The sequence below is a fragment of the Alteraurantiacibacter buctensis genome, from assembly GCF_009827655.1.
GTDB lineage: Bacteria > Pseudomonadota > Alphaproteobacteria > Sphingomonadales > Sphingomonadaceae > Alteraurantiacibacter > Alteraurantiacibacter buctensis.
Map to the genome: position 1 here is coordinate 451,543 of NZ_WTYV01000002.1, position 55,192 is coordinate 506,734.

Below are 55,192 nucleotides of genomic sequence, written 5' to 3' on the forward strand. Positions count from 1 at the left end.
CCAAGGCCGCCGCGCTCGCCTTGGCGCGGGACTAGAAAATCCCGCCGCCCAGCGACAGGCGCACCGCACAGACCAGCAGGATCACCAGGCAGAAATTGCGCCCGGTATTCTTGCTGGAGAGCGCCCCCAGCACCACGCCCATCGCCACGATCGGCAGGGCCAGCCAGTTGCCCCAGCCCAGCAGCGGGATCTGTGACGGGATCACGATCAGGAGTGAGACCAGGCCGGTGAGGATGGATAGTGCGTTCAGCATGTGTCTTATCTAGGTAAGTCACCTCCGCAGTGCAAGACTTGATGGCCGGTTGCATCGTGCTACGTTTCGCGCCGGATCATCCGGGAGAGCCTGCCAGTGACAACCCCCATCACCCGCCGCCAGTTCGGCGGATCGGCCGCCGCGCTGGCGGCCTTCATCGCCCTGCCGCAGGCCGCGCGGGCGCTGACGCCGATTGTTCCGTTCGAGCGACGCTGGCCGGCCCTGTCTGCGATGATGCAGGACTATGTGACCAGCGGAAAGGTGGCCAACATGGTTGCCGCGCTGGGCTGGCAGGTAGCTGGGCCCGAGTTCATGGCGCTGGGTAACACCAGCTTCACCAGCGGCGTGCCGGCTGATCGCGACACGCTCTATCGCATCTATTCGATGACCAAGCCGATCACCGGCATGGCGGTGATGAAATGCATCGAGGATGGTCTCCTCACGCTCGACACGCCGATTGCCGACATCATCCCCGCCTTTGCCCGGATGCAGGTGCAAAAGACCTATGACGGGCCGATCACGGCGGACAACCTGGAGCCTGCCGCGCGGCCGGTCACCGTGCGCCATTGCCTGACGCATACGGCGGGGCTGGGCTACTCCATCGTTCAGCAGGGTCCGCTGGCCGAGGCGATGCAGGAACGCGGCGTTGTGCCCGGCCTGGTCACGCGGTTGCAGAGCCTCCCCGGTTTCCGCGGCACCGCCGTCCCCAGCCTGGAGCTGTTTGCCGACCGGCTGGCCGAGATGCCGCTGGTTTACCAGCCGGGCACGCGGTGGTCCTATTCCACCGGGCTCGACCTGCTGGGCCGGGTGGTGGAAGTGGTCAGCGGCACGGCCTTCGATGCCTTCCTCCAGCAGCATTTCTTTGATCCGCTGGGCATGGCCAGCACCTTCTTCCGCGTGCCGCAGGGTGAGGCGGGGCGGTTTACCGCCAGCTATTTCCTGACCGGCGATACACTGGTGCCGATCGATCTGCCGGCGGATTCGGTGTTCCTCGATCCGCCGCCGTTCCCCTTCGGCGGATCAGGGCTGGTCTCCAGCGCGCGCGACTATGATCGTTTCCTGGCCATGCTGGGCAATGGCGGCGAGCTGGACGGCGCGCGCATCCTGAAGCCCGAAACCGTGGCGCTGGCCACCAGCGACCTGCTGCCCGATACTCTGGCCCCCGATGGCGGCTTTGCCAGCGGCGGGCGCGAATTCGGCTATGGCGCGGGCGGCCTGGTAGGGCGGGGTGATGCGGCGGGGCTGTTCGGCTGGTTCGGCGCGGCGGGCACCTGTGGCCTCGTCAATATGCACCATGGCCTGCGCCAGACGCTCATGACGCAGTACATGCCCAGCCAGGCCTATCCCCTGCAGAACGACTTTCCGCTGGCCGTGGCGGCGGATGCGGCGCGGATGGCGGGCTGATGCGGATAGCCTTTACCGGCCACGGGCTTGACCGGGCCGATCACATGCGGGTTGATGCGGCGGCGCTGGCGGTGGCGCGGCGGCAGGACGATGCGCGGGTCTTGGTGCTGGATGGCCTGCAACCGGTGCTGGATGCGGCCAACGCGCTGGTCTGGCGCGGCGTTTCTGCCGATGATGGTGAGCTGATCTTTCTCGGCCTGGCTGGCGGTACGCCGCTGTTCGCCCCCGTGCCTCCGGAGGGCGACGACCGCCCGGCCTATCTGCAGCGGCCCGCGTGGAAGGAGATCAGCCTGCTCCCCGCAGCGGACCTGGCGATTTATGGCGGCGCGCGCAGCCTGATGGACTGGCACGCCCGCCACCGCTTCTGCGCCCGCTGCGGCGCGCCCACGCACCTGGCCAAGGGCGGCTGGCAGCGCGATTGCGGCACCTGCCAGGCGATGCACTTCCCGCGCACGGACCCGGTCACCATCATGCTGGTGGAGAACGATGGCGCGCTGCTGCTGGGGCGAGGGAAGAACTTCCCCGAGCATCGCTATTCCGCGCTCGCCGGCTTCGTCGAGCCGGGCGAGAGCGTTGAGGATGCCGTGGCCCGCGAAGTGCTGGAGGAATCCGGCGTGCGCGTTCATTCGGTCAGCTATGTGGCCAGCCAGCCGTGGCCATTCCCCAGCCAGCTGATGATCGGCTGTCACGCCCTGGCCGACAGCCGCGATCTGGTGGTCGATTACAGCGAACTGGCCGACGCCCGCTGGTTCGCCCGCGAAGAGGTTGCCGCCGCGCTGGCCGCGCCGGTTGACGTGGGGCTGGGCGGCGAGCTGGGCCAGCTTGCCTTTCTTCCGCCACCGCCCACCGCTATTGCCCGTAACCTGCTGGAATGGTGGCTGGAGAGACAGTGATGGCCGATCAACTGCAAGTGGATGTGTGGTCCGATGTGATGTGCCCGTGGTGCGCCATCGGCTGGACCCAGTTCAGCAAGGCCGTGGCGGAGCTGAAGGGCGATGTGGACGTGACCGCGCGCTTCATGCCCTTCGAGCTCAACCCTGATGCCCCGCCCGAAGGGCAGGACCAGGCGCAGGTGCTGGCCGCCAATTACGGCAAGAGCCTGGAGGAAGTGGCCGCCATGGGCCGCGTGGTGGAAGACGCGGCCAACAAGGCCGGATTCCCGATGGACTGGCGCGGCGAAGGGGAGGCGCCGGCCAAGCGCGTGTGGAATACCCACCAGGCGCACATGCTGCTGCGCTGGGCGCTGGCGGTGGCCGATCCGGCAGCGCAGGTGCGGCTGAAGGAGGCCCTGCTGCGCGCCCATTTCCAGCAGCGGCTGAACGTGTCCGACCGGGCGGTGCTGCTCGACATTGCGGAAGTCGAGGGCTTTGACCGCGCTGCCGCTGCCGCCGCGCTGGACGATCCGGCCCTGTCGCAGGCGATCCGCCACGAGGAGGCCTTCGCCGCGCAGAACGGCATCCGTTCCGTCCCCACCTTCGTGGTCAACGGCAAGTACATCCTGCAAGGCTCCAGCGAGCCGGAGAACTTCAAACAGGCGCTGGTGAAGCTCGCCAGCATGGAAGCGATGGCATGAGGATGGGGGCATGAACGACAAGGTGAAAGGCCCGGCCAGCTACTTTCCCGCGATCGAGAAGACCTATGGCCAGCCGAAGAGCCACTGGTTCGCTATCGTGGAAGCCGCGCAGCCGGCCAGGCACATGGACCTGGTAAAAGTGCTGAAGGACCACCACGGCATGGGCCACGGCCACGCCAATGCGGTGGTGGCGCATATGCTGGCGGGGTCGCAGGCCTAGACCAGCCCCAGCTTGGCCAGTTCGCTGACCAGCCTGCCGGGCATGGGGTCGCCCGCCAGGTCGCCATCGGCCAGGTCCGCCGGGGCATCCTCATCCTTCAGGTAGCGCCAGCCCTGGTGCGCGCGCTTGGGGCGGGTGTGGACGCGGACCAGGCGGTTCTCGACGATGATGTCCCAGTGCCCGTCGGGCCGCTGCTCGAACCCCACGATCGCCGCCCGGGCGACCAGCGCGTGCTCGTGGATCCAGTAGAGCGAGCCGCCCTCCATCTCCTTGTGCCGTGTGGGCAGGTAGCGGGTGCGCAGCCGCTTGTGCGGCGTGGTGCCATCGAACCAGCTGGCCAGGTCGGCATAGGACGTGGCGCCATAGGCAATCTTGGTCATGTGCAGCGGCATGGGGGGAAGATAGGGACTGTGAAGTTAGCGCGAAAGGGGCCTCAGCCCACCAGCCCGCTAACCACGGCCAGGCCCAGGAATACCAGGAAGCCCATCGAATCGGTGATCATGGTCACGAACACGCTGGAGGCGACTGCCGGGTCCTGGTCCATCCGGTCCAGCGCCACCGGCACGGCCACTCCGGCAAGTCCGGCGGTGATGATGTTGATCAGCATGGCGGCGGCAATCACCAGCCCCAGTTGCACGGCCAGCAGGCCACCCAGCGAGAAGCTGAAGATGCCGGCAACCGCCAGTCCCGCCAGCGCGGCGATGGTGGCGCCGTTGGCCAGGGCCACGCGCATTTCGCGCCAGATGATCCGGCGGGTGTTGCTGCGGGTAAGCTGGTTCATGGCCAATGCGCGCACCGAGACCGCCATGGTCTGCGTGCCCGCATTGCCGCCGATGCTGGCGACCACCGGGGCCAGCGCGGCCAGCACCACCAGTTGCTCGATCGTGCCGCCGAACAGCGAGATGATGGTGGCGGAAACCGAGGCGGTCAGCAGATTGGCCACCAGCCACCTTACGCGGGCGGAATAGGCATCGCGGATCGGCTCGTTGATGTCGCCATCGCCCGCGCCGCTCATCAGCAGGGCGTCCTCGCCTGCCTCTTCCTGGATGATGTGGACGATATCGTCGACCGTGAGCTGGCCCACCAGCCGTCCGCTCTCGTCCACCACGGCGGCGGAGATCAGGCCGTATTTCTGGAAGCGGAGGGCCACCTCCTCCTGGTCCATGGTCACCGGGATCAGCGTCTGGTCGCGCTTCATCACGTCGGTCAGCGCAATGTGGCGGGGGGTGCGCAGGATCCACGAAAGCTGGCAGGTGCCCACGGGGTAGTGGCGCGGATCGACCACGAACACTTCCCAGAACTCGGTGGGCATCTCGTCCTGTTCGCGCAGATAGTCGATCAGGTCGCCCACGGTCATCGTTTCGGGCACTGCCACCAGTTCGCGCTGCATCAGGCGGCCGGCGGTTTCTTCCGGGTAGGACAGAGCGCTTTCGATGGCGGCGCGGTCCTCCGGCTCCATCTCGGCCAGGATCGCCTGCTGGTCTTCGGTGTCGAGGTCCTCGATCAGCTGCACCGCGTCGTCGGTATCGAGCTGTTCGGCGATCTCGGCCACGGTGGCGGCGGGCAGGGCCTCCACCATGCTGTCGCGCACGTAGTCGTTCAGTTCGGCGATCACGTCGCCGGTCATCAGGTCGGTGATGGCGGAAGCGAGTAGGCCGCGCTCGTCTCCGTCGAGCAGTTCGAACAGGTCGGCCACGTCAGCCGGGTGCAACGGCTCGACCAGATCGTAAACGCGCCCCGTGTCGCCCGCGTCCAGCGCGTCGCGCACCTTGTCGATGAAGCTGCTCTTCAGCCGGTTCTCCTCGTCCAGCTCCTCCAGGTCCTCGTCCAGAGGCTCCTCGGCAGGCAGGGGGTGGAGGTCGGCTTCGCTCATGCGGCTGGCCTAGCCCCGTCACGGGCAAAAGCAAGCCGAACGGGAGCGGAAGGGGTGACTTTGGCGGGGCGGTGCCTATAGGTGCCTGCAACCATAATGCAGGAGACTACCCATGGCCGATGACAAGCTGACTTTCACCCTCGACACTGGCGATGGCCAGGGTGGTGACGTGGTGATCCAGCTTCGCCCCGATCTCGCCCCCGGCCACGTGGCCCGCATCAAGGAACTGGTGGGCGAAGGCTTTTATGACGGCGTGGTGTTCCACCGCGTGATCCCGGGCTTCATGGCCCAGGGCGGCGATCCCACCGGCACCGGCATGGGTGGCAGCGACAAGCCCGACCTGATGGCCGAATTCAACGCCGAGCCGCACGTGCGCGGCGTGTGCTCGATGGCCCGCACCAGCGCGCCCAACAGCGCCAACAGCCAGTTCTTCATCTGCTTCGACGATGCCCGCTTCCTCGATCGCCAGTACACCGTGTGGGGCGTGGTGGAGAGCGGCATGGAACATGTCGACGCGCTGCCCAAGGGCGAGCCGCCGCGCGCGCCCGGCAAGATCGTCAAGGCCACCTTGTCGTAATGCCGAAGGGGCGGCTGGCGCTTGGCCTTGCCGTTCTGGCCCTGTGTGCCGGAACGGCGGCTTGCGTCCTGCCGCCCGATACCCCCACGGTAATTGCCAGCGCCGCGGGCACCAGCGCGCAAGACGCCTATCGCGTGTCCAGCGTGGCGCAGGAATACGAGGTGCTGCGGGTACTGGGGCTGGAGGCGCGCAGCCAGGCGCTGCACGTGATCAACGGCCAGCCCTATGACGTGATCACCGCCTTCAATCCGCGCACGGGCGAAACGCGCGATGTCTGGTTCGACATCGCGCGTTTCTACAACCGGGGCGCGTTCTAGGCCCTATTCCTGCTCGCGGCTGGGCTGCACGTTGCGGCTCTGGATCAGCCAGCGGCCATCCACCTTCACCACATCGTCCACCCCGTTGCCCACGGCGGCCACGCGCGGAGCGGGGCTGGTGCCGGGGCCGCCGAACACGGTCATCCAGTAATAGTGGACCCGCGCCCGGGTGGGGCTGAGCACCTCGATCGTCTGGTTCGACATGATGTGGTGCATGTTGCCCTGCACGGCGCCCGATTCGCGGCGCGGCCGCATCGATTCCTCCATGCCGGTGATCATGGCGCGCAGGGCATCGCGGCCCTGCACGTTGTTGAACCGTCCGTCCGGGGTAAACACGGCGGCATAGGCTTCGGCATCGAGGGTGTCTGCCGCGCGGACATAGTCCCACATCAGTTGCTCCACCTCGGCGCGCACCTGGCTTTCCATCAGCAGGCGGCTGGGATCGAGTGCGGGCGGGGCCGGCGGCGGCAGGGTGGCGGGATCCCAGTGCTCGTCGGCCTTGCCGTCCACGAAGCGCCAGGTGTCGAACCAGGTGGTGGTATAGGTCTGCGTGGGATCGTCGGCATAGGGCACGATCCGGCGGGTCAGGATGGTGACGTAATCGCCTTCCGCCTGCACGGCCACCACGCCGTTGGGGTCATTGGCGCTGAGCGAGGGGCACGGGCTCAAAGCCGGGCGGCGGGCCACCTGCGTGAAGTAGTAGATCACCCCTTCCAGGCCCGATGCCGCCACCGGGTTGTGCTGGATGTAGGCATCGGTCAGCCACTCGCCCGCGCGGCTCCACTCGTTGCACTTCAGCAGGTTGCGCTGGATGTGCAGCGCGGCCTGCTTGTTGCGGTGAAGCACCGGATCGCTGCTGGTGAACAGGCTTTCCGGATCCGGGTGCGGCACCACCGGATCGCTGAGTGCGCGCATCTGCGCCTGTGCGGCAACGGGCATTGTGGCCACCATCGCGGCGGCAAGCAGAAGATGTCGGATTTTCATTGGTCTCTCCCCCAAAAAGGTCTGTCTGGCGAATCCCCTCAAGCGGGAGACTTGTGCCGCAAATCCGGGGGGCAGGCTATAGCTTCGCTTGCACCAGCCAGTCATGGAACAGGCGCACAGGGCGCAGCTCCAGGTCATTGGGCTTGCACAGGAACCAGTAGCTGTAGGGGCTGGCCACGCGCACGTCGAACAGGCTGGTGACGCGGGCATCGTTGTTCCGCACCATGTGATCGTCGTGCATGATGGCGATGCCCAGCCCTTGCGCGGCGGCTTCCAGGATCAACTGGCCCGAATCGTAGTGATCCAGCGCCACCGGGTTCAGCCGCTGGAAGCCCAATGCCTTCTTCCACGCCTCGAAGCTCAGCATCATGTCGGTGTGGACCAGGAAGGTCTGCTTTTCCAGCTCGGCCTGGGTGGGGTTGGGGCCCAGCTTTTCCGCCAGCGTCTTGCTGCAGATGGCGTGGACGGTGTTCTGGTCCAGCTGGACGGCGTGGAAGCTGGCATCTGGCGTGGTGGTCAGTGTGATGGCAGCGTCCAGCGTGTCGCCCACCCGGTCATCCAGGTGGGGGCCGGTGTCGATATCCAGGTGCAGGCGGGGATGCAGCGTGCGCAATTCGGGCAGGCGGGGGAACAGCCGCTGGGTGCCGAACAGCGGCATCACCCCCAGCCGCAGGCGCAGCAGTTGCAGGTTCTCGCTCTGCGCTTCCACCGCGGTGGCGAGCGATTCCAGGTGCGGGGCCACGGCATCATAGAAGGCGCGTCCTTCATCGGTCAGCCGCATGGTCTGGCCCGAGCGGGAGAACAGCTTGCGCCCGGTAAATTCCTCCAGGTTCGCCACCCGGCGCGAGAGGGCCGAGGGGCTCAGCCCCAGTTCCTGCGCAGCCGAGCGCGCCGAGCCGAGGCGCACGACTCGCACGAAGGCCTCTAGGGCGCGCAGGGGGGGCAGGCGTCTCATCCCGGGTTATGTTCTAAAATCTGCAAGTCATGTCGAGAGCGAGTGACCCGCTTTCGGGGGATTGTGCAAGTGCGAAATGGCGTATTGCGGGTTATTCCTCGGCTTCTGCATCCGGATCGGAGGGAACCGGGGCGTGCAGACGCAGGCGGGTGACATGGGCATCATCGCCCTCGGTCACCTCGATCCGCCAGCCGGACGGGTGCAGCAGCATGGCACCGGGCTGCGGCACCTGCTCGGCCAGCACGAAGGCTAGACCGCCCAGCGTGTCGACCGCCTCTTCCACCTCGGCCAGCCGCTCGTCACCCACGATCTCGGCCACGTCGTCCAGTTCGGCGCGGGCATCGGCATCCCACATGCCATCGCCCAGCAAGACAACCAGAGGGACCGGTTCCTCGTCATGCTCGTCCTCGATCTCGCCGACGATTTCCTCCACCAGGTCCTCGATGGTGATGAGGCCGTCGGTGCCGGAAAACTCGTCGAGCACGATCGCCAGGTGCACCTTTTGCGCGCGCATGTCGGCCAGCACGTCCAGCGCCCCGCGCGCCTGCGGCACATAGAGCGGCTGGCGCATCATGGTGGTCCAGTCCTCGGGCGGCTGGGCGCCGGTGGCCAGCACGGTGAAGACATCCTTGATGTGCATCATGCCGATCACGTCATCCAGCGTCTCGCGGTAGACCGGCACGCGGCTGTGGCCGTGTTCGGCAAACAGCGCGACCACTTCGGTCCAGGTGCTGTCGGCATCCAGCGCGATGATCTGCCCGCGCGGCACGGCCACGTCATCGGCGTCGTGCTCGCTGAAATGCAGCATGTTGCGGATCATCATCCGCTCGGTGGGGTTCAAGTCGCCCTTGGCCGAGCGATCCGTGCCCTCGCTGCTTTCCTCGTCCTCGTGCTCGTCGATTGCTTCTTCAAGCTGTTCGCGCAAGGATGGGCCTTCGCCCTCGTCGAACAGACTCTTGATGGCGCCCCACAGGCCGCCACCGCCACTACTGTCCGCGTCTCCCTGCTGGGAGTCGCCGTTCTTGGAATTCTCGGCCATCGGCCTCGTCTTGCTCCGTTCAGGTCAGGTCCGGTCGCCATATGGGTCTGCCAGGCCCATCAGCGCAAGCGCCTTTACTTCCAGCGCCTCCATGTTTTCGGCATCCTGCTCCGACAATTCGTGATCGTGGCCAGCCAGGTGCAGTAGGCCGTGGCAGATGAGGTGCGCGGCATGGGCTTCCAGCGGCACGCCCTTTTCCGCCGCCTCGCGGGCGCAGGTCTCGTGGGCCAGGGCAATATCGCCCAGCATCTCGGGCGGACCGTCGGGGGCAAGCGCCAGCAGGCGCTTGCGCGGCAGCATGGGGAAGCTGAGCACGTTGGTTGGCTTGTCGCGCGCGCGCCATTCGCGGTTGAGGGTGTGAACCTCGGAATCGCTGGTGAACAGGATGGAGGCGACCAGCCGTTCGTTGGCCAGTTCCGGCGCCACCTGCCCGGCGGCTTCGGCTACCCGCTCGGCCAGGTCAGCCCAGTCCCGGTCTGGCCACTCTTCGATGTCGATATCAAGCTGCATGGGCACCAGAGCCGGAGATCCCCTAGGGGATCAGCCGGTCTTCTCCTTCGTAGGCCTCGACGATCCGGCCCACGATGGGGTGGCGGACCACGTCGGCAATCCCGAACCGCGTCACGCCGATGCCGTCCACCCCGTCCAGCCGGGCCACGGCATCGTTCAGGCCGCTCATCGCCGGGCCGCCGGGAATGTCCACCTGCCGGGGATCGCCGCAGATCACCATGCGGCTGCCCTGGCCGAAGCGGGTGAGGAACATCTTCATCTGTTCCTTGGTCGTGTTCTGCGCCTCGTCCAGGATGATGAAGCTGTCGGCCAGGGTGCGGCCGCGCATGAAGGCGATGGGGGCGATCTCGATCTCGCCCGATGCCAGCCGCCGCTCCACCTGCTCGGGCGGCATGCAATCGTACAGGGCATCGTAGAGCGGGCGCAGATAGGGGTCGACCTTCTCCTTCATGTCACCTGGCAGGAAGCCCAGCCGTTCGCCCGCTTCCACGGCGGGGCGCGACAGGATCAGCCGCTGCACGCTGCCGGTGATCAGCTGTGCCACGGCCTGCGCCACGGCCAGATAGGTCTTGCCGGTGCCTGCCGGGCCCAGCGCGAAAATCACGTCGCGGCTGGCGAGCTGGCGCATGTAATCCGCCTGCATGGCGCTGCGCGGGGTGATGGTCTTCTTGCGCGTGCGGATCATGATCGGCGGTGCCTTGGCATCGCCTGTGATGATGCCGTCCAGCGTCGGCTCGTTCGACATGGCGATCATCGCCTCGATCTCGCCGGTGTCGAGGTGCTGGCCGGTCTGCAACCGGTCGTGCATCTTGGCGAGCACGTCGCGGGTGCGGGCCACATCATCCTGGGCCCCCTCGATCACCACGCGGTTGCCGCGCGCGGCGATGTACACGCCCAGGCGGTTCTCGATCAAGACAAGGTTGGCATCGAATTCACCGAACAGGCGGCCCAGGATGGCCTGGTTGTCAAACTCCACCTCCACCCTGGCGCGACGCGACTGGTCGCGGTGGTCTTCCGGGTGGGCGAAGGCTGCCGGATATCCGGCACTGGAGGATTTGCGGGCCATGAGCTCCTTTCGGCTTGCGAGTCGGAATGTAGGCGGCACGCAATCCGTGGCAAGCGGGGCAGGACAAGCTAGCGGTGGATAGTCACCGTGCTGCAACAATGCGTTCAGGCGGGAAGGGGTTCCAGCACGCGGCCAGCCAGCGAATTGGGGCCGGCCTCAACCAGCTCCACACACACGAGATCGCCGATCTGCGCGTTACCTTCAAAGAACACCGATTGCAGCCACGGGCTCTTGCCCAGCCACTGGCCAGGCAGCTTGCCCTTGCGTTCCACCAGCACCTCGCACTCGCGGCCCACGCTGTACCGGTTGAAGGCGTACTGGTCGCGGTTGAGCGCGTCCTGCAGGCGGGCGAGGCGATCTTCCATCACCTCCCGGGCAATCTGGCCGTCCATGCTGGCGGCGGGGGTGCCGGGGCGGGGGCTGTACTTGAAGCTGAAGGCAGCAGCGTATTTCACCGCATCGACCAGCGCGAGGGTCTCGGCGAATTCGGCCTCGGTCTCGCCGGGGAAGCCGACGATGAAATCGCCGCTCAGGGCAATGTCGGGGCGCGCGGCGCGGAACGCTTCCAGCAGCTTCAGGTAACTGTCCGCCGTGTGGCTGCGGTTCATCGCTTTCAGCACCCGGTCGCTGCCGCTCTGCACCGGCAGGTGCAGGTAGGGCATCAGCTTTGCTACTTCGCCGTGCATGGCGATCATGCCCTCGGTCACGTCGTTCGGGTGGCTGGTGGTGTAGCGAATACGGTGCAATTCCGGCAGTTTGGCCAGGGCCTTTACCAGCCCGTCGAACCCGATGGCACGGCCCGCATCGTCAGCGCCGGTCCAGGCGTTGACGTTCTGGCCCAGCAGCGTGATCTCCTTCGCCCCGGCTTCCACCAGAGTCTCGGCTTCCCGCAGCAGGTCACTGAACGGACGCGAGATTTCCGCACCGCGAGTATAGGGCACCACGCAATAGGTGCAGAACTTGTCGCACCCTTCCTGGATGGTCAGGAAAGCGCCGGGGCCAACCTTGCGCCGCGCGGGGAGGTCGTCGAACTTGCCGTTCTCCGGCATGTCGGTATCGGTCGCCCGCTCGCCGGCAATGGCCCGATCGAGCAATCCCGGCAGGCGGTGATAGGCCTGCGGGCCGACCACCATCGAGACGGCGGGGGCGCGGGCCATGATTTCCTCGCCCTCGGCCTGGGCGACGCAGCCTGCGACGGCGATCAGCGGTTCCTTGCCCGCCTCGCGCCCGGCCTTCACCAGCCGGCCGATGTCGGAATAGACCTTCTCCGCCGCCTTCTCGCGGATGTGGCAGGTGTTGAGCACCACCAGGTCCGCCTCCTCGCCCTCCGCCGCAGGCGTGATGCCGCGCGTGGCCAGCACCTCGGCCATGCGCTCGCCGTCATAGACGTTCATCTGGCAGCCGAAGCTCTTGACGCGGTACGTCTTGGGGACGGGGCGGGTAGTCATAAGCGCGCGCCCTTAGGGCAAAAGGCCAGAGAGTTAAAGCATCGCCTGCGCAATCCGCTCGCGCGCCGCTGCCGTCATGGTCTTGCGGTTGGCCAGGTCATCCCCCGCCAGCGGCAGCAGGAAGTGGACGTCCAGCCGCACCGGGCGCAGGCGGGCGAGGATGCGTTTGAAGTTGTCGAGGCCGTGCTCCTCGCCCACCCAGGACACGCGCGGCACGTCGTCATAGGCCAACAGCACCGGCTGGACGGTGGCGCCATCGGGTAGCGGCTCAAGCGCGCCCAGCAGCGAGGACTTGAACGGCAGCAGGCCGGTGCCATCGCTGGTGGTGCCTTCGGGAAACAGGGTCAGGGTGCCGCCGTGATTCATCGCCGCGCGGATCTGCTCCGTCTGGTTCGACACGTCGGAGCGCACGTGGCGGGCGATGAACACGGTCTCGTTCATCTCGCACAACCAGCGCAGGAACGGGTGTCCGGCCAGGCCATCGTGGCCCACGAAGGCGCTGTTGGCGGTGTGCGACAGGGCGGGGATGTCCAGCCAACTCACGTGGTTAGCCAGCAGCAGCGCGCCCGGCACGCGCCGCCCGCTCCGGCGGATGTGGAGCCCCGCGATGGCACCGATCCCGGTCAGGAACACGCGCGGCCACATCCGGTCCAGCCCCACAAGCCGCCAAAGGTAATGCAGTGGCACGCAGACCACCAGCAGCAGCACCATCAGGGTCACCCGAAAGACGATCAGGACCCAGCCGAGGGGGGAAATGCCGCGGGGGATGGGGGCGGCTGCGGCGGTCATGGCAAGGCCTGCGTCAGCCCTCGCGGTCGATCCGCACGCCGTAGAGTTCCATGCGGTGATCGACCAGGCGATAGCCCAGCTTCTCGGCAATCACCTTCTGCAGGGCTTCCAGTTCGGGATCGACGAATTCCACCACCTTGCCCGTTTCCACGTCGATCAGGTGATCGTGGTGCGCTTCGGGCGCGGCTTCATAGCGGGCGCGGCCATCGCCGAAATCGTGCCGGTCAAGGATGCCCGCTTCCTCGAACAGGCGCACGGTGCGATAAACCGTGGCGATCGAGATCTTGGGATCGATGGCACTGGCGCGTTCATGCAGCGCCTCCACGTCCGGATGGTCGGTGGCGTCGGACAGCACGCGGGCGATCACCCGGCGCTGGTCGGTAATGCGCAGGCCGCGCTCCGCACACAGGGCTTCAAGGTCGATCGTCTGGTGCAAACGTCAGGCTCCGCAAAATGGCACGCCCCGCCACTATGGAAGCGGCGGGGCGGCATTTCAACCGGCTTTGGCCCGGAAGTCCCCGGGGATCGCCACCGATGATCGGGGGTAATTCCTCAGACGGTCTTCTTGCGGCGGCCGCGCTGCTGGCCGGGCTTGCGGCCCAGGCCGATCTTCTTGGCCAGTTCGCGGCGCTTTTCCGCATAGTCGGGGGCGACCAGCGGATAGTCTGCCGACAGGCCGAAGCGGGCCTTGTAGTCTTCCGGAGACAGGCCGTGATCGGTCATCAGGTGGCGCTTCAGCATCTTCATCTTGGTGCCGCATTCCAGGCAGACGATGTGATCGTTCTTCACCGAGGAGCGGACCGAAACGGCGGGTTCCGGGCGGGCTTCGGCCACCACGGGGCTGCCGAGGCCGGACAGGGCACCGTAGACGCTGGAAATCAGCGACGGGAGGGAAGCGCCATCAACGTTGTTGTTGGCGACATGGGCGGTAACGATATCTGCCGTCAGGGTGATCAGCATCTCGTTGGTGGTGTTCTCAGTCATGATAGATCAACAGCCTTCCAATACCTTGCGACGCGTTATGTTTTAGGCGTTGGCCGCCTTCCTGCTTTATACGCAGCATCAGCCCTGCACCCATCGCAGGCGGGTTGCAAGAGGGGCTTTTCCCGTTTTGCAGGATTTTTCCTGCGATTTTACTTAGGAACTGGTGCGCGAATAGGTGATCGCGTCGAAGGGACCCAGATTGCCGGACCGGTAATAGTTGGGTCGGCGGCCCACCGGCGCGAAACCGTGGGCCAGGTACAGCGCCTCGGCCGGATTGCCGGCGCGCATCTCGAGGAACTGGCGGGTGACGCCGTTGCCGTCGGAAATGGCCAGGAACTGGCGCATCAGCGCGTGGCCCACGCCGCGCCGCCGCGCCCAGGGGGCAACCGCGATCAGCAGGAGCTCCTCTTCGTCCAGCGTCTGGCGCGAGAGGGTGAAGCCCGCGGCATCCGCCGCATCGTCAGGGCTGCCGCCGGCGACATCGAGCAGCACGAACCGGGTGTTGGGGGTGACCAGCGCATCGCCCACCTGGCGGCGGTTCCACGCCTCGCCGTACTTGGGATCGAAGGCGGCCTCCATCACCGCCATGATCCCGTCCAGCGCGTCCATCATGCGCTGGCAGCCCCGTGCGGTAAGCGCGCATCTGGCGCGCGGCCATAGAGCGGGGCAAGGTCGGCCAGCAGCAGGGCTTCCGGTACCAGCAGCGTGCAGCGGGCATCGGGCAGCAGGTCCAGCGCGATGCCGTGGCCCTGCGCCAGGACCGCTGCCTTGCTGCCGGCGACCAGCGGGTGATGATGCTGGCCCATGGCCTGCTCCGGCGGGAGCGAGGCAAGCTCCCCCTCCGGCAGGCCATCGGCGTCGAAATGCTGGACGAACCATTCGCCATGTCCGCCGGTCATGCACACGCTCACCGGCTCGCAACCCTGCCCGGCGCGGGCCATGGCGGCGATCAGCGCGAGGGTGGGATAGCCCAGCACCGGTACCCCCCAGGCCAGCCCCAGCGCGCGGGCGGCGGCGAGGCCAATGCGCACGCCGGTAAAGCTGCCCGGGCCCAGCGAGACGAGGATGCGATCGGCCCGCCCCTTGTCGGGCAGGCCGGCAATGGCGGGCACCAGGTGTTCGGCGTGGCCGCGGCCGATCAGCCGGTGCCAGTGGGCCAGCTCATGCCCATGTTCGAACAGCGCCACCGAGCAGGCCTCGGTCGCACAGTCGATTGCGAGGGTCCGCATGGCAGGCCCTGCGTCAGAGCACGCGGTTGAACAGGGTAAAGTCCGGCCGCGGCAGGCGGGCATGGACCTTCGACCGGTCGCCGTAGCCGACCGAGCAGATGAAATTGCTCTTCCACGAAGGTGTGTCGGCAAGGAAATCGGCATCCACTGCCGCATTGTCGAAGCCCGACATGGGGCCGCAGTCCAGCCCCAGCGCGCGCGCGGCCATGATGAAATAGCCGCCTTGCAACGAGGAATTGCGGAACGCCTGCGTGTGGCGGTGCGCGGCCTTGTCATCGCCCGCGAACATCGGCTGAACATCGCTGACGGGGAACAGCATGGGCATCTGCAAGTGGAAATCGGTGTCCATCGCCAGGATGGCGCAGACTGGGGCGGCACGGATCTTGTCCTTGTTGCCTTGCATGGCGTGGCCGGCCAGCCGCTCCTTCGCCTCGGCGGAATGGCACCAGACGATGCGCGCAGGCAGCATGTTCATGGAGGTGGGGCCGAACTTGGCCAGCTCCCAGATCGCCTCCATCTGCGCCTCGCTGACCGGGCGGCCATCGAACCACTGGGTGGTGCGCGCCTCGCGGAAAAGCTGGTCCAGGGCGGCTTCGGAAAGGGGGGCAGCCACCGATCAGGCCGCCCGCACTTCGGTCACCTCGGGCACATAGTGCTTCAACAGGCCCTCGATGCCGTTCTTCAGCGTGGCGGTTGAACTGGGGCAGCCCGAGCAGGCCCCCTGCATCTGCAGGTACACCACGCCTTCGCGGAAACCCTTGTAACGGATATCGCCGCCGTCGTTGGCCACGGCGGGGCGCACGCGGGTTTCGATCAGTTCCTTGATCTGCTCCACCACGTCGGCCTGGGCGGGATCGTCGGGGAACAGCAGGCCTTCCCCGTCATCCTCCGACGGAACCGCAATGCCGTTGCCGGCCGTGGCGAACAGCGGGGCCTGGCTGATGAAATGGTCAAGCAGTACGGCCACCACCTGCGGCTTCAGCGTGCCCCAGTCGGCCCCCGGCCCGGCGGTGACGGCCACGAAGTCCGCACCGAACAGCACGCCGGTCACCTCGCCGGTGTCGAACAGGGCCTGCGCCAGCGGTGAGGCTTCGGCATCCTCGGGGCTGGAAAAGTCGCGCGTGCCGGACGGCATCAAGCGCTGCCCCGGCAGGAACTTCAGGGTGGCGGGATTGGGCGTGGTTTCGGTCTCGATGAACATGGGTTTGGATGTAGGCTCCCCAGCAGGCCATCACAAGGCGGCAAAGCCTTTTGCCGGGTGAAGTTTGGCTTAGGCAGAACAACTGCGCGCTGTTCACCGGTCCTTCATCCCTTTACGGCCCTATGCATGGTCATGACTGTCTTCTTGCGTTCCCTGCGCGCGCTCATCCTGCCTGCCCTGATCCTGCTGCCGGTTCCTGCCATGGCGCAGATGTGCACGATCCCCGCCGATCCGGCGCAGGATGCCACGCAGTATGACCGGCCGGACGATCCGTGGATCTATCGCGGCACCGATATCCCGGTGGACAGGAACTGGCTGTTCGGCGAGCTGCCCAACGGGGTCCGCTATGCCGTGCGCCGCAACGGCGCGCCGCCGTGCCAGGTGTCGATCCGCGTGGCGATAGATGCCGGCGCGATCAACGAGACCGAGAGCGAGCGCGGCTTTGCCCACCTGATCGAGCACCTGACCTTCCGCCAGAGCCGCAACTTCGCCAGTGGCGAGGCGATCGGCTATTTTCAGCGGCTGGGCACCAGCTTCGGCATCGACACCAATGCCCAGACCAGCCCCACGCAAACGATCTACCAGATCGACCTGCCCGGTGCCGACCGGCCCAAGCTGGGCGACGTGATGCTGCGCGTGGCCGGCATGGTGCGCGAGCCTGCTCTCAGCGCCGAGAACCTGGCGGCGGACCTGCCCATCGTGCTAGCCGAACGGCGCGAGCGGCAAGGGCCGGACCAGCGCATCGCCCAGGCCACGCAGGAAGTGCTCTATGCCGGCCAGTTGCTGGCCGACCGCTCGCCCATCGGCACCGTGGAGGCGCTGGAAGCGGCGACCCCGGCCAGCGTGCGCGCGTTCCACGATCGCTGGTATCGACCGGAAAACACCGTGGTGGTGCTGGTGGGCGATGCCGATCCGCAGTTCCTGGCAGCCCTGGTGGAGCAGACCTTTGCCGACTGGCAGGTGGCCGGCCCCGCCACGCCCGCGCCGGATTTCGGCGATCCGCAGATGCCCGAAGGGGCCGATCCGGCCAATCCCGTGGGCGAGACCGCGGTGGTGGTAGAGCCCGGCCAGGCGCGCGGCGTGATCTATGCCGTGATGCGCCCGTGGGAGGAGATTACCGACAACCTGGAATACAACCGCGGCCTGCTGATCGATGCCGTGGCCCAGGCAATCATCAACCGCCGGCTGGAAGAGCGGGCGCGGGCCGGGGCCAGCTACCTGTTCGCGCAGGTGCAGCAGCAGGATGTCAGCCGCTCGGCCGATAGCACGTTCGTGTCCTTCGCGCCGTTGACGGCAGACTGGGAAACGCCGCTGGCCGAAGTGCGCGGGGTGATTGCCGCCGCGCTGGCCAGCCCGCCGACCGAGGACGAGATAGAGCGCGCCGTGGCCGGGCTTGACGTGACCTTCGTGGACATGGTGGCCCAGTCGCGCATCCAGGCCACCAACCAGCTTGCCGATACCATAGTCAACGCGGTCAATATCCGCGAGGCGGTGGCTTCGCCCGAAACGTTCCTGGAAGTGTTCCGCGGCATGCGTGACCGGATCACCCCGCAAGCCCTGCTGGAGCACAGCCGCAAGCTGTTCACCGGGCAGGTGGTGCGCGGCCTTTACCTGACGCCCGAGGCGGGCGAGGCGACGGCCGGGCAACTGCGCGCCGCGCTGCTGGCCCCGGTAGCGGTGGATGCCAGCGCCGGCCAGGACCTGACCCCCATTTCCATCGCCACCCTGCCGCCCATCGGCCAGGCGGCCGGCCCGGTGTTCCGCCAGGCGCTGGGCACCGGCCTGTTCTCCACCACCGAGCAGCTCGAATTCGCCAACGGCGTACGCGCCATGATCCGCGACAGCGACAACGAACCCGGCCGTGTGACCGTGCAGGTGCGCTTTGGCCGTGGCCGCGCCGCCTTCAGCGAGGCCGAGGCACCCTATATCGACCTTGGCGAGCGGGCGCTGATGGCATCGGGCATGGGCGAGCTGGGCCAGAACGAGCTGGACCGGCTGGGTGCCGGCCGCAAGCTGGGCCTGGGCTTCAGCGTGGGCGACGGGGTGTTCACCTTCACCGGCGATACCCGCGCCGAGGACCTGGCCGACCAGCTTTACCTGTTTGCCGCCAAGCTGGCCATGCCGCGCTGGGACGTGGCCCCGGTGGAGCGGGTGAAGGCCAGCATGGTGCTGGGCTATGACGCGCTGGACGGCGATCCCACCAGCGTGCTCAACCGTGACCTGGAGGCCTTGCTGCACGGCAACGATCCGCGCTTTGCCACCCCCGATCCCGCCACAATCCGCGGCACCACGGCCAGCGGTTTCCGCGAGGTGTGGTTGCGCATGTTGCAGCAGGGGCCGGTCGAAGTGTCCGTTTTCGGTGACATCGATCCCGAGGCGACCATCACCGCGCTGTCCGCCACCTTCGGCGCGCTGCCACCGCGCCACGATGCGGCAACCGGGCCGCAACCCGAACCGTTCCGCGCCATGGAAACAGGCGGCGACCGCGTGGTCCTGACCCATGCCGGCGATGCCAACCAGGCGGCGGCCGTGGTAGCCTGGCCCACCGGTGGCGGCTCTGCCGGCCTGCCGCTGGCACGCAAGCTGGACCTGCTGGCCCAGCTTGTCAGCAACCGCCTGCTGGAACGGCTGCGCGAGGCAGATGGGGCCAGCTACACCCCCTTCGCCGCCAGCGACTGGCCGCGGGACAACGATAGTGGCGGCTACATCATGGCGCTGGTGCAGATGCAGACCGGCGCGGTGGACACCTTCTTCACCCTGGTCGACCAGATCGTCGCTGACCTGGCCGCCAACGGCCCCAGCGCCGATGAACTGGCCCGCGTGGTCGAGCCGGTGCGCCAGAACATCCTGCGCGCCGAGCCCAGCCACGGATTCTGGCTGGGGCAGTTGCAGGGCGGCACCTTCGATGACGAACGGTTGCGCCACCTGCCCACGCTCGGCACCGATTACCTGGGCACCACGCCGGAGGAGATCCGGATGCTGGCCCAGCGCTTCCTGGCCGACCGGCAGGCGCGACGCATCGTGGTGCTGCCGCGCGGCGGCGGGGTGGAAGCCCCGTCACGCTGAGGCGCAGGCCATGCTGAGGTGGCCTGCGCGCCACACTGGTTGCGCCCTGTAACCATAACGCATGTAACCTTTGCGTCAGGCGCGACTCACGATTAGAGGGAGCCATCCCCATATCTCAGCACTCGCGCACGGCCGGCCTGGGGCGGCCACAGCGCCTATTGGAAGACTTGATCGTGGCAAACAACTGGACCCCCGAAAGCTGGAAGCAGGACAAGTTCGTCGCCAAGCACCTGCCCGTTTACGAGGACGCAGGCGGCCTGGCCGATGCGGAAAAGACGCTCGCCGGGTTCCCGCCGCTGGTGTTTGCCGGTGAGGCACGCGCGCTGAAGGCCAAGCTGGGCGAGGTGGTCGAGGGCCGTGGTTTCCTGCTCCAGGGCGGCGACTGCGCCGAAAGCTTTGCCGAATTCGGCCCCAACAACATCCGCGATACGCTGCGCGTGATCCTGCAGATGGCTGCCGTGCTCACTTTCGCCAGCAAGCAGCCGGTGGTGAAGGTGGCGCGCATGGCCGGCCAGTTCGCCAAGCCGCGCAGCGCGCCGACCGAGACCATCGGCGGCGTGGAACTGCCCAGCTACCTGGGTGACAACATCAACGGCATCGACTTTACGCCGGAAAGCCGCCGCAACGATCCGCAGCGCATGATCCGCGCCTACAGCCAGGCGGCGGCCACGCTCAACCTGCTGCGCGCCTTCACGACGGGCGGCTATGCCAACCTGCGCCAGGTGCACCAGTGGACGCTGGACTTCATGGGCCGCAGTGCCTGGGCCGACCAGTACAAGTCCATTGCCGACCGGATCGGGGAATCGCTGGATTTCATGGAAGCCTGCGGGATCGACATCGAAGACCAGCCGCAGTTGAAGATGGCGACGCTCTACACCAGCCACGAGGCGCTGCTACTGCCTTACGAGGAAGCGATGACGCGGCGGGATTCGCTGACCGGCGAATGGTACGACACCAGCGCGCACATGCTGTGGATCGGTGACCGCACCCGCTTTGTGGAAAGCGCCCACGTGGAATTCCTGCGTGGCATCAACAACCCCATCGGCGTGAAGTGTGGCCCCAGCCTTGAGCCGGACGCGCTGCTGCGGATGCTCGACATGCTGAACCCCGGCCGCGAAGCCGGCCGCATGACGCTGATCGCCCGCTTCGGCCACGACAAGGTGGAAGCCGGCCTGCCGCCGCTGCTGCGCGCCGTCGAGCGTGAAGGGCATCCGGTGCTGTGGAGCTGCGATCCGATGCACGGCAACGTGATCAAGAGCGACAGCGGCTACAAGACCCGCCCGTTCGACCGCATCCTGGCCGAGGTGAAGGGCTTCTTCGCCGTGCACCGGGCCGAAGGCACCCATGCGGGCGGCATCCACCTGGAGATGACCGGGCAGGACGTGACCGAATGCACCGGCGGCGCCGTGGCTATCACCGATGCCGGCCTGGCCGATCGCTATCACACCCATTGCGACCCGCGCCTCAACGCCGCGCAGTCGCTGGAGATGGCCTTCACGCTGGCCGAGATGCTCAACCTGGAACGCGCCCAGCAGCACGCCCAGGCGGCCTGAAACGCGGCGAGCCGTTACAAATTGTCACCGGGCCGCCATTGACGGGTAGCCCGGTGACCGCCACTCTGCCGGCCGAATAATGTCCGGGGGAGAGGGACTCATGACAGGTTCGGCAGTGCCGGTCCGCCGGTTTGACGTGGCTGCGTTCATCGATGCCCGCGACATCGGCGCGCGCGAAATCCTCACCCTGGTGATCGTCGCCACGGTGCTGTTCCTGGACGGGTTCGACACTTATTTCCTGGGCAAGATCCTGCCCGCCATTGCCGAAGGGCTGGGCGGCACGCCGGTGGACATGGCCCCGGTGGTCACCTGGCAGCAGTGGGGCATGGTGGCAGGGGCCATCGTGATGCCGCCGCTGGCCGACAGGATCGGCCGCAAGCCGGTGCTGGCGTTGTGCCTGCTGGGCTTTGGCGGCGGATCGCTCGCCTGCGCCTATGCCACCAGCTTCGACATGCTGGCGCTATTCCGCGGTTTCTCCGGCATCTTCTTCTCGGCCATGCTGCCGGTGGGGCTGGCCATGCTGTCGGAAAGCACACCCAAGCGGCGGCGCGCGCTGTTCATGTCGATTGCGCTGGTCTGCTATTCGGGCGGGAACTTGGCCAGCGGGGCGATGACCGCCTGGTGGCTGGACGAACTGGGTTGGCAGGGCTTCTTCATCGCTGGCGGCGTGGTGCCGCTGGCGGCCATGGCGCTGCTGCTGCTGATCCCGGAAAGCGTGGCTTTCCGCGTTAACCGCGATGCCAAGGACCCGGCAATTCCCCGCGCGCTGCGGCGCATGGACCGCACGCTGATGTTCGAGGGGGACGAGCAGTTCCACATGGGCAACCAGCTCACCGTGGAAAAAGCAGGCCCGCTGGCCATGTTCGGCCCGCGCTTCCGGATGCAGACGATCCTGCTGTGGTGCATCTGCTTCATGTCGCTGGGTAACATCGCGCTGATGGCCAACTGGCTGCCCACCTTCATGCACGAACTGGCCGATGTGCCGATCCAGACTTTCGCGCTGTACATGATCTACGGCTATTTCGGCGGGGCCTGCGGCACTTTGGTGATGGGCTGGCTGATGGACCGGATCAGCCCGTACAAGATCATCGCCCTCTATTTCGTGGTCGATGCCATCGCGATCATGTCGCTGGGCCATATCGCGCCGGAAACGGTGGTGATGTTCGTCACCGCGCTGATCGTGTGGAACTTCTGCCAGGTGGGCGGACAGACCGGGATCAACAACCTGGCCACGCTGGGCTATCCGCCCGAGATGCGCAGCTCGGGCATCGGCTGGGCGGGGGCCGTGGGTCGTCTCGGCGGCGTGCTGTTCCCCTTCCTGGGCGGGCTGGCGCTGGCCGCCGAATTGCCGCTCGACCAGATCCTGCTCGCCACCGCCGCTCCCGCGCTGGTGATCGCAGTGCTGATCACGGTGCTGGGCAAGGTGAACGGCGGCAAGATCAGCGCGACTGAGGTGGAGGGCGAGGCGCCTGTGCGCGGACACTGAGGCCGGCGGGGTTTACCTTCGCTCGCGATAGTGACTGGTATTGTCGACTTTAATACAGGCCGGAACGGTCGGAATGGGGGGTGGAAAGCTGACATCGGGGTCATCAGAGGAAAGGCATTTGTCAGGCGATGCGGCCCCCTCTATCGATGATAGCGATAACACGAAGGCAGAGGATCGTTATGCCGGGACAAGCACGTCTTCAACGGATGTCCGTTGTGGGGGAAAGGGCAATTTGGTTTTGGCTGGGCTGCCTCGCCATCAGCGCGGGCATCGTCCTGCACCTGCCGATGCTGGCCCATGCCCATCACATGATGGACAACCGGCTGGTGGGTATGCCGATGGACGGCTGGATGATAATTGGTATGGCTCTGATCATGCTGGGCGTGCCGCTGGCCTGCTGGGGCGCGCTGCCGCGCAATCGCGTCGGTCACGCCAACAGCGCCGGCACCAGCTATGAAGCGCCCGACACCACGCCGCTCAATCGTTGGCACGCGGGCGTGCTCCTGGTCCTTACCGTTGGCTTGGTGATCGACGTTATGAAGCCCGCCACATTGGGTTTCGTGCTGCCGGGGCTCACGCAGGAATATGGCATCGAGCGTAGTACCGCTGCACTGCTACCGTTCATTGCGTTGACCGGCACCACGGTCGGCTCGTTCTTGTGGGGCTGGCTGGCCGATGTTTACGGGCGTCGTGTTTCGATCCTTCTCTCGACAATTCTGTTCGCATCCACCGCGATCTGCGGGGCCATGCCGCTGTTCGCGTGGAATCTCGTGATGTGCTTCCTGATGGGCGTATCTGCGGGTGGCATGCTGCCGGTAGTCTACACCCTGCTGGCCGAGGTCATGCCCCCCCGCCACCGCTCTTGGGTGCTGGTGCTGGTCGGCGGCACGGGTCTGATCGGCGGCTACCTCGCCGCCAGCGCGGCTGCCCATGCGTTCGAGCCGCTATACGGCTGGCGCGTGCTGTGGTTGCAGGGATTCCCCAGCGCGCTTCTGCTGCTTGCGCTGGCCCGGCTTATCCCTGAATCGCCCCGCTTTCTTGCCGAGCAGGGCCGTGAGGTCGAGCTGGAGCAGATGCAGGAGCGGTTCGGTATCTTGCCGCGCCCGCGCGTGGCCGCACCCCAAGATGCACCTCTGGCGCATGATCGGCACAAGGGCCTGACCGCTGCGCTGACTATCGCCGCACTGGCATGGAGCTTCGTCAATTTCGGCCTGCTGCTGTGGCTGCCGACCGACCTGCAGGCACGTGGTTATTCGTCCGAACTTGCCAGCGGCATCCTTGCCAGCTCGGCCCTGCTTGCTTTGCCGACCATCGCTGTGGCAGCCTGGCTCTATGCCCGGTGGAGCAGCAAGGGGACGCTGGTGGGCACTGTTGTGCTGACATTGGCCGGCCTGGTCGGCGCACTGCTGCCCGCTGCCACCCTCTCTTGGCCACCGCTGTTGGTGGGGGTGATCGCCATGCTGATCGTGGGGACCAATGGAATGATAGCGGTGCTGCTGCCTTATACGGCGGAGAACTATCCGCTCGGCGTGCGCGGCCGGGCCACCGGGCTGGTGGCGGCCAGTAGCAAGTTTGGCGGGGTCGCAGTGCAGGGTTTTGCCCTGGTGGGCCTGATCCCCACGCTAGGCGGTGCGGCGCTGGCCCTGCTTGTCCCGATGGGTGCCTCTGCCGTGCTTATCGCCTGGGCCGGGCGCGAGACGCGAGGCCGATCGCTTCGCGAACTGGAGGCCTGATGGACTTGCGGACGACAGATGTCCGCAATGGGGTCGCAAGTGGACAGGCAGCTTTCGGCGCGGGTCGCCGCAATAGCTGCCTGTCAGTTAAACTCTGCGCCTTCTCCCAAGCAAACCCCTCAATCTACCTCCGGCCCGAAATGGTCGGCCAGTTGCGACGGACTGAACCCGTAGCTGCGTGAATCCGGGAATTGCAGCATCTCGCTGTCGATTGCTTCCCAATCGGCCTTCAGCGAAGCGAACACGTCGGGCATGCGGTCCTTCAGGTTGCCGCGCTCCATCGGGTCGGCGATCACGTCGAACAGGAATTCGTTCTCGTTGATCTTCAGGTACTTGTATCGGCCCCGGCGCAGCGCGCGCTGGTCGCGGTCCCAGTAGCGCCAGAACATCGGCCGTTCGGCCAACTCAGAACCCATCAACGCGGGGCGGATGTCCACCCCGTCGGGCGGCAGGTCGGGCGTGCCGCCGGCGGCGCCCACGAAGGTGGGCAGGAAATCCATGCTCATCACGGGGGCATCGGTCTTCGATCCCGGCGCCGTCAGGCCCGGCCAGCGCACGATCAGCGGCACGCGGATGCCGCCTTCCAGCAGCTGCGTCTTGCGGCCGGAGAACGGCCAGGTGTCGGCAAACCGCTCCCCCCCGTTGTCACTGGTGAAGACCACCACGGTGTTGGGGTCCATCCCGTGATCGCGCAGGCGCATCAGCACCCGGCCGATGTTGGCATCCAGGTTGGTGACCATGGCGGCATAGGTTTCCATGCTGCCGCCATCGTAGTGCACGATGTTGAGGTCGCTGCTGGCGGGCAGGGCATCCAGCCGCGCGCTTTCCGACTGGCCCATCGCGTCATTCCCTTCCCACGGCCAGTGCGGCGCGGTGAAGTGCAGGGATAGCAGCCAGGGCTTCTCGGCTTCGGCCGCGCGGTCATCCAGGAATTCCAGCGCCCGATCGGCCAGCAGGTTGGTGTAATAGCCGATGGCTTCCACCTCCACATCGCCATCCCACAGGTCGGACCGGCCGGCGATCTTGTGGGTGAAATAGTCCACCCCGCCGCCGCGATTGCCCCAGAACTCGTCATACCCGCTTTTCAGCGGGCCGAACTGCGGCAGGCCGCCCAGGTGCCATTTGCCGATCAGGCCGGTGTGATAGCCCTGCGCCTTCAGCAGCGAGGGCAGGGTGGGATGCGCCGGGTCCAGCCCCATGTCGGCGCCCGAGATCGGCTCCTCCAGCCCGGCGCGGGTGCGGTACTGGTAACGCCCGGTGATCAGGCCGGCGCGTGTGGACGAGCACACCGCGCTGTTGGCATAGCCGTGCATGAACTGCATGCCTTGCGCGGCCAGGCTGTCCAGCACCGGCGTATCATATTCGCGCCGGCCATAGCAGGAGAGGTCGGCGTAACCCATGTCATCGGCCATGATGAACAGGAAGTTGGGCTTGCGGGAAGGGTCATGCGCCTGTGCCGGAACTGCGCCGGCAGCCGTTCCGGCACTGGCGACAGCCACCGTGCCAAGGGCTCCTGCCAGCGCTTCGCGCCGGGTGATGCCGCTGGTGTCCGATGGTCTGGTCAGTGTCATGTGCATGGTTCCTTCAGGATTGCGGGGTTGGCAGGACCGGTGCCGTTGGTGGTGGAAACACCGGTCCTGCCGCATGGCGCGGCGGAGGATGCCGCGCGCAAGGTGTTACATCTTGACCCGCAAGCCAAGGGTGTAGCGGCGGCCCAGCACGTCATAGACGGCCGAGTTGTACTGGGTGGAGCTGTCCGCCAAGGCCGTCCACGACGGGGTGACCGGCGGATCCTCGTCGGTCAGGTTGGTGATGTTGAAGGAGACGGCCGCCTCGGTCCCGGCAATCTCGAAGTCGTAACCCACCCGCAGGTCCAGGTAGGTGACCGAAGGCACGTGGTTGTCGGCATGGACGCTGGTGCTGTAGGTGGCGAACGAGCAGCGACCCGGCTGGCCGCAGGCGTTCTGGAGCCCGTCATCGGTATAGCGGGCCTGCAGCATCGCGTTGAACGGACCGTTGCGATAGGTCACGCTGCCGGTCATCTTGAAGTCGGCATAAGGCTGGTAGGCACCGCCGCCGAAGCCCAGTTGCCCCGCCAGATTGGACGTAACGCCCGCACTGTTGGTTTCGGTGCGGCTGATCAGCCACGATCCAAGGGCGCGCACGCCCAGCGTCTCGTCACCGCCGAACAAGGTCAGGTCGGTGTTGTAGCTGCTTTCCACGTCCAGCCCTTCCACCGTGGCGCGGGCCACGTTGACGAACAGGTCCCCCACCAGCGCGCCGGTGAAGGTGGCCGTGCTGGTCGGCGTGGCGGTGGAACCGTCGCCCAGGGTGATCAGGTCGCAGAATTCCTGCGCCTGGTCCTTGAAGCAGCGGTCGACCACCGACTGGGTGCCCACCTGGCTGATCGCGTCCTGGATGCGGATGTTGTAATAGTCGAGGCTGAACGAGAAGCCGCTCAACCAGTCGGGCCGGAACACCAGCCCGGCGGTGAAGGTTTCCGCCTCCTCCGGCCGCACCAGCGGGTTGCCGCCGGAGAAGCGGGTGATGCCGATCGATTCCACCGTGCCCGTGGTGCGCGGATCGTCGATGTTGGCCACGCCGCCGGTCTTGTCGAAGCGCTCGGACAGGTTGCCGGCGCGCACGTCGATCGAATAGGTGCTGCGCAGGCGCAACTGGTCCTGCAGGAAGCCGAATTCCAGGCCGCCCTTGTAGGCCCAGATCTGGCCCGAACCCGAATAGTCCGCCCAGCGGAAGGCGCCGCTGGCGTTGGCGGTGAAGTTGTCGCTGTCGTACAGCGGCAGCAGCAGTTCGCCGAAGGCTTCCCACACTTCCGCATTGCCGCGGATGTTGGAAACCTTGGAGAACTGCACGCCCACGGTGTTGGTGCAATCGCCCTGGTTCACCCCGCGCAGGCCGATGCTGGCATCGTTACAGCGCACAGGACGGAAGGTATCGTTGTTGGCCGACGGGTTGGTGATGTCGTTCACCAGTTGCCGCACGCCATCACGGCGGTACGAGCCGCCGAAGGCGCCCGCCAGGGTGCCGGCCCACAGGTCTATGATGTCACCCGAGAAGGCCAGTTCGGCAAAGTGCTGGGTGAAGATGGTGTTGTAGACCTTCTCCTCCTCGGTCTCGTAGGTCCGCGTCTCGCCGGAGGCGAAGCCGTCGCTGGCGTAATAGACCGGCGCGGTGACCGACACCCCGGGCTCGAAGCCCACCACGTAGTCATAGCCGGCCGGAGTGGGCATACTGCCGCCCCCGGCACCGAACAGGTTGACCGGCTGGCACCCCGGGAAGGCCGCTGCGCCGCCCGCCGTGGTCGATACGCGGCAGACGATGTTGTTGGAGTTGTTGGGATCGCGCACCGCGTCAACCGCCGCAAAGATGCGGTCAACCCGCAGGCCAAGCTGGCGCCAGTTCCGGTGCGACCGGCCATACTGGTAGAAGCCGTCGATGTTCCAGTCGCTCATGAACCCGTCGCCGGGAACGTTGTACTGGAAGCCGGCGGTGCCGATGTGCTGCGTGGTCTGGTCGTCGATATACATCTGCCCGACGTCGGCAAAGGTGCCCTGCCGGCGCAGCTGGAAGCTGGCGATGTTGTTCTGCGTCATCAGCGTCTGCAGGTTGGCCGGCAGATAGGGGTTGCCGCTGAAGATGGTCAGCGCCGTCTGCGGCACGCCGAACGAGCCGCGGGTGTTGCTGTACTGGAAGATCGAGGTCTTGCCGTGCAGGTACTGGCCGAACACCGTCAGGTTGTCGGTCAGGTCGAAGTCGGCATAGACGAACGCCGAATAGCGCTCCAGGTCCGGGTACAGGCTGGCCACTTCGGCGTTGTTGTCGGCATAGGCGGCCGTGCCGGGGATGCCGGTGCCGGCAGTGCGCGATCCGGCCGTGCCCACGGCGTTCTGCAGGATGGACCCGGTCACGCCCGGACCCACGGTGCCATCGGGATTGAAGCGCCAGCCGTGGATGGCGGTGCCCGGCGCGTTGATCAGGCCGTTAGGCGTGGAGTTCGAAGAAACGAAACCGGGTGCGAACTTGATCGGATCGGCCACCGTGCCTGCGCCGTAGGGGGCCCAGCTCTGGTACCAGTCACGCCCTTCGTAGGTGAAGATGCCTTCCTGGTTGTAGTATTCGCCCGAGGCCAGGATATGGCCACGGCCGCCCGCGAAATCGCTGCCCCATGCGGCCGAGACTTCGTAGTTCTCGCCGTCATTCCGATCGGTGATGCCACCCTGGACGTTGATCTCCAGCCCGTCGTAATCGGTATCGAGGATGAAGTTGACCACGCCCGCCACGGCGTCGGAACCATAGGCCGCCGATGCGCCGCCGGTGGTGGTCTCCACGCTCCGCAGCATGGCTTCGGGGAACAGGTTGATGTCCACGCCGCCAAAGGCGCTTGTGCTGGGCACGCGGCGGCCGTTGAGCAGCGTCAGCGTGCGGTTTGTGCCAAGCCCGCGCATGTTGAGCGCGCCATAGCCGGACCGCAGGAAGAAGTTGCCGCTGTTGGGGGTCTGGTTGCCGTAGAACTGCGGAAGCTGCGAAACGCCGGTAATCAGCGCGCCGGGGGAGAGCGATTCGATCTCCTCGGCCGCCACCACGGTCACCGGCACGGGGGCCTGCATGCCATCGGTGCGGATGCGCGAGCCGGTGACGGTGATCACGTCCTCTTCGGCGTCGGCGGCATCATCCTGTGCCTGGGCGGCGGTGCTGCCCATGACCAGGGCCAGGGCGCTGGCACCACAGGCCAGCCAGCGGTTCCGGGTACGCCCAAGCGGGCGCGCAGAATGCGTCGCAGTTGTCACTTCCAGATCTCCCCTCATGTTTTATGCCGCCGAGGATGCCCCTGCCGGAGGACTTGAAGCAACACACTCCAAAGTGATAACCCCATAACTCACAGGTTATAGCAACGCGGGAACCGATAATGCCGAGCCTTCCTTTCACCTTGCGGCAGCTCGAGGTTTTTGCGGCCCTGTGCGCTACCAGCAGCTTTCGCCAGTGTGCCGAGGAGATGGGCATCTCACAGGCATCGGTAAGCAACCAGATCCGCACGCTGGAGGAGCAACTGGGTGTCGAACTGTTCGATCGCAAACCTGGCCAGCGCCCCGGCCTGCGGCCCGAAGGGGTGGCCTTCCTGGAGGACCTGCGCGAGTTCGAGCGCGCCGCGGCAGCGCTGGCTGCGCACCGCCGCCAGGTGCCGACACTGCCCGCTCAGAAGCGCCGTTTCCGCCTGCTGGTTGGGCAAGGCATGTTCGACGGCTATATCCGCCGCAAGCTGGATGCCTTCTACGATCTCTATCCCCACATCGACCTGGAGTTCGAGACCAAGTGGCCGTTCGGCGAACTGATCCGCCAGATCGCCCAGGGCCGCTATGATTTCGCGCTGATCAACCAGCGGGCCGATCGCCCCGTCGCCGAAGGCTGCCGGCAACTTGCGATGGTGCGCGGTGGCATCTACGGGCACGTCAAGTTTGCCGAGGGCCGCGAACTGCCGCTGGCGGCCGATCAGGTGAACAGCCTGCCATTCATCCTGCCCAAGTCCACCAGCGAGCAAGAACGCGAGGCGCTGCAGAGCTACGAGCGGCATGGCATCTTTCCACGCCATGTGGTCGCTCATACCCAGTACTATGACGTGATGGGCGCAATGCTCGATCGCGGCCTTGGTGTGGCCAGCTTTTCCGCCGCCATCCTGCCGGCCGCGCTGCGCAAGGATGTGGTGCTGCTCTATCCGCTGGACGACTGGCGGCTACTCTATGCCCGCAAGGAGGGGTGCGACGGGGAAGCGGCGGACCAGGTGGAGCGGTTCCTGGTGGGCAGCCTGCTGCAGGATCCCGATTATCCGGCCATCGCGGTCGACTGGAACGCGGTGCCCGCCAGCGTGACCTAGCTGTCCACCCCGAAGTATTCGGCCAGCTTGTCTGCCGTGAAATAGTGCCGCCCCGCTGCCGGGTCGGGCGGCAGCATGGTGGCGTTCCAGGCCTCCCACGCCGCCACCAGCGCGGCGAAGTCGGCCGGGCGGCGCGCCTTCAGGTTGCCCCGCTCCATCGGATCGGCTTCGACGTCGAACAGGAAATCGTGCCCGCCCGCGCTGAAATACTTGAGCGCCCCGCGCCGCACGGCCCGCTGGCTGTTGTGGCTGAAGCGCCAGAACAGGTCGCGCGGGGGTAGGGGCTCCCCCGCCAGCGCAGGCCGCACGTCGATCCCGTCACTGGGGTGCGCCTGATCGGGCGGCTTGCCGGCGGCAGCCAGGAACGTGGGCAGCCAGTCCATCGTCATCACCTGTGCGCTGTTTTCGCTGCCCGACGCGGTCAGGCCCGGCCAGCGGACGATCAGCGGCACGCGCAGGCCGCCTTCCAGCAGTTCGGTCTTGCGCCCCGTCAGGGGGAACATGCGGGAAAAGCGCTCGCCGCCGTTGTCGCTGGTGAAGACTACCGCAGTGTTGTCTGCCAGCCCCAGCCGGTCCAGCGCGGCCAGCACCTTGCCCACGTTCTCGTCCAGGTTGCCCATCATCGCGGCATAGGTGGCCAGGTCACCGCCATCGTAGTGGGTGATCGGCATGGGATCGCCGGTCTTGGCCTGCAGACGGCGCGATTCCGCTTCGTCGTTCGGGCCGATCCAGGGCCAGTGCGGGGCGGTGAAGTTGAGGTTGAGGAAGAACGGCGCGGTTCCTGCCGCATACCCTTCCAGCACTTCTACCGCGCGGTCACCCAGCAGGTTGGTCAGGTAGCCCACGCGGTCGATGTTGGTCTCGCCGTCCCACAGGTCGTTCACGCCGTTCAGTTCATGGGTGAAATAGTCCACCCCGCCGCCACGGATGCCCCAGAACTGCTCGAACCCGCTTTTCAGCGGGCAATAATGGGGCAGGTCGCCCAGGTGCCATTTCCCCACCAGCGCCGTGTGATAGCCCGCATCGCGTAGCAGCGAGGCAATCGTCGGATGCTCGGGAGGCAGGCCGATCGCGCGGCCCTGCAGCGGCTCCTCCAGCCCGATCGGCAGGCGATACTGGTAGCGCCCCGTCATCAATGCCACGCGGGTGGCGGTGCAGACGGCGGAATTGGCATAGGCCTGCGTGAACCGCATCCCCTGCGCTGCCAGCCCGTCGAGCACCGGGGTGGCATATTCCTGCCGCCCGTAACACGACAGGTCTGCCCAGCCGAGGTCGTCGGCCATGATGAAGACGAAGTTGGGTCGCGCGGTCACGGAAAGGCTCACCCCGCCTGCACCAGCTCGATCTCGTGCCCCTGCGGGCTGACCAGCAGGCACACCTTTACCCCTGGCGCGACTTCGGTGATGTCCATCGTCTTGCGGCCGCCCGCGGCCAAGGCGTGTTCCAGCGTGGTCACGATATCGCTGCACTGGAAGCCCACCGGGCCGTGCGCGGTGCCTGGTGCGATCACCGCAGCCACCTTGGGCTGCACCAGCATCAGCGACAGGCCGCCATCCTGCCCGGGAATCTCCAGGATATGTTCCAGGAACGCCGGCTCGTCATAGGTTTGCCGCACCCGGAAGCCGAAGGCATCGCGCCAGAAGGCCAGCGCCCCGTCCATGTCGTTCGTATTGAGTTTGACGAAGGCGAAGCGGATCGCAGCGGCGGGCGAATTTTCAGTCATCAGGTGTTTTCCTCTCCGATTTGAGACCTAGCGCCACAAAGCGCTTTTGCAATTCTGCGTTTTCTGGGGCAGTGGGGCCAACGATGATCAAGCGTGCGTTGCAGAATACCGGCTGGCTGATGGGCGCGCGCGGCATCAATGGCGTGCTGAGCCTGGGCTATCTGGCCCTGGCCACCCGCGCGCTGGGCGTATCGGATTTCGGCCAGTTCACCCTGGCGGTCACCTTTGCCAATGCCCTGGCGGGCATCTCGCAGTTCCAGACCTGGCAGACCGTGGTGCGCTGGGGGCAGAGCAAGGAAACCCTGCCCGATGCCACCGGCTTCGCCCTGGCGCTGGATGCACTGACGATCACGCTGGGCATCATCACCGCCGGGCTGATCCTGTGGTTCGCGGGAGACTGGTTGCCGCTGCCCGGCTGGCTGCGGCTGGAGACCTTCGCCTATACCTGTGTGGCGCTGCTGTGCATCCGCTCAACGCCCACCGGCATCCTGCGCCTGCACGACAAGTACGGCAAGGCGGCGGTGGCCGATGCCGTCACCTCCGTGGTGCGGATCGCGGGCGCGGCGCTGGCCTTCTTCTTCGCCCGCACCATCGAGGGCTTCCTGCTGGCCTGGGCGGCGGCAGAGATCGTCACCTCGGCCACCTACTGGTATTTCGCCCGGCAGACGCAGCCGATTTTCTGGAAGCACATCAGCCTGCGCAAGATTCCCGCCCGTAATGAGAAAGCCTGGGCCTTCGTGATCGGCACCAGCCTGTCGGGCATGCTGTCGATCTCGTCACGCCAGGTGCTGGTGCTGCTGATCGGCGGGCTGGGCGGCCCGGCGCTGGCTGGCATCTACCGCGTGGCCGCGCAACTGGGCGAGGGGCTGCTGAAGCTGGCCCAGGCGCTGCTGCGCGCGACCTATCCGGAACTGGTCCGTTCTCCCGATGTGGCCAAGTCCATCGCCGGGCGGATTGCCAAGATTGCCGTCGCCACCGGCCTTGTCGCCGTGGTCCTTTCGCTGCTGTTCGGCCGCCCCGTGATCCAGCTTATCGCAGGGAAGGACTTCCTCAGCGCCTATACGCCGATGATCCTGCTGTCCGCCGCCGCTGCCATCGAGCTGGGCGGGGCCAGCCTGGAAGCGCTGATGGTGGCGCGCGGCCGGGCGGTGACCAACTTCCTGCTGCGGGCCGTGCCCACGGCCTGCGCGCTGGGTGCGCTGGTGTGGCTGATCGACATCCACGGCCCGGCGGGTGCCGGCATGGCCGTGCTGGGAGCCAGCGTGGCGACGGTGACCGGATTGTACCTCGTCACGCGCAAGGACACCGGGGTTCCGCCCGCCCAGGCGAAGCCGGCGACCTGACCGGCAGGTTTGCGGCACCTGCGTGTCCGCAGCCTCTTTCCATACGCGGAAGGCCCGCTATATGGGCGCCTCCCACCCGCCCGAATGCGGGATCTGCTGGGGCGTCGCCAAGTGGTAAGGCACCGGTTTTTGGTACCGGCATTCGCAGGTTCGAATCCTGCCGCCCCAGCCAGCTTTCTGCCTCTTCAAGCCTCTGGCGTCACGGGCGGACCGCTGCGAACCACCTTGCCGTTCGCCAGTTCGATCACCTGGTCGACTTCGTCCAGTTGCGACAGGCGGTGGCCGATCAGCACGATGGTGAGGCTGCCGTGCAGCCGGCGGATCGCCGCGCGCACCAGGGCCTCGTTCTCCGGGTCGAGCGCGCTGGTCGCCTCGTCCAGAATCAGCACCGATGGCTGGCCCAGCAGCGCCCGGGCCAGCGCGATCCGCTGGCGCTCGCCGCCCGACAGCCGCACACCGCCATCGCCCACCGTGGTCTCCAGCCCGTGCGGCAGGGCATGGACGAAATCGGCCGCGGCGGCTGACAGGGCGGCGGCAATCTCCGCTTCGCTTGCCTCTGGCCGCGCCCAGACAAGGTTGGCGCGCACCGTGTCGTTGAACAGGAACGGGTCCTGCTGGACATAGGATATGGCCGCGCGCAGGGCATGGCGGTTGCCCTCGGCCAGCGGCTGGCCGTCCACCAGCACCTGGCCCTTATCGGGCGTCACCAGCGCCATCAGCACGTCGGCCAGCGTGCTCTTGCCTGCGCCCGATTGCCCGATCAGCGCGGTGGTCTCGCGCGCGCGGATCGTCACGCCGATTCCGTCCAGCGCTGCCCGTGGCCGGCCTTCGTAGATCACGCTCACGTTGCGCAGTTCGATGCCCTGGGCAACCGGCAGGGGCACAACGGCAGGGGGGTGCGGCGGCTCGGCGTGGGCGCGGGCCTGGTCCATCACCGCGTCGAGATCGGCCAGGGCGGGGGCGGCGTTGAGCCACAGGTTTAGGCTCTGCTGGGCGCCGGCAAACTGCGGCATCAGCCGGGCGAAGACCAGCACCAGCGTCAGCAGTGTGGCCACGGGCACCGCCCACCAGGTGATTCCGGCATAGACCAGCAGCGCCAGCACCAGCGCGCCGCCGGTCTCCACCACCCGCTGCGTGGCCCCGGAACTGCGGGCAAAGCGCACCTGTTCGCCGCGCAGGGCCGATACCGTGCTGCTGAAGCTGGTCAGGTGGCGGCCCTCGTTGCGCAGGATCTTGGTCAGGCGCACGCCCGCCAGCCCTTCCTGGATGCTGGCCTGCACCGCGCGGTTGGCCACCCCCAGCTTGTGCCCGATATCGCCCGCGCTGCGGCGGATGCCGGTCATCAGCAGGTGGGCCAGCAGCCCCAGGGCAATGGCCAGCAGGGTAATCCGCCACGACAGCAACAGCGCCACGCCCAGGTAGGTGACGGTGGTGACCAGCGTGGCTGCCAGGGTCAGCAGGTTGCTGAGGCCGGTGGCCACGCGGTTGATGCCCACCGTCAGCACGTTCGCCTGGTCCGATGCCCGCTGTTGCGACAGCCAGCGCCATTCGGCTCGCAACAGCAGGTCGAAGCACCGCTCGCGCAGGGTATCGACCACCTGGATCTGGTAGCGCACGGTGACGACCTGCTGGGCGAACACCAGCGCCGATCGCAGCGCCACCAGCACCACGAACAGCGCCAGCAGCGGGCCGAAGCCCGTTTCCTGCGGCAGCAGTGCGGCGATCCACCCGGGGGTGGCCGGGCTGGCCATGCCGCCCAGCGAATCGAGGATCGGCACCAGCAGCAGCACGCCCACGCCTTCGGTCAGCCGCGCGGCCAGCATCAGCGCCAGCAGCAGGGCCGTGTGCCCCGCAGGCGCCTCGCCCAGCAGGCGGCGGGTGGTGGCAAGAGCATTCACGCTGGCGGGTTACAGCGCATCCGGCCGCGTGCGTACCGGGTTGAACAGCGTGCGGTCCTCCACCTTGTCGAAGTCGGCGGCGCTGTGCCGCTCGGGCATGGCCTGGGTGTTGACGATGCGCCCGCGGATGGCGCCGGGCCGCCGGTCGATCTGCCGCACCCAACGGGCCACGTTCGTATATTCGTCCAGGCCCAGGAACACGTCACACCGGTTGTAGGCCCCGTGGAACAGGTTCCCCAGCCAGGTGTAGGCGGCAATATCGGCAATCGTGTAATCATTGCCGGCCAGGAACTCGGTCTTGCCAAGCTGCCGGTTGGCCACGTCGAACAGCCGCTTGGTTTCCATCGCATAGCGGTCGATCGGGTACTTGTAGCGTTCCGGCGCATAGACATAGAAGTGCCCGAACCCGCCGCCGATGAAGGGGGCGCTGCCCATCTGCCACATCAGCCAGCTGAAGGTTTCCGCCCGCGCCGGGTTGGCCCGGGGCAGCAGGAAGTCGAACTTCTCGGCCAGGTGCAGCAGGATCGCGCCGCTTTCGAACACGCGGAACGGCTCTGGCCCGCTCCTGTCCAGCAGGGCGGGGATCTTGCTGTTGGGGTTGAGGTCCACGAAGCCCGACCAGAACTGGTCCCCGGCAAAGATGCGGATCATCCAGGCATCGTATTCCGCCTCGGAAAAGCCGGCTTCCAGCAGCTCCTCCAGCATGATTGTCACCTTCACCCCGTTGGGCGTGCCCAGCGAATAGAGCTGGAACGGATGCTCGCCCTGCGGCAGTTCCTTTTCCTCGCGCGCGCCGGCGGTGGGGCGGTTGATGGCCGAGAACTGGCCGCCGTTGTCGGCTTCGTTGGTCCAGACCTTGGGCGGAACATAGACATCGGACATGGGCGCACTCTCCTGAGACTGTGTCGGCGGCACGATGGCTGGCGCGCGATGGCGCGGCAAGCAAGCGAAACTTGGGAAAAGGCACGGTTTTGCTTTGGCGCGCGCGCCCGGTGCTCTTAGGCATGGCGGCGAGAGGAGTGGCGCGTGGCGGAGAGCATCGTTTTCGGAGACCTGCTGGATGATCCGGACCGGCTGTTCACCAGCCTGCATACAGTGCTGTTCGGCATGGGCGCGGCCAATCTGGTGCTGCGGGCGGGGATCGTGGAGCGGCTGTTGGCGGGGCCGGCCACCACGGAGGAGCTGGCCGCGCTTGGCCAGGTGCCGCAGGGCGAACTGGCGCGGGTGCTGGACTTCTTGGTTGGCCATGCGGTGCTGGCGCGGCAGGACGATGGCCATTGGCTGGCCACGCCGCGCACCGCCCGCCTGTTCGAGGCGCGCGGCTACCTGGCCAATTGCGAAAGCTCGGCGCTGATGAATTCCGCCTGGTTGCCGGCGCTGCGGGCGGGGCACAGCAACTTTGCGGAGTATTTCGGCCAGCCGGTGTTCGCCTACTTCGCGGCCAACCCTGAGCGGGGTGCGCTGTTCGGCGAATTCATGGGCTGGATGACGCGGCGGGTCATCCGCTTCCTGTTTGCCAGTCACCGCTTCCAGCCGTTCGTCACGGTGGCCGATATCGGCGGCAGCATGGGTGACCTGCTGCTGGCCGTGCTGGCCGAATACCCGGGCACGCGCGGAGTGCTGTTTGACCTGCCGGAAACGCTGGCGCTGGCCCGACCGGTCATTGCCGCCAGCCCGCTGGCCGAGCGGGTGGACCTGGTGGAGGGAACCTTCTTCGAGGCCGTGCCGGTGGCCGATCTCTACCTGATGAAGCAGATCCTGCATGACTGGACCGACGAGGAATGCCGCACGATCCTGGCCACCGTGCGCCGCGTCATCCCGGCCCGCGGCCGGCTGGTGGTGATCGACCATATCCTGTCCGACCCGCCCGCGCCTGACGAGGCGCAGAGCACGGACCTGGCGATGATGGCCTGGGCCGGTGGGCGCGAGCGCAAGCTGGCCGAATTCGCCGCCCTGTTTGCCGCCACCGGCTTTGCGATCGAACGGGTCAGCCGCAACCCTGCCGGCCACAGCGTCATCGAGGTATGCCCCGTCTGAGGCGGAACGCCGCCGCTGCCCGGCCGTTGCGGGCCTATGGCAAAGCACTCCAAGGCGCTGATCTTCGTCGACGACGACCTTCCCGGCATCACCCGCCGCAAGTCCGGCCACGGCTGGGCCTATTGCGACGCCAAGGGTGAGCGGATTACCGATCGCGCCGAGATCGACCGGCTGAATGCCATCGCGCTCCCGCCAGCCTACACCGATGCCTGGTTCTGTCCCGCGCCCAACGGCCACATCCTGGCCACCGGCGTGGATGCCAGGGGGCGCAAGCAGTATCGCTATCACCCAGATTTCCGCGTGGCGCGCGAAAGCGAGAAGTTCGACGGCTGCCTGTCGTTCGGCAAGCTGCTGCCGCTGGTGCGCCGCCGGGTGGAGAGCGACCTGACCACCCGGGGCATGGGCCGCGACAAGGCGATCGCCAGCGTGGTGCGCCTGCTGGACCTGGGGGCGCTGAGGATCGGCAACGAAAGCTATGCGCGGGCCAACAGATCGTTCGGCGCCACCACCCTGCGCAATCGCCATGCGGCGGTCAGCGGCAGCAAGGTCTTGCTGAAGTACCGCGGCAAGCACGGCAAGCTGCACGAAGTGACCTTTACCGACAAACGGCTGGCAGCGACCGTGCGCAAGATGCAGGACCTGCCCGGCCAGCACCTGTTCCAGTGGCTGGATGACGATGCGCAGTGCCATGAGGTCAACTCCACCTGCGTCAACCAGTGGCTGGCCGAAACGATGGGCGAGCCGTTCACCGCCAAGAACTTCCGCACCTGGCACGCCAGCGTCATGGGCTTTCGCCTGCTGGCCGGGGCGGACGGCAAGGTGCCGCTGAAGTCCCTGCTGGAAGACGTGGCGGCGCACTTGGGCAATACCCCGGCCGTGACCCGCAAGGCCTATGTCCACCCGGCGGTGATCGCCTTGGTGGGGGAGCAGGAGGAATGGCGCGAAAGCCTGCAATTGCCGCGCGCAACCCGCTGGCTCGACCGGTACGAGCGCGGCCTGCTGGCGCACCTGGAGGAAGCCCCGGCAGCGCGCGAACTGCTGGTGGCCTAGCCTTCGGTCCGGCTGCCCGCTAGGCCGGCGGGCCAACGGGAGAACGCAGTGGCACAACTTTATAACGGCGTCTGGCGCGACAGCGCACCGGCGGCCGAGGAAATCGGCGCCGACGGGCAGTTCCGGCGGCAGGATGCCCAGTTCCGCTCGGCCATTTCAGCCGAGCCGGGGGCAGAGTTCCCCGCCGAGGCTGGCCGTTATCGCCTGTGGGTGGCGGCGGTATGTCCCTGGGCCGGGCGGACCACGGCCTTGCGCGTTCTCAAGGGATTGCAGGATATCGTCGCGATCGAATGGGCGCTGCCCGGCCTTCCGGGGCAGGGCTGGATCTTCCCGCGCGACCAGTTCGGCGACACGGCGGAAGGCGGCTTTCCGCTGCACCGGCTCTATACCGCGCACGATCCGCAGATGACCGGCAAGGTTACCGTGCCGACCCTGTGGGATGATCGCAGCCAGCGCATCGTCAACAACGAGAGCAGCGAGATCATCCGCCTGTTCAACGCGGCCTTTGACGGGCTGACCGGTGACCGGCAGGATTTCTACCCTGAAGCCCTGCGCCCCGAGATCGACCGCTGGAACGCGGCGATCTACCCCGCGCTCAACAACGGCGTTTACCGCGCCGGGTTTGCCATAAGCCAGCACGCCTATGACCAGGCGGTGGCGGGAGTCTTCGCCATGCTTGACCAGATGGAGGCGCATCTGGCGCAGCACCGCTACCTGGCGGGCGAGTACCTGACCGAGGCCGACTGGCGCGCCTTCACCACGCTGGTGCGGTTCGATGTCGGCTATCACGGTGCCTTCAAGTGCAACCGGCGGCGGATCGAGGACTATCCGGCGCTGCGCAATTACCTGCGCGAGCTGTACCAGTGGCCGGGGATCAGCGAGACGGTGAAGCTCGATGAAATCCGGGCCGGGTATTACCAGTTGGCCGACAAGCACGGCATCGTGGGCGTGGGGCCGGATCTGGACCTGGGCACGCCGCATGACCGGGAGAGGCTGGCGGGGAAGGGCGTGTGGTTGCGCGAAGCCTAGAGCATCTCCACCCGCTCGAACCACGCCGCCTGTCCGTGGCGCACTCCCGCTTCGTCCACCAGGTTCCAGATCACCGCGTCGCTGATGCGGAAGCGGGTGCCGTCGGCGGCGATGCGGACGCCGGCGTAACCGAACACCACGTCATCCGCCTCCAGCTTGGCGAACATGCGGGCGCGCTCCTCGCGGTGAGCGGGCTCGGCGCTCAGGTGGCTGGGCAGGCCAAGGAATTGGGCGGGTGTCATGCGAAACAGTGCCAGGGTGCGGGCATTGCCGTAGATGAAGCGGGGCGGGGTGCTGGTATCGTGGGCCAGGATGGCCGCCTCCGCGCTCCAGATATCCGGGCCAAGATCGCGCCCGGTCAGCCGCCGGAAGCTCTCTCCCAGCAGCGCCAGGCGCGTGCCCGCGCTCGCCTCCATCATCGCCCGGTCATCCATCGCTTGCGCAAAAGCACAGTTCTGCCCAAAGGGCGAGGGCGGATGGGAGAGTAACGATCGTGACAATCACTCCAGACCTGATCGTGATCGGTGGCGGCAGCGCAGGCATGGCCATGGCCACCCGACTGGCCGAAGGCGGCAAGCGCGTGCTGCTGGTGGAAGCAGGCAAGAGCCACCGTGACATTCGCAGCTATGTTCCCGCGCTGATGGCGGGCATGGTCCACACCCCGCAGTTCGACTGGATGTATTCGGCGGAACCCGATCCCACCATCGGCGGGCGGCCCGACGTATGGCCCGCTGGCAAGCGGCTGGGGGGCGGCTCTTCCATCAATGGGATGATGTTCATTCGCGGGCACGCCTGGGACTATGACCAATGGGCGCAGGCCGGCGCGAGCGGCTGGGACTATGCCAGCGTGCTCCCCTACTTCCGCCGATTGGAAGACAACGAGCGCGGGGCCGACGAATGGCGCGGGACCGGGGGTCCGATCGCGGTTTCGGAAGTGCGCAGCCGCTATGGCGTGACGGCAGACTGGATCACCGCCGTGCAGGAGGCGGGCTTCCCCCGCTCGCCGGACCTGAACGGCCAGCAGGCCGAAGGAGTGGACTACATCCAGCTCAGCCAGAAGAACGGCCTGCGGAGCAGCACCGCGCGCGGCTATCTGGCCAACAAGCCGGTAAACCTGGACCTGATGCTGGAAGCGCAGGTGCTGAAAATCGACCTGGCCGATGGCAGGGCGAAAGGCGTGACCGTGCGGCGCGGGGGCGAGGTGCTCTCGCTGACCGCTCGCGACGGGGTGGTGTTGTGCGCAGGCGCGCTCAACAGCCCGCGCCTGCTGATGCTGAGCGGCATCGGCCCCGCCGCGCATCTTGCCGAACACGGCATTGCCGTGGCGGTGGACGCGTCGGGCGTGGGGCAGAACCTGCAGGAACACCCCGGCGTCCATCTGGTGAACGAGGTTTCCGCCCATACGCTTAACGATGACGGGCGCGGCCTGGCGGGGGTGAAGAGCCTGGCCCAGCTGCTGTTCGCCCGCAGCGGTGCGCTGACCACCGGCATCGGCCACGCGCAGGCTTTCGTCCGCAGCCGCGATGGCCTGCCTGCGCCGAACATCCAGCTGGCCTTCAGTGCCTTCGCCTTTGACGTGACCCCGCAGGGCAACCTGGCGCTGCGCAAGGAAAGCAGCGTATCGACTTTCGTTGCCCTGATGCGCCCGGCGGCGCGCGGGCAGATCCTGCTGCGGGCCAACGATCCCGACGCCCCGCCGGTAATCAGTCACCAGCTCCTCGGCGTGGAGGACGATACCGCGCAACTGGTGGAAGGCTTGCAGATCGCTCGCAAGATCATGGGCCAGCCGGCCATCGGCGGCCAGGTGACGGCAGAGGTGCGCCCCGGTGCCGCCTGCGACACGGCGGAAGCGCTGCGCGGTTATGTGGGCCTCGCCACCCTGCCGATGTATCACCCGGTGGGCACGGTGAAGATGGGCGCGGCGGAGGATCCCCAAGCCCCGCTGACCGCTGATTGCCGGTTGAAGGGCGTGGCGGGCCTGTGGGTGGCCGATGCCTCGATCATGCCCACGATCCCGCAGGGCAACACCAATGCCACCAGCATCATGATCGGCGAGCGGGCGAGCGACCTGGTGCTGCGGGCCATCGCCTGAAGTCCCATTTGTGACACCGCTGTAATCGCACCGTCACAAAGCGCGGCTTTGGCGGCGGTGAAGGTGCGCGGGCAGACCGACTCGCGCGGCCAGCCGGATTTGCCACTTGCGTACCACCGCCATCCTCGCCGCCTTGCTTGGCCTTTGCTCCTCTCTCCCTGTGCAGGCGGGTGAGGTGGCGGGAACCGTGTTCGACGCGCGCGGCAACCCCGTCGCGGGCGTGGAACTGGCGCTCGGCGCGCAGCAGGCGGTAACCGGGGCTGACGGCCGTTACGTGTTCGCCGATGTGGCTGCCGGGGAACATCGCGTGCAGGCCGGATCGCAGGCCGTCGCCGTGGTCGTCCCCGCCGAAGGCACCGTGCGGCGCAACCTGTTTCTCCTCTCTGCCGCTGCCCGCACGCGGGTGACCGGCGAAGTGTCCATGGCCGACAGCGGGGCAGCCCTGGCCGAAGTGCGCCGCCAGGCCGCCCGCCTGCTGGCCGAAAGCGCCGACCTGCCCGCCCGCCCGCTGGCCGACATTACCGGCTGACAGCCTCTCATCCAGCCGCTAGGCACCGGGGAACAAGTTTCACCTGTTCCCGGATCGGATGCTCATGCGCGCTCTTGCCAAGGCCTTGCTGCCACTCTCACTAGTCCTCGCCGCCTGCTCGCCGGGAGCGGACGCGCCTGCCGATGGCTATGACCTGGCCGCCAGCCGCGACCAGTTCGCCACGGTGGAGATGCAGGTGGACACCAGCTACCTGACCGCCGAGGAACGGCAGGTGGTCAACAAGCTGATCGCGGCGAGCGCGCTGATGAGCGAGATCTATCTGCGCCAGCGCAGCCCGGACAATCCCGCGATCCGGGCGGAAATCGCAGCCACCGGCGATGCCGACCTGCTCGACATGTTCGACCGCAACTTCGGCCCCTGGGATGCCGGCGCGGACATGCGACCGTTCCACGGCGATGCGGCGATGCCCGAAGGCGCGGGCTTCTGGCCGGCCGACCTGACGCGCGAGGAACTGGACGCATACCTTGCGGCCCACCCGGACCAGCGCGAGGCGATCCTCAGCCCCTACACCGTGGTCAAGCGGGAGGGCGATAGCCTGGTGGCCGTGCCCTATTCGGTCGAATACCGCGAGTTCCTGGAACCCGCCGCCCGCCTGCTGCGCGAAGCAGCGGAAATTACCACCAACCCCAGCCTCAAGCGCTTCCTGACCCTGCGGGCCGACAGCTTCCGGTCCGACGACTATTTCGACAGCGAGATGGCGTGGATGGACCTGTCCGGCACGCCCATCGAAGTCGCCATCGGGCCCTATGAGGTCTATACCGACCGGCTGATGGGGGTGAAGACCGCCTTCGAAAGCTTCGTCACCTTGCGCAATCCGGCCGAGAGCGAGGCCCTGCGCCAGTATGTCGGCTATCTGCGCGACATGGAAGGCAACCTGCCGATCCCGGACGAGCACAAGAACTTCCGCCGCGGGTTCGAAAGCCCCATTGCCGTGGCCGACCAGATCCAGGGCGGCGGCGACAACGTGCCCGGCGTGCAGACCATCGCCTTCAACCTGCCCAATGACGAGCGGGTGCGCGAGGCGAAGGGCGCCAAGAAGGTGATCCTGGCCAACGTGCTGGGGGCCAAGTTCGACATGATCCTGCAACCGATGGGCGCGCTGGTGCTGACCGAAAGCCAGGCTCTGCTGGTGCAGAAGAAGTACATGGAAATGGAAACCCTGTTCCACGAACTGGCGCACAGCCTGGGGCCGGGCTCCATCACGGTCGACGGGCGGCAGACCACGGTGGATGCCGAGCTGCGCGAGCTCCACTCCGCGCTGGAGGAGAGCAAGGCCGACGTGATGGGGGTCTACAACATCCTCTACCTGATGGACCGCGGCGTGCTGCCGGCGGCGGAAAAGGACCAGTTGTTCGCCACCTACCTTGCCGGCATGTTCCGCGCCATGCGCTTCGGGCTGGAGGAAGCCCACGCCAAGGGGGCGGCGGTGCAATATGCCTTCCTGCAGGAACATGGCGCGTTCCGCTTCGATGCCGATGCAGGCCGCTACGTGATCGACGCGGCGAAGATGGAAAGCGGCGTTCGCGAGCTGCTGCGGACCGAACTGATGCTGCAGGCCACCGGCGATTACGAGGGTACCACGGCCTTCTTCGACCGCTATGGCAAGCTGGACGACCACGGCCGCGCGGTGATCGCCACCATGGCGCACATCCCGGTGGACATCCGCCCGGTCTATCCGCGGCAGGTCTAAAGCCTTGGCGATTGCTACGGTTGTGTGACAAGAGAGCCGCCGCCCGGGAGGAGAGAGGCGCCTTGAGTTCACCCGTTCGTATCCAGACGAGCATTACCAGCCGCGCCGAGCAGGCGCTGATCGCGTGGCTGTGCCCGCGCCTGCCTCACTGGTGGACGCCAGACCGGCTGACCGCGCTGGGCATGCTCGGGTCGTTCATGGTGGCGCTGGGCTTCGTCCTGAGCCACTGGGGTCGCGACTGGCTGTTCCTCGCCATGCTGGGTTTCGTGGTTAACTGGTTCGGCGATTCGCTGGACGGGTCCATTGCCCGCCATCGCAAGATCGAGCGGCCGGACTATGGCTATTTCATCGATCACAGCCTTGATGCGCTGTCGCAGGCCATGCTGGTGCTGGGCATGGGCCTCAGCCCCTACCTGCGGATGGATACCGCGTTGTTCGGGCTGGTGGGCTACCTGCTGCTTTCGGTCCACACCTTCATTTCCGCGCGCGTGCTGGGGGTGTTCCGTCTGACTTATCTGGGCAGTGGCCCCACCGAGATGCGCATGATGCTGATCGTGCTGTGCGTGGCGATGTACGTGGTGGGGCCGCAGGGACCGGTGGGCCAGCCCTTTGCCGAACTGCCGTTCACCTGGTTCGATGGCTATGTGGTGGTGCTGGGCACGGCCATGTGCCTGATCTTCCTGTGGCAGACCGCAATTACCGGGCGGCAGCTTTTCCAGCGCGGCAAATAGCGATCAGGCGGGCAGCGCCGCCATCTTCCGCCGGATCAGCCCGTCGTTCAGGAACGTGCCGAAGGGCACCAGCCCGGCTACGAAGGTGCGCAGCAGGTCCAGCAGCGAGAAACCCTTGCCCGGCAGGCAGATCACCATGGCCAGCATATAGGCCACCCAGGCCACGCCGTGGGCCATGCCCACCGGCGGCACCAGCACGGGGTTATCGCCCCAGTATTTCAGCGGCATGGCGACAAGGAACAGGGCCAGCGTGGTGACGCCTTCCACCAGCGCCACGCCCCGGAACAGTTTCAGCATTACAGCTTCATCACCCAGCCGTGGGTGTCTGCCGCGGTGCCGCGCTGGATATCCACCAGCCGCTGCTTCAGCTTGCCGGTCAACTGGCCGGGGCCGCCGCTGCCGATGGTGAAATCGTGCGCCCGCCCGGCCACGCGGCCAACGGGGGTGACCACGGCGGCGGTGCCGCAGGCGAAGGTTTCCACCAGGCGGCCAGAGGCGCTGTCATCGCGCCACTGGTCGATGCTGTAGCGCTCCTCGCGCACGGTCAGCCCTTCCTCGCGCGCCAGCGTCAGCAGGCTGTCGCGGGTGATGCCGGGCAGGATCGTGCCGGTCAGCGGCGGGGTCAGCAGGCTGCCATCGTCGAACACGAAAAACAGGTTCATGCCGCCCAGCTCCTCGATCCACTTGCGCTCGGCCGCGTCAAGGAAGACCACCTGGTCGTGCCCGTGCTGGAACGCCTCGCCCGTGGGCACCAGGCTGGCGGCATAGTTGCCGCCGCACTTGGCAGCACCGGTGCCGCCGGGGGCGGCGCGGGTATAGTCGCTGACCCACACGGAAACTGCCGGAGCGCCAGACTTGAAGTAATTGCCCGCAGGGGAAAGGATCACGACGAACTTGTACTGCCTGGCCGGCCGCACGCCCAGGAAGGGCTCGCTGGCGAACATGAAGGGGCGGATATAGAGCGATCCGCCGTCGACCTGTGGGAACCAGTCGGCATCGGCCAGCACCAGCTGGCGCACCGCCTCGATGAACAGGTCCTCGGGGATTTCCGGCATGGCCAGCCGCTTGGCGCTTTCGTTGAAGCGGCGGGCGTTCTGGTCCGGCCGGAACAGCGCCATCGTGCCATCGGCCAGGCGATAGGCCTTCAGCCCTTCGAAGATCTCCTGCGCATAGTGCAGCACCGATGCGGCGGGATCGAGCGGGATGGGGCCGCGCGGGCCCAGCACGGCATTGTGCCACCCGGTGCCCTCGTCATAGTCGATCACCACCATGTGATCGGTGAACACCCTGCCGAAACCCGGCTCCGCAATCGCCGCCGCGCGCACATCGGCCAGAGCCGGTGCGAGGTGGGGCAGCGTGGTGATGGCCAGCGGATTTTCGGCGAGAGTCGCCATGGGTGCGAATCCTTACAAATTGAGCGGAGTGCGCGATATAAAATTTCAATGCACAATGAAAGATCGAAATATTATATCTTTCGCAACGAGTTTTCGCTTCATTGCTAGCTGCCTAAGCGGTGCAGGGGAAGGGGGCACTTGCACGGTGCGCCCGGTGGCACTTCTGCCGCCGGTACAAGGGTGTAGGATGGCCGCCGCAAGTCGACGCGACTCGCCAGAAGAGAGGAGCCCAGAGATGGCCGAAACCGATCCAAAGATCATCGCCGCCAAGAAGGAAGCCGAAGCCATTGCCGCCAAGAAGGCCGGCAACAACCCGCCGGTGCTGGAAAAGAAGACCTCCTGATTGCGAGCGCGCATCCGCGCTCTCGTCCTCGGTGCTGTTCCCTCCGCTACGCTACGGGCCACCTGCGGGCGGACGTTCGGCCTTGCGGTTCGCGGCTCGCGAAGCGGACCAGTGCTTTTCAGGCGATCTCCAACGGGCCGCAGGCTCGCAAGCGCGAACGCGCGTCCGCAGCGAAGGGAGGCGAAGCCGACCGGTAGCGAGGATAGCCAAGCGGGCGGATGCCCGCGCCGACGCCTGAGGCAGAAAAAATGAGAAAGGCGGCCCCGGCAAACCGGGAACCGCCTTTCGCATGGTCAGCGGCCGGAAGGGCCGCCACGAAAGCCTCTACCGTGCGGTTACGCGCGATAATGCTCCGTGCGGAAACTTACCGACCCCCTTGCTGAACCATGAGACATCGGATCACCTCCTTTCGCGCTGTTGAGCCTACACCCGAAGGTAGCCCTGCGGGCGAAGACCGCGTTAACCGCTGGCCTTGGGAGGGAATGTGAGTCTTTGTGCGGCGCAACGCAAGACTTGTAATAATCTTTTTCCACGTCAGAATTGCGGGCTTCCGGCCTGGTGCTGAAGCACCCGCCGTCCCCCTCAGCGGCAATCCTCGATCACCCGGGTAATTTCCGGATAGCTGGGCAGGTACAGCGCCTGCCGCCCGTCCTCCACGGCGAAGCGGCCGCGCGAAAAGGCGATCGCGTCCAGCAGGCTGTCGGCAGGCTGGAAGACCATTCGCGCTGCCATGCCGCTGAGGTTGGCCACCACCTGCCGCTCGGCGGTTTCGGTGCGGATCGTCAGCGTGCCGGCATTCCACCCATAGGCGGAGACGAACACCTGCCGGGGCGCGGCGGTGCAAGCCACCTGCGCCACCATTCGCCCCTGCGGGCTGCGGAACTCGGCAATGCTGTCACCGCCCTCGCTGCGCCAGGTCCAGTCGCCCGAGGTGAGCGGTGCGTGCACCCAGTCGGTCCATACCGGCTGGGCCACCGGCGCGGCGCTGGCGACGGGCGCGGGGGCCGGGTTGGGGGCAGGCGCGGGGGCCGGGGCAGGGGCGGGAGCGGGCGCGGTGGTTGGCGGCGGCACGCAGCCAGCCAGCAGCAGGACTAGCGCAGCGGGAGCGGAACGGATCATCAGGCGGTGCTTCACTGGCAGCCCTCCAGCACGCGGCCGAGGCCGCTGGTTGATGGCACGGTAATGGAAGGCCCGCCCGGCTGGGTCACGGTGATCGTGCCGCCGGGCTGGATGAAGCCGACGAAGACCGGCGCTTGCCGTTCGATGGCGGCAACCTGGTGCGGATCGGCGGTATTGCCATCGGCCACGGTGTCCAGCCGCGCGGCGGTGCCGCCGGCCTGCAGCACGAAGGCCGTGTTGCCCGGCGTGGGGTTGGCGATGGCGAGCGTAACCGCCGTGGTGGCCATGTCGCAGTTCATCGCCAGCAGGCTCTTGCCGTCGGTCCCGACAAAGCTGGCCTTCACCCCGCTGGCATCCTCGTTCACCTGCCATTCGCCAGGGGCCTCAGCAGGCGCGCCCGCAGCAGCCGGGATCTGGGCGGCGGCAGCCGAGGCCGCAGCAGCGGGCGCATCTTCTGCCGAACTGCACCCTGCCAGCACGGCGGCGGCCAGCAGGGGAAACAGGCGGTGGGGTTGGTGCAACATGGATCCTCTCAACGTCAGCGGCGAATCGGTGGTTCCGCCCCTGGCCGGCAAATGTGACAGCGCGTCACACAATTGCCTCTGGCGCGCCAATCGCCGCCATCCTATCGCCGCTGGCATGGCTGAGGGCAAGAGCAGCAAGCAGCGGATCGACCAGTTGCTGGTGGAGCGGGGCGAGGCGGAAAGCCGCGCCCGCGCGCAGGCGCTGCTGATGGCGGGGCTGGTATTCGTGGGCGGCACGCGCGTCGACAAGCCGGGGCAGAAGGTGCCGTCGGACGCGCCGATCGAGGTGAAAGGCCGCGATCACCCCTGGGTGGGGCGCGGCGGAGTGAAGCTGGACGGGGCGATCAGGCTGTTCGGCCTGGACCCCACGGGCGCGGTGGCGATGGACATCGGCAGTTCCACCGGCGGCTTTACCCAGGTGCTGCTGCACCACGGGGCGGAGCATGTTTACGCGGTGGACGTAGGCACCAACCAGCTCGATTGGCGGCTGCGCAACGATCCGCGCATCGCCGTGCTGGAACAGACCAACGCCCGCGAGTTGACGCCTGCGTTGATCGACCGGCCGTGCAACTGGGTGGTGTGCGATGCGTCCTTCATTTCGCTGGCCAAGGTGCTGGAAGTGCCGCTGAAACTGGCCGCGCCGACCTGCCGACTGGTGGCGCTGATCAAGCCCCAGTTCGAGGCCCGGCGCGAGGAAGTGGGCAAGGGCGGCATTATCCGCGATCCCGCAGTTCATAGCCGAGTGTGCGACGAGGTAACCGCCTGGCTGGAAGCCAGTGGCTGGACGGTCGAGAACCTGGCACCGAGCCCGATCACCGGGACGGAAGGCAACGTGGAATTCCTTGTTTCGGCCTGGCGTTCGGGGGATTGATCCGTTGCGGACCTTCGGGCCGCTTGCGCCCGGCGCGGCGGCTCGCCACTATCGGGCGGAACGATTCCGGCGCGGTACCCGTTTTACCGCCCATGCTTGGGGACGATAGATGAACCGGCTTGCCAGCCCCGCCCAGTTGCGTGCCAGCCTGCTGCGCTGGGCGCTGTTCCTGATCCCGCTGGTGATGCTGCTGGGGTTCCTCTCTGGCCGGGTGGGCGGCGATGCCACCAGCCCGTGGTTCATGGCGCTGGAAAAGCCCGCCATCTTCCCCCCGCCGGTGACCTTCGGCATCGTCTGGTCGGCGCTCTATTTCATGATGGGGCTGGCGCTGGCGATGGTCTGCGCCGCCTGGGGCGCGCGCTGGCGACCTTGGGCGATTGCCGCCTTCGTGGTGCAACTGGCGCTCAACCTCACCTGGTCGCCGGTGTTCTTCGGCGCGCATGATATTCCGCTGGCCCAGGCGATCCTGCTGGCGCTGGTCCTGGCCGTGGCGGTAACGATCTGGCTGTTCGCCAGGGTCCGCAAGGCAGCGGCCTGGCTGCTGGTGCCCTATATGGCGTGGATCCTGTTCGCCAGCGTGCTCAACTGGCAGTTCCTGCAACTGAACCCCGATGCCAAGGAGATCGATGCGAACAACGCGGTGCAGGTGATCGAACTCTGATTGTCCGCACGCCCATTCGGGCGCGCGATCCTCGGTGCTGGTAGCTCCACTTCGTTGCGCGGCACCTGCGGGCGGTCGTTCGACCTTGCGGGCCTTTGGCCCGTTTGCCCTATTGATCTGACGCAGCGACAGGACCACATAGCCCCCATGCAAAGCGAAAACCCGATCATCGCCGACTTCGTCAAGCTGGCCAACTCCGCCGCCGGAACCCTTGCCGGCATGACCCGCGAGGCGCGGGATTCCGCGCGCGAGCGGATGAAGGACGCGCTGGGTGGCATGGATTTCGTCACCCGCGAGGAATTCGACACGGTGAAGCAAATGGCCGCCACCGCGCGCGAGAAGGTGGAGGCGCTGGAAGCCCGCCTGGCGGCGCTGGAAGCTGCCCAGCCGAAGTAGGCTTGCCGCCGTCGCAGTCGCACGGCAGTGATACCCGATGCAACTCCGCACCCCCGCCGTGTGCCTTGCCGCACGCCCGCATGGCGAGACGGCGGTGGTGGCCCGCTTCCTGACAGCCGATCACGGCCTTGTCGCCGGCTATGTCGCCGGCGGGCGGGGGCGCACCCTGCGCCCGGTGCTGATCCCCGGCAACGGGGTGGACCTGGCGATCAGCGCCCGCGGCGACAGCCAGTTGCCCTTTGCCAAACCGGAACTCGTCACCAGCCGCGCGCCGTTCCTGGCCGAGCCGCTGGCCGCCGCCGCGATCGGCTGGGCCTGCGCGGTTACCGCCAGCGCCTTGCCCGAACGCCAGGCCTATCCCTCGCTTTATCCTGCACTCGACGCTCTGCTCGATGCCGTGTGCCATGCCCCCTCGGCGCGCGGCTGGCTGGGGGCGCTGCTGGGCTATGAACTGCTGCTGCTGCGCGAGCTGGGCTATGGCGGGCAGGGTGCGCGGCCGGAGGGCGATCTGGCCGCCCTGCTGGCGCTGATGGACCGGCAGGGGCCGCAGATCGCCCACTACCTGCTTGCCCACGCCCGCGCAGACGTTATGGCGGCGCGCGCGCGGTTGCGCGAACTGCTGGGGCGTATGGAACAATGAAGATTGCATGTCTGGCCGGTGACGGGATCGGCCCCGAAATCATGGCGGAAGCGCTGAAGGTGCTGGACGTTCTGGCCATCGAGGGTCTGGAGCTGGGCCACGCCGACGTGGGCGGCACCGCCTATCACAAGCACGGCCACCCGCTGCCGCCGGAAACGCTGGCCCTGTGCCAGGCGAGCGATGCGGTGCTGTTCGGCGCGGTGGGCGATCCCACCTGCGACGCCCTGGAGCGGCACCTGCGCCCTGAACAGGCCATCCTGGGCCTGCGCCAGGCGCTGACGCTGTTTGCCAACCTGCGCCCCGCCACGATGTTTGCCGGCCTGGAAGACCTTTCCGCCCTGCGCCCCGAAGTGGCCCGGCAGATCGACCTGCTGATCGTGCGCGAACTGAACGGTGACGTCTACTTCGGCGAAAAGGCCATCCGCACGCTGCCCGATGGCCGCCGCCAGGGCTATGACTTCATGTCCTATGCCGAGGACGAGGTGCGCCGCATCGCCCATGTGGCCTTCCGCGCCGCGCAGGGCCGCAAGAAGACGCTGTGCAGCGTGGACAAGGCCAACGTGCTGGAAACCAGCCAGTTGTGGCGCGACGTGGTGATCGAGGTGAGCGCCGAATACCCCGACGTGGCGCTGAGCCACATGTACGTGGACAATGCCGCCATGCAGCTCGTCCGCAACCCCGGCCAGTTCGACGTGGTGGTCACCGGCAACCTGTTCGGCGATATCCTGTCGGACCAGGCCAGCATGTGCGTGGGCTCGATCGGCCTGCTCGCCAGCGCCAGCCTGGGCGAGAAGCAGACGCAGTACGGCACGCTGGGCCTGTACGAGCCGATCCACGGTTCCGCGCCGGACATTGCCGGGCAGGGCAAGGCCAACCCGATGGCCATGATCCTGTCGCTGGCCATGCTGCTGCGCCACTCGCTGGGGCTGGAGGCACAGGCCGCGCGGGTGGAGGCTGCGGTCGCGCAGGCGCTGGCCGACGGCATCAAGGGTGCGGACCTCGGCGGCAGCCACGGCACTGCGGCGATCGGGGACGCGGTCGCCAGCCGCCTATAGACCCGTAAACCTCCCATAAACCGTAAACCTCTTGTTAGCCTTAACCATGTATCGCCCCGGGGCATGGATATGACGCAGTCGCACTTTACTCCCGCTGCCGAAGTCGCCGCTCCGTCGGGTGCTGCGCCGCTCGAACTGGCCGTGGTGATGCCCACCCTGAACGAGCGCGGGAACATTGCGCCGATGGTGGCACGCCTGGAAGAGGCGCTGGGCCCTACCGGCTGGGAAGCCGTGTTCGTGGACGATAACAGCCGCGATGGCACGGCCGACGAGGCCCGCCGCATCGGCCGCACCGATCCGCGCATTCGGGTGATCCAGCGCATCGGCCGCCGGGGGCTGGCCAGCGCCGCGATCGAAGGCATGTGCGCCACCGCCGCCCCCTTCGTGGCGGTGATGGATGCCGACCACCAGCACGATCCCGCGCTGCTAAGGCATATGCTGGAAGCGGTGAAGAGCGGCGAGGCTGACCTGGCCTATGCCAGCCGTTTCGCCGTGGGCGGCAACGCCGATGGCCTGACCAGCAAGGGCCGCGAGAACGGCAGCCGCTTTGCCAATGCCGTTGCCCGCAAACTGACCGGCACCGAGCTGTCGGATGCCATGAGCGGCTTCTTCCTGCTGCGAACCGACCAGCTCCGTAGCCAAGCGCAGGATCTTTCCGGCATCGGTTTCAAGATCATGCTGGACATTCTTGCCACAGCTTCCCCGCAACTCCGCGTGAAGGAATTCCCCCTGAAATTTGCCGAACGGCTCTCGGGCGAGAGCAAGCTGGACCATGCCGTGGTGCTGGATTTCCTGGCCGGGCTGTATGAACGCTACCTCGGCAGGTACATTCCCACCCGCTTTGCCCTGTTCGGCACCGTGGGGGGGCTGGGCGTATTCGTCCACATGGCGGTGCTGGCGGCGCTGTTCCGCACGGGCCTGACCACCTTCACCCTGGCCACCGCCGCCGCCACCATCGTGGCGATGACGTTCAACTTCTGGCTCAACAACCTGCTCACATATCGCGACAAGAAGCTGACCGGGGCCAAGGCGATGTTCTATGGCTGGATGGGCTTTTGCGCCACCAGCGCCGTGGGCGCTTTCGCCAACGTGGCGGTGAGCAGCTATCTCCAGGGCCACGGCTGGCGCTGGTGGGCGGCCGCCTTGATCGGCGTGGTGCTGGCATCGGTGTGGAACTATGCGCTCTCCAGCAAGTTTGTCTGGGGTCGCTACCGCTAGAACCCGGGACAAACCCGGGAAAAACCTGCCGCTGGTTGCGATGGACGGTGCCCCGGCACCGTCCCGGTGTCGCAAGGAGCAGGCAGATGATGGCCCTGGCCATAGTAATCTTCGTGATCGACCTGATGGCGATCATCAACATCGTGCAGAGCGTGGCCCGGCCCCCGGCCAAGGCGCTGTGGATTGTTGCCGTGATCCTGCTGCCGGTCCTGGGTGCAGGGGCCTGGTTCCTGGCCCCGGCCCCGCGCCGCTCATCGTCCAGGATGCGCTAGGCGTTTAGCGCCAGCCAACCAGCCAGGCATAATCCAGGAACGCCTGCTCGCCCGCCAGCGGCGCGGCGGTCAGGATCGGGTAGAACCACACGAACACGCCGGTCGACCCCAGCACGATCGCGGCCGGGGTCAGCCGTTCGCCGTTCTGCCACAGCTTCTCCACCCCAAGCGCCAATGCGGCCATGGCGAAGCAGTGCGGCAAAACGTAATGATAGTAGAACTGCACCGGCTTGGGGGCCAGCACCCACAGCGCCATGCTGACAAGGTAGAGCACCAGCAGCGCCGCACAGTCGCGCCGCCCCTGCTTCCACCAGGCCCAGCCACACCACAGCAGCGCGGGCAGGGCCGCCAGCGAGCTGAGCGGATTGCCCATCATCAGCACCCCGCGCTGGGCCCCGTCGGTCACCTCGTAGAGATACCAGATCGCCCGCGTGTTGCTGGCCCATTGCCACCATTGGCTCTGGTAGGGATGCGGCGGCAGCACCTGCGTCTGCAGGTCCAGCATCTGCCGGTGGAGCGCAATCAGGCCGGTAGGGTTGCCCGGCACCGTGGCATAGAACGGGAACGGCCAATAGGTTGCCGCATAGGCCAGCAGCGGCACCACGGCCAGCCACAGCGCCGCCTCGGCCAGCGTCATGCCGCCGATCGGCCAGCCCCGGTTGCTGGTGAGGAAGTGCGCGCGGCCCTGCCAGGCGCGGGCGATGAAGAAGGCCAGCCCCGGCAGCATGGCAATGGGGATGGCGTTCCACTTGGCGGCCATCGCCAGCCCCAGCGCCGCGCCGCCCAGGGCCAGCCGCCAGCGCGCCGTCTCCGGCTCGCGGTAGGCCCCGGCGCACTGCCACAGGCCCAGCATCACGAATGACAGCATGAACACGTCCAGCATGGCGATCCGCGCCTGGAGCAGCAGCGGAAAGCCGGTGACGAGGAACAGGCCCGTCAGCAGGCTGGCCGCGCGGCTGAGGCTGAGGAACCACATGGCGCGCACGGCGCCAAACAGCGCCAGGATACCAAACAGCAGCGGCATGATCCGCCAGCCCAGCGGCTCGTCTCCGAACAGCAGCATGCCAAGCGCGATCAGTTCCTTCCCCAGCGGCGGATGTTCCAGGTTTACCGCATCGGACAGCGCCAGCAGGTTGCGCGCGGCGGGCATGTAATGCACCTCGTCGAACATCGGGCCGGACGGAATCGTCAGCCGCACGCAGGCCAGCACGGCGAACAACGCGGTGATGACGATGTGCCAGCAGATCGGATCGGCAGGGTGGTGCGGCGGCTGGCTCATGCCAGGCCACGATTAGGCTGCGATGACAGGCCGCGCAACACTTGCCCCGCGCCACTTGCTCTGGGCCCCCCACGCTCCTAAACGCTGCGCTCATGAAGAGAACCTCCGGCTCCGATCGCTCGCTGACTTCCAAGTGGCGCCCTGCCACCCGTGCCGTGCGCGCGGGCACCATGCGCAGCGAGCACGGCGAGACGAGCGAGGCGCTGTTCCTGACCAGCGGCTATACCTATGACAGCGCCGAGACGGTGGCCGCGCGCTTCCGGGGCGATGCCAGCGGCATGCAGTATTCGCGCTTCCAGAACCCCACCGTGGCCATGCTGGAAGAACGCATCGCCGCGATGGAAGGGGCCGAGGCGTGCAAGGTGCAGGCCAGCGGCATGGCGGCGATGACGAGTGCGTTGCTGTGCATGCTCAGCGCCGGCGATCACGTGGTGGCGGGCAAGGCGGCGTTCGGCAGCTGCCGGTGGATCCTGGCCAACGTGCTCAACCGCTTCGGCATCACCCACACCATCGTGGACGGGCGCAACAATGCCGAGTGGGAAGCGGCGATCCAGCCCAACACCAAGGTGTTTTTCTTCGAAACGCCGGCCAACCCCACGCTGGATATCGTTGACCTGGCCTATGTCTGCGGCCTGGCCCGCGCACACGGCATCACCACCGTGGTGGACAACGCCTTTGCCACCGCCAGCCTGCAACGGCCGCTGGAATTCGGGGCAGACGTGGTCGCCTATTCGGCCACCAAGCTGATGGACGGGCAAGGCCGCGTGCTGGCGGGGGCGCTGTGCGGGTCCAGCCAGTGGATCAACGAAGTGCTGAGTCCGTTTCAGCGGAACACCGGCCCTGTGCTCTCGCCGTTCAATGCCTGGGTGGTGCTGAAGGGGCTGGAGACGCTGGACCTGCGCGCCCACAAGCAGAGCGAGAACGCGCTGGCCGTGGGCCGCTTCGTGGAAAGCCGCGTGGCCCGCGTGTTGCACCCGGGCCTGCCCAGCTTTGCCCAGCACGAACTGGCGGCAAAGCAGATGGACGCCTTCGGGCCGATCTTCAGCTTCGTGGTCGATGGCGGGCGGGAAAAGGCCTTTGCCGTGCTCGATGCGCTGGAGCTGGTCGATATCTCCAACAACATCGGC

At 67.0% G+C, this 55,192-nt stretch carries 56 protein-coding genes and 1 tRNA gene (2 of these 57 running past the window's edge); 29 read left to right on the top strand and 28 right to left on the bottom strand.

Features of this window, described 5'->3' with window-relative positions; all coding sequences use genetic code 11:
* Positions 1-35 carry the final stretch of an A/G-specific adenine glycosylase gene (locus GRI99_RS06670; RefSeq protein ID WP_160771253.1) on the top strand. The gene continues 1,003 nt to the left of window position 1, outside the view, so the window shows 35 of its 1,038 coding nt (coding positions 1,004-1,038); its start codon lies beyond the left edge, outside the window; its stop codon occupies positions 33-35.
* Here the strand turns inward: GRI99_RS06670 and GRI99_RS06675 are convergent.
* Positions 32-253, bottom strand: coding sequence for a hypothetical protein (locus GRI99_RS06675; protein WP_160771254.1), 222 nt, complete (start codon positions 251-253; stop codon positions 32-34). The two genes, GRI99_RS06670 and GRI99_RS06675, sit on opposite strands and share 4 nt — an antisense overlap.
* A gap of 96 nt (positions 254-349) precedes the next feature.
* On the opposite strand from GRI99_RS06675, the gene GRI99_RS06680 reads away from it, so the two are divergent.
* From GRI99_RS06680 to GRI99_RS06695, 4 genes are read left to right on the top strand one after another with little or no spacing between them, the layout of a single operon-like run.
* A complete protein-coding gene (locus tag GRI99_RS06680) occupies positions 350-1,657 on the top strand; it encodes a serine hydrolase (protein ID WP_160771255.1) in 1,308 nt (435 codons plus the stop codon).
* Positions 1,657-2,550 (top strand): NAD(+) diphosphatase, encoded by an 894-nt coding sequence (nudC, locus tag GRI99_RS06685; RefSeq protein WP_160771256.1) that lies wholly within the window; start codon positions 1,657-1,659, stop codon positions 2,548-2,550. The genes GRI99_RS06680 and nudC overlap by 1 nt, the downstream gene beginning before the upstream one ends.
* Positions 2,550-3,230, top strand: coding sequence for a DsbA family oxidoreductase (locus tag GRI99_RS06690; RefSeq protein WP_160771257.1), 681 nt, complete (start codon positions 2,550-2,552; stop codon positions 3,228-3,230). The genes nudC and GRI99_RS06690 overlap by 1 nt, the downstream gene beginning before the upstream one ends.
* A 10-nt stretch (positions 3,231-3,240) precedes the next feature.
* A complete protein-coding gene (locus tag GRI99_RS06695) occupies positions 3,241-3,450 on the top strand; it encodes a DUF4287 domain-containing protein (protein ID WP_160771258.1) in 210 nt (69 codons plus the stop codon).
* On the opposite strand, the gene GRI99_RS06700 is transcribed toward GRI99_RS06695, so the two are convergent.
* Together GRI99_RS06700 and mgtE are read right to left on the bottom strand one after the other, a co-directional pair.
* On the bottom strand, positions 3,447-3,842 hold the full coding sequence (locus GRI99_RS06700) for a DUF1489 family protein (RefSeq protein ID WP_160771259.1): 396 nt from the start codon (positions 3,840-3,842) through the stop codon (positions 3,447-3,449). The genes GRI99_RS06695 and GRI99_RS06700 overlap by 4 nt on opposite strands.
* A 41-nt stretch (positions 3,843-3,883) precedes the next feature.
* Positions 3,884-5,323 carry a magnesium transporter gene (gene mgtE / locus GRI99_RS06705; RefSeq protein ID WP_160771260.1) on the bottom strand — a complete coding sequence of 480 codons (1,440 nt, stop codon included), beginning with the start codon at positions 5,321-5,323 and terminating at the stop codon, positions 3,884-3,886.
* Positions 5,324-5,435: 112 nt separating this feature from the next.
* Here mgtE and GRI99_RS06710 point away from each other — a divergent pair, with 112 nt between their 5' ends.
* Together GRI99_RS06710 and GRI99_RS06715 are read left to right on the top strand one after the other, a co-directional pair.
* Positions 5,436-5,900: a peptidylprolyl isomerase gene (locus tag GRI99_RS06710; protein WP_160771261.1), complete on the top strand. Its 465-nt coding sequence runs from the start codon at positions 5,436-5,438 to the stop codon at positions 5,898-5,900.
* Positions 5,900-6,217, top strand: coding sequence for a DUF4919 domain-containing protein (locus GRI99_RS06715; protein ID WP_160771262.1), 318 nt, complete (start codon positions 5,900-5,902; stop codon positions 6,215-6,217). The genes GRI99_RS06710 and GRI99_RS06715 overlap by 1 nt, the downstream gene beginning before the upstream one ends.
* 3 nt (positions 6,218-6,220) lie before the next feature.
* Here GRI99_RS06715 and GRI99_RS06720 read toward each other — a convergent pair whose 3' ends face one another.
* From GRI99_RS06720 to GRI99_RS06780, 13 genes are all read right to left on the bottom strand, one after another.
* A complete protein-coding gene (locus GRI99_RS06720; RefSeq protein ID WP_160771263.1) occupies positions 6,221-7,201 on the bottom strand; it encodes a nuclear transport factor 2 family protein in 981 nt (326 codons plus the stop codon).
* 76 nt (positions 7,202-7,277) lie between these two features.
* On the bottom strand, positions 7,278-8,156 hold the full coding sequence (locus tag GRI99_RS06725; protein WP_160771264.1) for a LysR substrate-binding domain-containing protein: 879 nt from the start codon (positions 8,154-8,156) through the stop codon (positions 7,278-7,280).
* A gap of 91 nt (positions 8,157-8,247) precedes the next feature.
* Positions 8,248-9,195, bottom strand: a complete 948-nt coding sequence (locus tag GRI99_RS06730) for a hemolysin family protein (protein WP_160771265.1) — start codon at positions 9,193-9,195, stop codon at positions 8,248-8,250.
* A 24-nt stretch (positions 9,196-9,219) separates the two neighbouring features.
* On the bottom strand, positions 9,220-9,705 hold the full coding sequence (gene ybeY, locus GRI99_RS06735) for an rRNA maturation RNase YbeY (RefSeq protein ID WP_160771666.1): 486 nt from the start codon (positions 9,703-9,705) through the stop codon (positions 9,220-9,222).
* Positions 9,706-9,727: 22 nt separating this feature from the next.
* Positions 9,728-10,771, bottom strand: coding sequence for a PhoH family protein (locus tag GRI99_RS06740; protein WP_160771266.1), 1,044 nt, complete (start codon positions 10,769-10,771; stop codon positions 9,728-9,730).
* Positions 10,772-10,875: 104 nt separating this feature from the next.
* Entirely contained in the window at positions 10,876-12,219 is a 1,344-nt protein-coding gene (gene miaB, locus GRI99_RS06745) for a tRNA (N6-isopentenyl adenosine(37)-C2)-methylthiotransferase MiaB (RefSeq protein WP_160771267.1), read from the bottom strand.
* Positions 12,220-12,252: 33 nt separating this feature from the next.
* Positions 12,253-13,008 (bottom strand): lysophospholipid acyltransferase family protein, encoded by a 756-nt coding sequence (locus tag GRI99_RS06750; RefSeq protein ID WP_160771268.1) that lies wholly within the window; start codon positions 13,006-13,008, stop codon positions 12,253-12,255.
* A gap of 13 nt (positions 13,009-13,021) precedes the next feature.
* Entirely contained in the window at positions 13,022-13,444 is a 423-nt protein-coding gene (locus GRI99_RS06755) for a Fur family transcriptional regulator (RefSeq protein WP_160771269.1), read from the bottom strand.
* Positions 13,445-13,560: 116 nt separating this feature from the next.
* Complete coding sequence (locus GRI99_RS06760) at positions 13,561-13,992, bottom strand: Ros/MucR family transcriptional regulator (RefSeq protein ID WP_160771270.1); 432 nt, start codon at positions 13,990-13,992, stop codon at positions 13,561-13,563.
* Positions 13,993-14,145: 153 nt separating this feature from the next.
* Positions 14,146-14,604: a GNAT family N-acetyltransferase gene (locus GRI99_RS06765; RefSeq protein WP_202392969.1), complete on the bottom strand. Its 459-nt coding sequence runs from the start codon at positions 14,602-14,604 to the stop codon at positions 14,146-14,148.
* On the bottom strand, positions 14,601-15,221 hold the full coding sequence (tsaB, locus tag GRI99_RS06770) for a tRNA (adenosine(37)-N6)-threonylcarbamoyltransferase complex dimerization subunit type 1 TsaB (protein WP_160771271.1): 621 nt from the start codon (positions 15,219-15,221) through the stop codon (positions 14,601-14,603). The genes GRI99_RS06765 and tsaB overlap by 4 nt, the downstream gene beginning before the upstream one ends.
* 13 nt (positions 15,222-15,234) lie before the next feature.
* Positions 15,235-15,834 carry a malonic semialdehyde reductase gene (locus GRI99_RS06775; RefSeq protein WP_160771272.1) on the bottom strand — a complete coding sequence of 200 codons (600 nt, stop codon included), beginning with the start codon at positions 15,832-15,834 and terminating at the stop codon, positions 15,235-15,237.
* A 3-nt stretch (positions 15,835-15,837) separates the two neighbouring features.
* The gene (locus GRI99_RS06780) at positions 15,838-16,422 is read right to left on the bottom strand and encodes a NifU family protein (RefSeq protein WP_160771273.1); all 585 of its coding nucleotides are present in this window, start codon (positions 16,420-16,422) and stop codon (positions 15,838-15,840) included.
* 132 nt (positions 16,423-16,554) lie between these two features.
* Here GRI99_RS06780 and GRI99_RS06785 point away from each other — a divergent pair, with 132 nt between their 5' ends.
* The 4 genes from GRI99_RS06785 to GRI99_RS06800 all read left to right on the top strand — a co-directional run bounded on the left by GRI99_RS06785 (position 16,555) and on the right by GRI99_RS06800 (position 24,260).
* A complete protein-coding gene (locus GRI99_RS06785; RefSeq protein WP_160771274.1) occupies positions 16,555-19,488 on the top strand; it encodes a M16 family metallopeptidase in 2,934 nt (977 codons plus the stop codon).
* A gap of 173 nt (positions 19,489-19,661) precedes the next feature.
* Complete coding sequence (locus GRI99_RS06790) at positions 19,662-21,041, top strand: class II 3-deoxy-7-phosphoheptulonate synthase (protein WP_160771275.1); 1,380 nt, start codon at positions 19,662-19,664, stop codon at positions 21,039-21,041.
* Between the two features lie 100 nt (positions 21,042-21,141).
* Positions 21,142-22,527, top strand: a complete 1,386-nt coding sequence (locus tag GRI99_RS06795; protein ID WP_160771276.1) for an MFS transporter — start codon at positions 21,142-21,144, stop codon at positions 22,525-22,527.
* A 206-nt stretch (positions 22,528-22,733) separates the two neighbouring features.
* A complete protein-coding gene (locus GRI99_RS06800) occupies positions 22,734-24,260 on the top strand; it encodes an MFS transporter (protein ID WP_237438175.1) in 1,527 nt (508 codons plus the stop codon).
* A 119-nt stretch (positions 24,261-24,379) separates the two neighbouring features.
* Here GRI99_RS06800 and GRI99_RS06805 read toward each other — a convergent pair whose 3' ends face one another.
* Together GRI99_RS06805 and GRI99_RS06810 are read right to left on the bottom strand one after the other, a co-directional pair.
* A complete protein-coding gene (locus tag GRI99_RS06805; protein ID WP_160771277.1) occupies positions 24,380-25,831 on the bottom strand; it encodes a sulfatase family protein in 1,452 nt (483 codons plus the stop codon).
* 105 nt (positions 25,832-25,936) lie between these two features.
* Entirely contained in the window at positions 25,937-29,068 is a 3,132-nt protein-coding gene (locus tag GRI99_RS06810; RefSeq protein WP_160771278.1) for a TonB-dependent receptor plug domain-containing protein, read from the bottom strand.
* A gap of 119 nt (positions 29,069-29,187) precedes the next feature.
* On the opposite strand from GRI99_RS06810, the gene GRI99_RS06815 reads away from it, so the two are divergent.
* Entirely contained in the window at positions 29,188-30,150 is a 963-nt protein-coding gene (locus tag GRI99_RS06815; protein WP_160771279.1) for a LysR family transcriptional regulator, read from the top strand.
* On the opposite strand, the gene GRI99_RS06820 is transcribed toward GRI99_RS06815, so the two are convergent.
* Together GRI99_RS06820 and GRI99_RS06825 are read right to left on the bottom strand one after the other, a co-directional pair.
* Positions 30,147-31,463, bottom strand: coding sequence for a sulfatase-like hydrolase/transferase (locus GRI99_RS06820; RefSeq protein ID WP_337192885.1), 1,317 nt, complete (start codon positions 31,461-31,463; stop codon positions 30,147-30,149). The genes GRI99_RS06815 and GRI99_RS06820 overlap by 4 nt on opposite strands.
* Positions 31,464-31,471: 8 nt before the next feature.
* The gene (locus tag GRI99_RS06825) at positions 31,472-31,873 is read right to left on the bottom strand and encodes a VOC family protein (RefSeq protein ID WP_160771280.1); all 402 of its coding nucleotides are present in this window, start codon (positions 31,871-31,873) and stop codon (positions 31,472-31,474) included.
* Positions 31,874-31,956: 83 nt separating this feature from the next.
* Here GRI99_RS06825 and GRI99_RS06830 point away from each other — a divergent pair, with 83 nt between their 5' ends.
* Both GRI99_RS06830 and GRI99_RS06835 read left to right on the top strand, forming a co-directional pair.
* On the top strand, positions 31,957-33,216 hold the full coding sequence (locus tag GRI99_RS06830; protein ID WP_160771281.1) for a lipopolysaccharide biosynthesis protein: 1,260 nt from the start codon (positions 31,957-31,959) through the stop codon (positions 33,214-33,216).
* A gap of 97 nt (positions 33,217-33,313) precedes the next feature.
* Positions 33,314-33,388 (top strand) — tRNA-Gln (locus tag GRI99_RS06835).
* Positions 33,389-33,401: 13 nt separating this feature from the next.
* Here GRI99_RS06835 and GRI99_RS06840 read toward each other — a convergent pair.
* Positions 33,402-35,114 carry an ATP-binding cassette domain-containing protein gene (locus tag GRI99_RS06840; protein WP_160771282.1) on the bottom strand — a complete coding sequence of 571 codons (1,713 nt, stop codon included), beginning with the start codon at positions 35,112-35,114 and terminating at the stop codon, positions 33,402-33,404.
* Between the two features lie 9 nt (positions 35,115-35,123).
* Positions 35,124-35,996, bottom strand: coding sequence for a glutathione-dependent disulfide-bond oxidoreductase (yghU, locus tag GRI99_RS06845; protein ID WP_160771283.1), 873 nt, complete (start codon positions 35,994-35,996; stop codon positions 35,124-35,126).
* Between the two features lie 144 nt (positions 35,997-36,140).
* On the opposite strand from yghU, the gene GRI99_RS06850 reads away from it, so the two are divergent.
* Genes GRI99_RS06850 through GRI99_RS06860 form a run of 3 tightly spaced genes read left to right on the top strand, consistent with a single transcriptional unit; the run spans position 36,141 to position 39,230 of the window.
* Positions 36,141-37,151 (top strand): methyltransferase, encoded by a 1,011-nt coding sequence (locus GRI99_RS06850; RefSeq protein ID WP_160771284.1) that lies wholly within the window; start codon positions 36,141-36,143, stop codon positions 37,149-37,151.
* 36 nt (positions 37,152-37,187) lie between these two features.
* On the top strand, positions 37,188-38,201 hold the full coding sequence (locus GRI99_RS06855) for a DNA topoisomerase IB (RefSeq protein WP_160771285.1): 1,014 nt from the start codon (positions 37,188-37,190) through the stop codon (positions 38,199-38,201).
* Between the two features lie 48 nt (positions 38,202-38,249).
* On the top strand, positions 38,250-39,230 hold the full coding sequence (locus GRI99_RS06860) for a glutathione S-transferase C-terminal domain-containing protein (protein ID WP_160771286.1): 981 nt from the start codon (positions 38,250-38,252) through the stop codon (positions 39,228-39,230).
* On the opposite strand, the gene GRI99_RS06865 is transcribed toward GRI99_RS06860, so the two are convergent.
* Positions 39,227-39,664: an MEKHLA domain-containing protein gene (locus GRI99_RS06865; RefSeq protein WP_202392971.1), complete on the bottom strand. Its 438-nt coding sequence runs from the start codon at positions 39,662-39,664 to the stop codon at positions 39,227-39,229. The two genes, GRI99_RS06860 and GRI99_RS06865, sit on opposite strands and share 4 nt — an antisense overlap.
* A 107-nt stretch (positions 39,665-39,771) precedes the next feature.
* On the opposite strand from GRI99_RS06865, the gene GRI99_RS06870 reads away from it, so the two are divergent.
* From GRI99_RS06870 to GRI99_RS06885, 4 genes are all read left to right on the top strand, one after another.
* Positions 39,772-41,322 (top strand): GMC family oxidoreductase, encoded by a 1,551-nt coding sequence (locus GRI99_RS06870; RefSeq protein ID WP_202393004.1) that lies wholly within the window; start codon positions 39,772-39,774, stop codon positions 41,320-41,322.
* A gap of 106 nt (positions 41,323-41,428) precedes the next feature.
* Positions 41,429-41,851 (top strand): carboxypeptidase-like regulatory domain-containing protein, encoded by a 423-nt coding sequence (locus tag GRI99_RS06875; protein WP_160771288.1) that lies wholly within the window; start codon positions 41,429-41,431, stop codon positions 41,849-41,851.
* Between the two features lie 64 nt (positions 41,852-41,915).
* Positions 41,916-43,562, top strand: coding sequence for a DUF8614 domain-containing protein (locus GRI99_RS06880; RefSeq protein ID WP_237438176.1), 1,647 nt, complete (start codon positions 41,916-41,918; stop codon positions 43,560-43,562).
* A gap of 62 nt (positions 43,563-43,624) precedes the next feature.
* On the top strand, positions 43,625-44,293 hold the full coding sequence (locus GRI99_RS06885) for a CDP-alcohol phosphatidyltransferase family protein (protein WP_237438177.1): 669 nt from the start codon (positions 43,625-43,627) through the stop codon (positions 44,291-44,293).
* Positions 44,294-44,296: 3 nt separating this feature from the next.
* Here GRI99_RS06885 and GRI99_RS06890 read toward each other — a convergent pair whose 3' ends face one another.
* The 4 genes from GRI99_RS06890 to GRI99_RS18455 form a co-directional block, all read right to left on the bottom strand.
* Positions 44,297-44,590, bottom strand: a complete 294-nt coding sequence (locus GRI99_RS06890) for a DUF3817 domain-containing protein (RefSeq protein WP_237438178.1) — start codon at positions 44,588-44,590, stop codon at positions 44,297-44,299.
* Complete coding sequence (locus GRI99_RS06895) at positions 44,590-45,687, bottom strand: branched-chain amino acid aminotransferase (RefSeq protein WP_160771291.1); 1,098 nt, start codon at positions 45,685-45,687, stop codon at positions 44,590-44,592. The genes GRI99_RS06890 and GRI99_RS06895 overlap by 1 nt, the downstream gene beginning before the upstream one ends.
* A gap of 925 nt (positions 45,688-46,612) precedes the next feature.
* The gene (locus tag GRI99_RS06900; RefSeq protein WP_337192886.1) at positions 46,613-47,164 is read right to left on the bottom strand and encodes a hypothetical protein; all 552 of its coding nucleotides are present in this window, start codon (positions 47,162-47,164) and stop codon (positions 46,613-46,615) included.
* Positions 47,161-47,673: a hypothetical protein gene (locus GRI99_RS18455; RefSeq protein ID WP_202392972.1), complete on the bottom strand. Its 513-nt coding sequence runs from the start codon at positions 47,671-47,673 to the stop codon at positions 47,161-47,163. Before GRI99_RS18455 ends, GRI99_RS06900 begins: the two co-directional genes overlap by 4 nt.
* 115 nt (positions 47,674-47,788) lie before the next feature.
* Between GRI99_RS18455 and GRI99_RS06905 the strand changes: the two genes are divergently transcribed.
* The 7 genes from GRI99_RS06905 to GRI99_RS06935 all read left to right on the top strand — a co-directional run bounded on the left by GRI99_RS06905 (position 47,789) and on the right by GRI99_RS06935 (position 52,786).
* Positions 47,789-48,544 carry a TlyA family RNA methyltransferase gene (locus GRI99_RS06905; RefSeq protein WP_160771292.1) on the top strand — a complete coding sequence of 252 codons (756 nt, stop codon included), beginning with the start codon at positions 47,789-47,791 and terminating at the stop codon, positions 48,542-48,544.
* Positions 48,545-48,653: 109 nt separating this feature from the next.
* A complete protein-coding gene (locus GRI99_RS06910) occupies positions 48,654-49,205 on the top strand; it encodes a TspO/MBR family protein (protein ID WP_160771293.1) in 552 nt (183 codons plus the stop codon).
* Between the two features lie 147 nt (positions 49,206-49,352).
* The gene (locus GRI99_RS06915; RefSeq protein ID WP_160771294.1) at positions 49,353-49,601 is read left to right on the top strand and encodes an accessory factor UbiK family protein; all 249 of its coding nucleotides are present in this window, start codon (positions 49,353-49,355) and stop codon (positions 49,599-49,601) included.
* A 37-nt stretch (positions 49,602-49,638) separates the two neighbouring features.
* Positions 49,639-50,241 (top strand): DNA repair protein RecO, encoded by a 603-nt coding sequence (recO, locus tag GRI99_RS06920; protein ID WP_160771295.1) that lies wholly within the window; start codon positions 49,639-49,641, stop codon positions 50,239-50,241.
* Positions 50,238-51,296 (top strand): 3-isopropylmalate dehydrogenase, encoded by a 1,059-nt coding sequence (leuB, locus tag GRI99_RS06925; protein ID WP_160771296.1) that lies wholly within the window; start codon positions 50,238-50,240, stop codon positions 51,294-51,296. The genes recO and leuB overlap by 4 nt, the downstream gene beginning before the upstream one ends.
* A 69-nt stretch (positions 51,297-51,365) precedes the next feature.
* Positions 51,366-52,514, top strand: a complete 1,149-nt coding sequence (locus GRI99_RS06930) for a glycosyltransferase family 2 protein (protein ID WP_237438179.1) — start codon at positions 51,366-51,368, stop codon at positions 52,512-52,514.
* 86 nt (positions 52,515-52,600) lie between these two features.
* The gene (locus GRI99_RS06935) at positions 52,601-52,786 is read left to right on the top strand and encodes a PLD nuclease N-terminal domain-containing protein (protein ID WP_160771298.1); all 186 of its coding nucleotides are present in this window, start codon (positions 52,601-52,603) and stop codon (positions 52,784-52,786) included.
* Positions 52,787-52,790: 4 nt separating this feature from the next.
* Here GRI99_RS06935 and GRI99_RS06940 read toward each other — a convergent pair whose 3' ends face one another.
* Positions 52,791-54,065: a phospholipid carrier-dependent glycosyltransferase gene (locus GRI99_RS06940; RefSeq protein WP_160771299.1), complete on the bottom strand. Its 1,275-nt coding sequence runs from the start codon at positions 54,063-54,065 to the stop codon at positions 52,791-52,793.
* Positions 54,066-54,157: 92 nt separating this feature from the next.
* Between GRI99_RS06940 and GRI99_RS06945 the strand changes: the two genes are divergently transcribed.
* Positions 54,158-55,192, top strand: partial view of a trans-sulfuration enzyme family protein gene (locus tag GRI99_RS06945; protein WP_160771300.1) — the 5' portion only. Its footprint extends 174 nt past the window's final position; only the first 1,035 of its 1,209 coding nucleotides appear in the window; it begins with the start codon at positions 54,158-54,160; the stop codon falls past the right edge of the window.

What these genes read in the sequence shown, in the direction of transcription:
- GRI99_RS06675 (WP_160771254.1), bottom strand. Translation starts at nt 253, where the DNA reads ATGCTGAACGCACTATCCATCCTCACCGGCCTGGTCTCACTCCTGATC.
- nudC (WP_160771256.1), top strand. Translation starts at nt 1,657, where the DNA reads ATGCGGATAGCCTTTACCGGCCACGGGCTTGACCGGGCCGATCACATG.
- GRI99_RS06690 (WP_160771257.1), top strand. Translation starts at nt 2,550, where the DNA reads ATGGCCGATCAACTGCAAGTGGATGTGTGGTCCGATGTGATGTGCCCG.
- GRI99_RS06695 (WP_160771258.1), top strand. Translation starts at nt 3,241, where the DNA reads ATGAACGACAAGGTGAAAGGCCCGGCCAGCTACTTTCCCGCGATCGAG.
- GRI99_RS06700 (WP_160771259.1), bottom strand. Translation starts at nt 3,842, where the DNA reads ATGCCGCTGCACATGACCAAGATTGCCTATGGCGCCACGTCCTATGCC.
- mgtE (WP_160771260.1), bottom strand. Translation starts at nt 5,323, where the DNA reads ATGAGCGAAGCCGACCTCCACCCCCTGCCTGCCGAGGAGCCTCTGGAC.
- GRI99_RS06710 (WP_160771261.1), top strand. Translation starts at nt 5,436, where the DNA reads ATGGCCGATGACAAGCTGACTTTCACCCTCGACACTGGCGATGGCCAG.
- GRI99_RS06715 (WP_160771262.1), top strand. Translation starts at nt 5,900, where the DNA reads ATGCCGAAGGGGCGGCTGGCGCTTGGCCTTGCCGTTCTGGCCCTGTGT.
- GRI99_RS06720 (WP_160771263.1), bottom strand. Translation starts at nt 7,201, where the DNA reads ATGAAAATCCGACATCTTCTGCTTGCCGCCGCGATGGTGGCCACAATG.
- GRI99_RS06725 (WP_160771264.1), bottom strand. Translation starts at nt 8,156, where the DNA reads ATGAGACGCCTGCCCCCCCTGCGCGCCCTAGAGGCCTTCGTGCGAGTC.
- GRI99_RS06730 (WP_160771265.1), bottom strand. Translation starts at nt 9,195, where the DNA reads ATGGCCGAGAATTCCAAGAACGGCGACTCCCAGCAGGGAGACGCGGAC.
- ybeY (WP_160771666.1), bottom strand. Translation starts at nt 9,705, where the DNA reads ATGCAGCTTGATATCGACATCGAAGAGTGGCCAGACCGGGACTGGGCT.
- GRI99_RS06740 (WP_160771266.1), bottom strand. Translation starts at nt 10,771, where the DNA reads ATGGCCCGCAAATCCTCCAGTGCCGGATATCCGGCAGCCTTCGCCCAC.
- miaB (WP_160771267.1), bottom strand. Translation starts at nt 12,219, where the DNA reads ATGACTACCCGCCCCGTCCCCAAGACGTACCGCGTCAAGAGCTTCGGC.
- GRI99_RS06750 (WP_160771268.1), bottom strand. Translation starts at nt 13,008, where the DNA reads ATGACCGCCGCAGCCGCCCCCATCCCCCGCGGCATTTCCCCCCTCGGC.
- GRI99_RS06760 (WP_160771270.1), bottom strand. Translation starts at nt 13,992, where the DNA reads ATGACTGAGAACACCACCAACGAGATGCTGATCACCCTGACGGCAGAT.
- GRI99_RS06765 (WP_202392969.1), bottom strand. Translation starts at nt 14,604, where the DNA reads ATGATGGACGCGCTGGACGGGATCATGGCGGTGATGGAGGCCGCCTTC.
- tsaB (WP_160771271.1), bottom strand. Translation starts at nt 15,221, where the DNA reads ATGCGGACCCTCGCAATCGACTGTGCGACCGAGGCCTGCTCGGTGGCG.
- GRI99_RS06780 (WP_160771273.1), bottom strand. Translation starts at nt 16,422, where the DNA reads ATGTTCATCGAGACCGAAACCACGCCCAATCCCGCCACCCTGAAGTTC.
- GRI99_RS06785 (WP_160771274.1), top strand. Translation starts at nt 16,555, where the DNA reads ATGACTGTCTTCTTGCGTTCCCTGCGCGCGCTCATCCTGCCTGCCCTG.
- GRI99_RS06795 (WP_160771276.1), top strand. Translation starts at nt 21,142, where the DNA reads ATGACAGGTTCGGCAGTGCCGGTCCGCCGGTTTGACGTGGCTGCGTTC.
- GRI99_RS06800 (WP_237438175.1), top strand. Translation starts at nt 22,734, where the DNA reads ATGTCCGTTGTGGGGGAAAGGGCAATTTGGTTTTGGCTGGGCTGCCTC.
- GRI99_RS06805 (WP_160771277.1), bottom strand. Translation starts at nt 25,831, where the DNA reads ATGACACTGACCAGACCATCGGACACCAGCGGCATCACCCGGCGCGAA.
- GRI99_RS06815 (WP_160771279.1), top strand. Translation starts at nt 29,188, where the DNA reads ATGCCGAGCCTTCCTTTCACCTTGCGGCAGCTCGAGGTTTTTGCGGCC.
- GRI99_RS06825 (WP_160771280.1), bottom strand. Translation starts at nt 31,873, where the DNA reads ATGACTGAAAATTCGCCCGCCGCTGCGATCCGCTTCGCCTTCGTCAAA.
- GRI99_RS06830 (WP_160771281.1), top strand. Translation starts at nt 31,957, where the DNA reads ATGATCAAGCGTGCGTTGCAGAATACCGGCTGGCTGATGGGCGCGCGC.
- yghU (WP_160771283.1), bottom strand. Translation starts at nt 35,996, where the DNA reads ATGTCCGATGTCTATGTTCCGCCCAAGGTCTGGACCAACGAAGCCGAC.
- GRI99_RS06855 (WP_160771285.1), top strand. Translation starts at nt 37,188, where the DNA reads ATGGCAAAGCACTCCAAGGCGCTGATCTTCGTCGACGACGACCTTCCC.
- GRI99_RS06865 (WP_202392971.1), bottom strand. Translation starts at nt 39,664, where the DNA reads ATGGATGACCGGGCGATGATGGAGGCGAGCGCGGGCACGCGCCTGGCG.
- GRI99_RS06870 (WP_202393004.1), top strand. Translation starts at nt 39,772, where the DNA reads ATGGCCATGGCCACCCGACTGGCCGAAGGCGGCAAGCGCGTGCTGCTG.
- GRI99_RS06880 (WP_237438176.1), top strand. Translation starts at nt 41,916, where the DNA reads ATGCGCGCTCTTGCCAAGGCCTTGCTGCCACTCTCACTAGTCCTCGCC.
- GRI99_RS06890 (WP_237438178.1), bottom strand. Translation starts at nt 44,590, where the DNA reads ATGCTGAAACTGTTCCGGGGCGTGGCGCTGGTGGAAGGCGTCACCACG.
- GRI99_RS06895 (WP_160771291.1), bottom strand. Translation starts at nt 45,687, where the DNA reads ATGGCGACTCTCGCCGAAAATCCGCTGGCCATCACCACGCTGCCCCAC.
- GRI99_RS18455 (WP_202392972.1), bottom strand. Translation starts at nt 47,673, where the DNA reads ATGTTGCACCAACCCCACCGCCTGTTTCCCCTGCTGGCCGCCGCCGTG.
- GRI99_RS06905 (WP_160771292.1), top strand. Translation starts at nt 47,789, where the DNA reads ATGGCTGAGGGCAAGAGCAGCAAGCAGCGGATCGACCAGTTGCTGGTG.
- GRI99_RS06910 (WP_160771293.1), top strand. Translation starts at nt 48,654, where the DNA reads ATGAACCGGCTTGCCAGCCCCGCCCAGTTGCGTGCCAGCCTGCTGCGC.
- GRI99_RS06915 (WP_160771294.1), top strand. Translation starts at nt 49,353, where the DNA reads ATGCAAAGCGAAAACCCGATCATCGCCGACTTCGTCAAGCTGGCCAAC.
- recO (WP_160771295.1), top strand. Translation starts at nt 49,639, where the DNA reads ATGCAACTCCGCACCCCCGCCGTGTGCCTTGCCGCACGCCCGCATGGC.
- leuB (WP_160771296.1), top strand. Translation starts at nt 50,238, where the DNA reads ATGAAGATTGCATGTCTGGCCGGTGACGGGATCGGCCCCGAAATCATG.
- GRI99_RS06930 (WP_237438179.1), top strand. Translation starts at nt 51,366, where the DNA reads ATGACGCAGTCGCACTTTACTCCCGCTGCCGAAGTCGCCGCTCCGTCG.
- GRI99_RS06935 (WP_160771298.1), top strand. Translation starts at nt 52,601, where the DNA reads ATGATGGCCCTGGCCATAGTAATCTTCGTGATCGACCTGATGGCGATC.
- GRI99_RS06940 (WP_160771299.1), bottom strand. Translation starts at nt 54,065, where the DNA reads ATGAGCCAGCCGCCGCACCACCCTGCCGATCCGATCTGCTGGCACATC.